The 57,671-nt window shown below is 32.8% G+C and carries 57 protein-coding genes and 1 other RNA gene (2 of these 58 running past the window's edge); 23 read left to right on the plus strand and 35 right to left on the minus strand.

The window, feature by feature from the left end:
* Together OD803_RS10775 and OD803_RS10780 are read left to right on the plus strand one after the other, a co-directional pair.
* Positions 1-926, plus strand: partial view of a hypothetical protein gene (locus OD803_RS10775; protein ID WP_262733408.1) — the final stretch only. Its footprint begins 1,762 nt before the window's first position; the window shows 926 of its 2,688 coding nt (coding positions 1,763-2,688); its start codon lies off the left edge, out of view; it ends in the stop codon at positions 924-926.
* A 29-nt stretch (positions 927-955) separates the two neighbouring features.
* Positions 956-2,323 carry a DEAD/DEAH box helicase gene (locus tag OD803_RS10780; RefSeq protein ID WP_131507019.1) on the plus strand — a complete coding sequence of 456 codons (1,368 nt, stop codon included), beginning with the start codon at positions 956-958 and terminating at the stop codon, positions 2,321-2,323.
* Positions 2,324-2,426: 103 nt separating this feature from the next.
* On the opposite strand, the gene OD803_RS10785 is transcribed toward OD803_RS10780, so the two are convergent.
* The 11 genes from OD803_RS10785 to OD803_RS10835 form a co-directional block, all read right to left on the minus strand.
* Entirely contained in the window at positions 2,427-3,254 is an 828-nt protein-coding gene (locus OD803_RS10785) for a mechanosensitive ion channel family protein (protein ID WP_262733409.1), read from the minus strand.
* 22 nt (positions 3,255-3,276) lie between these two features.
* Positions 3,277-3,450 (minus strand): hypothetical protein, encoded by a 174-nt coding sequence (locus OD803_RS10790; RefSeq protein ID WP_165353687.1) that lies wholly within the window; start codon positions 3,448-3,450, stop codon positions 3,277-3,279.
* Positions 3,450-4,022 carry an RNA polymerase sigma factor gene (locus OD803_RS10795; RefSeq protein ID WP_129760279.1) on the minus strand — a complete coding sequence of 191 codons (573 nt, stop codon included), beginning with the start codon at positions 4,020-4,022 and terminating at the stop codon, positions 3,450-3,452. Before OD803_RS10795 ends, OD803_RS10790 begins: the two co-directional genes overlap by 1 nt.
* Before the next feature lie 264 nt (positions 4,023-4,286).
* Entirely contained in the window at positions 4,287-4,850 is a 564-nt protein-coding gene (locus tag OD803_RS10800) for a hypothetical protein (RefSeq protein WP_262733410.1), read from the minus strand.
* 50 nt (positions 4,851-4,900) lie between these two features.
* The gene (locus OD803_RS10805; protein ID WP_262733411.1) at positions 4,901-5,920 is read right to left on the minus strand and encodes a hypothetical protein; all 1,020 of its coding nucleotides are present in this window, start codon (positions 5,918-5,920) and stop codon (positions 4,901-4,903) included.
* Positions 5,921-5,947: 27 nt separating this feature from the next.
* On the minus strand, positions 5,948-6,961 hold the full coding sequence (locus tag OD803_RS10810; RefSeq protein WP_262733412.1) for a WG repeat-containing protein: 1,014 nt from the start codon (positions 6,959-6,961) through the stop codon (positions 5,948-5,950).
* Positions 6,962-6,974: 13 nt separating this feature from the next.
* Positions 6,975-8,150, minus strand: a complete 1,176-nt coding sequence (locus OD803_RS10815) for a toxin-antitoxin system YwqK family antitoxin (RefSeq protein WP_262733413.1) — start codon at positions 8,148-8,150, stop codon at positions 6,975-6,977.
* 11 nt (positions 8,151-8,161) lie between these two features.
* Positions 8,162-8,857: a toxin-antitoxin system YwqK family antitoxin gene (locus tag OD803_RS10820; RefSeq protein ID WP_262733414.1), complete on the minus strand. Its 696-nt coding sequence runs from the start codon at positions 8,855-8,857 to the stop codon at positions 8,162-8,164.
* Positions 8,858-9,054: 197 nt separating this feature from the next.
* Entirely contained in the window at positions 9,055-10,455 is a 1,401-nt protein-coding gene (gene lpdA, locus OD803_RS10825; RefSeq protein ID WP_131507035.1) for a dihydrolipoyl dehydrogenase, read from the minus strand.
* Positions 10,456-10,598: 143 nt separating this feature from the next.
* Entirely contained in the window at positions 10,599-11,225 is a 627-nt protein-coding gene (locus tag OD803_RS10830) for a CPBP family intramembrane glutamic endopeptidase (RefSeq protein ID WP_262733415.1), read from the minus strand.
* Between the two features lie 2 nt (positions 11,226-11,227).
* Entirely contained in the window at positions 11,228-11,686 is a 459-nt protein-coding gene (locus tag OD803_RS10835; protein WP_262733416.1) for an Lrp/AsnC family transcriptional regulator, read from the minus strand.
* A 161-nt stretch (positions 11,687-11,847) separates the two neighbouring features.
* Here OD803_RS10835 and OD803_RS10840 point away from each other — a divergent pair, with 161 nt between their 5' ends.
* The 5 genes from OD803_RS10840 to OD803_RS10860 all read left to right on the plus strand — a co-directional run bounded on the left by OD803_RS10840 (position 11,848) and on the right by OD803_RS10860 (position 16,168).
* A complete protein-coding gene (locus OD803_RS10840; protein ID WP_129760286.1) occupies positions 11,848-13,074 on the plus strand; it encodes an aminotransferase class I/II-fold pyridoxal phosphate-dependent enzyme in 1,227 nt (408 codons plus the stop codon).
* Between the two features lie 169 nt (positions 13,075-13,243).
* Positions 13,244-14,734 carry a Na+/H+ antiporter NhaC gene (gene nhaC / locus OD803_RS10845; RefSeq protein WP_262733417.1) on the plus strand — a complete coding sequence of 497 codons (1,491 nt, stop codon included), beginning with the start codon at positions 13,244-13,246 and terminating at the stop codon, positions 14,732-14,734.
* Between the two features lie 210 nt (positions 14,735-14,944).
* Positions 14,945-15,589: a peroxiredoxin gene (locus OD803_RS10850; protein ID WP_129760288.1), complete on the plus strand. Its 645-nt coding sequence runs from the start codon at positions 14,945-14,947 to the stop codon at positions 15,587-15,589.
* Positions 15,590-15,598: 9 nt separating this feature from the next.
* Positions 15,599-15,907, plus strand: a complete 309-nt coding sequence (locus OD803_RS10855) for a thioredoxin family protein (RefSeq protein ID WP_262733418.1) — start codon at positions 15,599-15,601, stop codon at positions 15,905-15,907.
* A gap of 3 nt (positions 15,908-15,910) precedes the next feature.
* Positions 15,911-16,168, plus strand: a complete 258-nt coding sequence (locus OD803_RS10860) for a DUF6952 family protein (protein WP_129760290.1) — start codon at positions 15,911-15,913, stop codon at positions 16,166-16,168.
* Between the two features lie 60 nt (positions 16,169-16,228).
* On the opposite strand, the gene OD803_RS10865 is transcribed toward OD803_RS10860, so the two are convergent.
* From OD803_RS10865 to OD803_RS10875, 3 genes are all read right to left on the minus strand, one after another.
* Positions 16,229-16,696, minus strand: coding sequence for an ankyrin repeat domain-containing protein (locus tag OD803_RS10865; protein ID WP_262733419.1), 468 nt, complete (start codon positions 16,694-16,696; stop codon positions 16,229-16,231).
* Positions 16,697-16,769: 73 nt separating this feature from the next.
* On the minus strand, positions 16,770-18,989 hold the full coding sequence (katG, locus tag OD803_RS10870) for a catalase/peroxidase HPI (protein WP_262733420.1): 2,220 nt from the start codon (positions 18,987-18,989) through the stop codon (positions 16,770-16,772).
* 193 nt (positions 18,990-19,182) lie between these two features.
* On the minus strand, positions 19,183-19,761 hold the full coding sequence (locus OD803_RS10875; RefSeq protein ID WP_262733421.1) for a fasciclin domain-containing protein: 579 nt from the start codon (positions 19,759-19,761) through the stop codon (positions 19,183-19,185).
* A 193-nt stretch (positions 19,762-19,954) separates the two neighbouring features.
* Between OD803_RS10875 and OD803_RS10880 the strand changes: the two genes are divergently transcribed.
* The gene (locus tag OD803_RS10880; protein ID WP_131507050.1) at positions 19,955-20,191 is read left to right on the plus strand and encodes a putative signal transducing protein; all 237 of its coding nucleotides are present in this window, start codon (positions 19,955-19,957) and stop codon (positions 20,189-20,191) included.
* A gap of 35 nt (positions 20,192-20,226) precedes the next feature.
* Here OD803_RS10880 and OD803_RS10885 read toward each other — a convergent pair whose 3' ends face one another.
* A complete protein-coding gene (locus tag OD803_RS10885) occupies positions 20,227-21,855 on the minus strand; it encodes an ABC-F family ATP-binding cassette domain-containing protein (RefSeq protein WP_129760294.1) in 1,629 nt (542 codons plus the stop codon).
* Between the two features lie 185 nt (positions 21,856-22,040).
* On the opposite strand from OD803_RS10885, the gene OD803_RS10890 reads away from it, so the two are divergent.
* Complete coding sequence (locus OD803_RS10890; RefSeq protein ID WP_129760295.1) at positions 22,041-23,462, plus strand: TlpA family protein disulfide reductase; 1,422 nt, start codon at positions 22,041-22,043, stop codon at positions 23,460-23,462.
* Between the two features lie 64 nt (positions 23,463-23,526).
* Here the strand turns inward: OD803_RS10890 and fsa are convergent, their stop codons facing one another.
* The 3 genes from fsa to ffs all read right to left on the minus strand — a co-directional run bounded on the left by fsa (position 23,527) and on the right by ffs (position 25,288).
* On the minus strand, positions 23,527-24,180 hold the full coding sequence (gene fsa / locus OD803_RS10895) for a fructose-6-phosphate aldolase (RefSeq protein WP_129760296.1): 654 nt from the start codon (positions 24,178-24,180) through the stop codon (positions 23,527-23,529).
* 122 nt (positions 24,181-24,302) lie between these two features.
* Positions 24,303-25,106: an SDR family oxidoreductase gene (locus OD803_RS10900; protein WP_262733422.1), complete on the minus strand. Its 804-nt coding sequence runs from the start codon at positions 25,104-25,106 to the stop codon at positions 24,303-24,305.
* A gap of 83 nt (positions 25,107-25,189) precedes the next feature.
* An RNA gene (ffs, locus tag OD803_RS10905) (signal recognition particle sRNA small type) lies at positions 25,190-25,288 on the minus strand.
* 85 nt (positions 25,289-25,373) lie between these two features.
* Between ffs and OD803_RS10910 the strand changes: the two genes are divergently transcribed.
* From OD803_RS10910 to OD803_RS10925, 4 genes are all read left to right on the plus strand, one after another.
* On the plus strand, positions 25,374-26,411 hold the full coding sequence (locus OD803_RS10910) for a glutaminyl-peptide cyclotransferase (protein WP_262733423.1): 1,038 nt from the start codon (positions 25,374-25,376) through the stop codon (positions 26,409-26,411).
* A 1-nt stretch (position 26,412) separates the two neighbouring features.
* On the plus strand, positions 26,413-26,802 hold the full coding sequence (locus OD803_RS10915) for an acyl-CoA thioesterase (RefSeq protein WP_134199242.1): 390 nt from the start codon (positions 26,413-26,415) through the stop codon (positions 26,800-26,802).
* A gap of 93 nt (positions 26,803-26,895) precedes the next feature.
* The gene (locus OD803_RS10920) at positions 26,896-27,633 is read left to right on the plus strand and encodes a hypothetical protein (RefSeq protein ID WP_262733424.1); all 738 of its coding nucleotides are present in this window, start codon (positions 26,896-26,898) and stop codon (positions 27,631-27,633) included.
* Positions 27,634-27,753: 120 nt separating this feature from the next.
* Positions 27,754-29,316 (plus strand): hypothetical protein, encoded by a 1,563-nt coding sequence (locus tag OD803_RS10925; protein WP_262733425.1) that lies wholly within the window; start codon positions 27,754-27,756, stop codon positions 29,314-29,316.
* Between the two features lie 11 nt (positions 29,317-29,327).
* Here the strand turns inward: OD803_RS10925 and OD803_RS10930 are convergent, their stop codons facing one another.
* Both OD803_RS10930 and glyA read right to left on the minus strand, forming a co-directional pair.
* On the minus strand, positions 29,328-31,052 hold the full coding sequence (locus tag OD803_RS10930) for an FG-GAP-like repeat-containing protein (protein ID WP_262733426.1): 1,725 nt from the start codon (positions 31,050-31,052) through the stop codon (positions 29,328-29,330).
* Between the two features lie 9 nt (positions 31,053-31,061).
* Positions 31,062-32,333, minus strand: a complete 1,272-nt coding sequence (glyA, locus tag OD803_RS10935) for a serine hydroxymethyltransferase (RefSeq protein WP_129760303.1) — start codon at positions 32,331-32,333, stop codon at positions 31,062-31,064.
* A gap of 204 nt (positions 32,334-32,537) precedes the next feature.
* Between glyA and fahA the strand changes: the two genes are divergently transcribed.
* Both fahA and OD803_RS10945 read left to right on the plus strand, forming a co-directional pair.
* Complete coding sequence (gene fahA, locus OD803_RS10940; RefSeq protein ID WP_262733427.1) at positions 32,538-33,830, plus strand: fumarylacetoacetase; 1,293 nt, start codon at positions 32,538-32,540, stop codon at positions 33,828-33,830.
* Positions 33,831-33,923: 93 nt separating this feature from the next.
* The gene (locus OD803_RS10945) at positions 33,924-35,099 is read left to right on the plus strand and encodes a hypothetical protein (RefSeq protein ID WP_262733428.1); all 1,176 of its coding nucleotides are present in this window, start codon (positions 33,924-33,926) and stop codon (positions 35,097-35,099) included.
* A gap of 154 nt (positions 35,100-35,253) precedes the next feature.
* On the opposite strand, the gene OD803_RS10950 is transcribed toward OD803_RS10945, so the two are convergent.
* From OD803_RS10950 to OD803_RS10970, 5 genes are all read right to left on the minus strand, one after another.
* Positions 35,254-37,041 carry a hypothetical protein gene (locus tag OD803_RS10950; RefSeq protein ID WP_262733429.1) on the minus strand — a complete coding sequence of 596 codons (1,788 nt, stop codon included), beginning with the start codon at positions 37,039-37,041 and terminating at the stop codon, positions 35,254-35,256.
* Between the two features lie 248 nt (positions 37,042-37,289).
* Complete coding sequence (locus OD803_RS10955) at positions 37,290-38,042, minus strand: T9SS type A sorting domain-containing protein (protein WP_262733430.1); 753 nt, start codon at positions 38,040-38,042, stop codon at positions 37,290-37,292.
* 197 nt (positions 38,043-38,239) lie between these two features.
* Positions 38,240-39,100, minus strand: coding sequence for an HAEPLYID family protein (locus OD803_RS10960; RefSeq protein WP_262733431.1), 861 nt, complete (start codon positions 39,098-39,100; stop codon positions 38,240-38,242).
* 77 nt (positions 39,101-39,177) lie between these two features.
* On the minus strand, positions 39,178-39,564 hold the full coding sequence (locus OD803_RS10965) for a hypothetical protein (RefSeq protein WP_262733432.1): 387 nt from the start codon (positions 39,562-39,564) through the stop codon (positions 39,178-39,180).
* A gap of 73 nt (positions 39,565-39,637) precedes the next feature.
* The gene (locus OD803_RS10970; RefSeq protein ID WP_262733433.1) at positions 39,638-40,156 is read right to left on the minus strand and encodes a lactoylglutathione lyase family protein; all 519 of its coding nucleotides are present in this window, start codon (positions 40,154-40,156) and stop codon (positions 39,638-39,640) included.
* A 157-nt stretch (positions 40,157-40,313) separates the two neighbouring features.
* Here OD803_RS10970 and OD803_RS10975 point away from each other — a divergent pair, with 157 nt between their 5' ends.
* Positions 40,314-40,589 carry a winged helix-turn-helix transcriptional regulator gene (locus OD803_RS10975; RefSeq protein WP_262733449.1) on the plus strand — a complete coding sequence of 92 codons (276 nt, stop codon included), beginning with the start codon at positions 40,314-40,316 and terminating at the stop codon, positions 40,587-40,589.
* A gap of 78 nt (positions 40,590-40,667) precedes the next feature.
* Here OD803_RS10975 and OD803_RS10980 read toward each other — a convergent pair whose 3' ends face one another.
* The 10 genes from OD803_RS10980 to ytxJ form a co-directional block, all read right to left on the minus strand.
* Complete coding sequence (locus OD803_RS10980; protein ID WP_262733434.1) at positions 40,668-41,216, minus strand: VOC family protein; 549 nt, start codon at positions 41,214-41,216, stop codon at positions 40,668-40,670.
* A 77-nt stretch (positions 41,217-41,293) separates the two neighbouring features.
* A complete protein-coding gene (locus OD803_RS10985; RefSeq protein ID WP_262733435.1) occupies positions 41,294-42,184 on the minus strand; it encodes a tetratricopeptide repeat protein in 891 nt (296 codons plus the stop codon).
* A gap of 189 nt (positions 42,185-42,373) precedes the next feature.
* Positions 42,374-42,946 carry a cupin domain-containing protein gene (locus OD803_RS10990; protein ID WP_262733436.1) on the minus strand — a complete coding sequence of 191 codons (573 nt, stop codon included), beginning with the start codon at positions 42,944-42,946 and terminating at the stop codon, positions 42,374-42,376.
* A 139-nt stretch (positions 42,947-43,085) separates the two neighbouring features.
* Complete coding sequence (locus OD803_RS10995; protein WP_262733437.1) at positions 43,086-43,886, minus strand: sterol desaturase family protein; 801 nt, start codon at positions 43,884-43,886, stop codon at positions 43,086-43,088.
* 104 nt (positions 43,887-43,990) lie between these two features.
* Positions 43,991-44,911: a hypothetical protein gene (locus tag OD803_RS11000; RefSeq protein WP_262733438.1), complete on the minus strand. Its 921-nt coding sequence runs from the start codon at positions 44,909-44,911 to the stop codon at positions 43,991-43,993.
* Positions 44,912-45,173: 262 nt separating this feature from the next.
* Positions 45,174-45,383 (minus strand): hypothetical protein, encoded by a 210-nt coding sequence (locus OD803_RS11005; protein WP_262733439.1) that lies wholly within the window; start codon positions 45,381-45,383, stop codon positions 45,174-45,176.
* 146 nt (positions 45,384-45,529) lie between these two features.
* Positions 45,530-46,564 (minus strand): serine hydrolase domain-containing protein, encoded by a 1,035-nt coding sequence (locus OD803_RS11010; protein ID WP_262733440.1) that lies wholly within the window; start codon positions 46,562-46,564, stop codon positions 45,530-45,532.
* A gap of 282 nt (positions 46,565-46,846) precedes the next feature.
* Positions 46,847-47,410 carry a hypothetical protein gene (locus OD803_RS11015; RefSeq protein WP_262733441.1) on the minus strand — a complete coding sequence of 188 codons (564 nt, stop codon included), beginning with the start codon at positions 47,408-47,410 and terminating at the stop codon, positions 46,847-46,849.
* 242 nt (positions 47,411-47,652) lie between these two features.
* Positions 47,653-48,108, minus strand: a complete 456-nt coding sequence (locus tag OD803_RS11020) for a hypothetical protein (protein WP_262733442.1) — start codon at positions 48,106-48,108, stop codon at positions 47,653-47,655.
* 198 nt (positions 48,109-48,306) lie between these two features.
* The gene (gene ytxJ / locus OD803_RS11025; RefSeq protein WP_262733443.1) at positions 48,307-48,693 is read right to left on the minus strand and encodes a bacillithiol system redox-active protein YtxJ; all 387 of its coding nucleotides are present in this window, start codon (positions 48,691-48,693) and stop codon (positions 48,307-48,309) included.
* Between the two features lie 276 nt (positions 48,694-48,969).
* Here ytxJ and clpB point away from each other — a divergent pair, with 276 nt between their 5' ends.
* The 7 genes from clpB to OD803_RS11060 form a co-directional block, all read left to right on the plus strand.
* Positions 48,970-51,579: an ATP-dependent chaperone ClpB gene (gene clpB / locus OD803_RS11030; RefSeq protein WP_129760313.1), complete on the plus strand. Its 2,610-nt coding sequence runs from the start codon at positions 48,970-48,972 to the stop codon at positions 51,577-51,579.
* 137 nt (positions 51,580-51,716) lie between these two features.
* Positions 51,717-52,583: a TraB/GumN family protein gene (locus OD803_RS11035; protein WP_262733444.1), complete on the plus strand. Its 867-nt coding sequence runs from the start codon at positions 51,717-51,719 to the stop codon at positions 52,581-52,583.
* A gap of 244 nt (positions 52,584-52,827) precedes the next feature.
* Positions 52,828-53,490 carry a deoxyribose-phosphate aldolase gene (gene deoC / locus OD803_RS11040; protein WP_129760315.1) on the plus strand — a complete coding sequence of 221 codons (663 nt, stop codon included), beginning with the start codon at positions 52,828-52,830 and terminating at the stop codon, positions 53,488-53,490.
* 90 nt (positions 53,491-53,580) lie between these two features.
* The gene (locus tag OD803_RS11045; protein ID WP_262733445.1) at positions 53,581-54,090 is read left to right on the plus strand and encodes a histidine phosphatase family protein; all 510 of its coding nucleotides are present in this window, start codon (positions 53,581-53,583) and stop codon (positions 54,088-54,090) included.
* A 48-nt stretch (positions 54,091-54,138) separates the two neighbouring features.
* The gene (gene smpB, locus OD803_RS11050) at positions 54,139-54,597 is read left to right on the plus strand and encodes an SsrA-binding protein SmpB (protein ID WP_129760317.1); all 459 of its coding nucleotides are present in this window, start codon (positions 54,139-54,141) and stop codon (positions 54,595-54,597) included.
* A gap of 115 nt (positions 54,598-54,712) precedes the next feature.
* Positions 54,713-57,178, plus strand: coding sequence for a DUF5686 and carboxypeptidase regulatory-like domain-containing protein (locus OD803_RS11055; protein ID WP_262733446.1), 2,466 nt, complete (start codon positions 54,713-54,715; stop codon positions 57,176-57,178).
* Positions 57,179-57,191: 13 nt separating this feature from the next.
* Positions 57,192-57,671: the 5' portion of a hypothetical protein gene (locus OD803_RS11060; protein WP_262733447.1), read on the plus strand. It continues 48 nt past the right edge of the window; only the first 480 of its 528 coding nucleotides appear in the window; the start codon lies at positions 57,192-57,194; its stop codon lies off the right edge, out of view.

Below are 57,671 nucleotides of genomic sequence, written 5' to 3' on the forward strand. Positions count from 1 at the left end.
CAACAATCTTAACAATTATTCCAGATTTAGAAAATGATGATGCCTTGAGTGTTTACAAAGATTTATTTCTTAATAATCCACCTGTAAATACTGAAAATTATACTTGGGGAGTAGTGTCACCATTTACCGATTCACTTAATTATGCTATTGAAAACTACAAAGATTTTTCAACCTTAATCAAGCATGAAAAATACCGTTCAGATGTGTTAGATGTATCATTAAACATCCTTCAAGACAGTACAGGTCACAGTAGTTTGGTAAGTGACAATATGGAAAAACTGTTTCAGTACATGGAGTCTGATCTTCAAAAATATTTAGAAGAAAAAGATAAAGACGAGTACGACTATTCAATGAACTCATTAATCTATTCGTATTTAAACTTTTTAAATAAGTCTTCATACAAGAATGAATTCACCGACACTTTCACCTCTACTCTAGCAAAAGAAAAAGACAACCAATGGTTTAGCTTACAAGCAACAACAGCACGAATTGTTAACAACTACCCACTTGACAACGCTTTTATTGAAACACAAATGGATAGTTTGTTTTCTAGATACGAAATCATGGAAGCTTACCACAAAACTAATCAGTTTAATAAAGTTCCTAAAAAATATATTAAGCCTGAAGAGTTTGCAAAACTTGCACTTTACAATTATGTTGGCGAAGACGAAGGCTACCCAGACACTATGACTGTAGTTGGGAAAATTAAAAATGAAGGTGACGAATACTATGCTATTTCTTTTGGATATGAATACGAAGAAGCTGAAGGTGAAGAGTATTTAGCCATTGTAGGACCAATAAAAGAAATCTCTCAAAAAACACCATACGAAAGGTACAAATGTTATACTGAATGGGATAGCGTTGAAAAGGACTGGAAAACACAAACCAAAAACCTTATTCCAAGTTTAATAGAATATGGCTACTAAGTTTAATGGATTAAGCCTATTTTTGCAACATGGAACACGATGTTACTTTTCAGGACTTAAACCTTAACACACCACTTTACAATGCCATTGACGATTTAGGATTTGTAAAACCAACTCCTATACAATCGGAAGCATTTAATGTTGTAGCATCTGGTAAAGATGTGGTAGGAATTGCACAAACAGGTACTGGTAAAACCTTTGCCTACATGCTTCCTATACTTAGAAACCTAAAATATTCTAGACAAGAAAACCCACGCGTATTGGTTTTGGTACCAACTCGAGAATTGGTTGTACAAGTTGTTGAGGAAATTGAAAAACTTTCTAAATACATCAATAATAGAATTTTGGGTGTTTATGGTGGTACAAACATCAATACTCAAAAGCAAGCTGTTGCTCAAGGAACCGACATTATAGTTGCTACTCCAGGTAGATTGTACGACCTAGCAATGAGTAGAGTGTTACAGCTTAAGTCTATTCAAAAATTGGTTATTGACGAAGTTGATGTTATGTTAGACCTTGGGTTTAGACATCAGCTCATGAACATTTTCGATATTTTACCTGAACGCAGACAAAACATTATGTTTTCAGCAACTATGACCGAAGATGTAGATGAATTAATCACAAACTTTTTCATCAATCCACAACGCGTTACTGTTGCTGTTACAGGAACACCTCTTGAAAACATTATACAACAACGCTACGAGGTAAAGAACTTTTACACAAAGGTTAACCTACTAGAACACGTGCTATTTGATAAAGCAACTTTTAATAAAGTGCTGATTTTTGTGTCTAATAAAAAAATGGCTGACCGCTTGTTTGAAAAGCTAGAAGACATCTTTCCTGGTAATTGCTGTGTGATTCACTCCAACAAAACACAAAACTACAGACTACGTAGTATTGAAGCTTTTGAAAGTGGCGAACATCGTATTTTAATAGCTACAGATGTTATGGCTCGTGGTTTGGATATTGACAATGTAAGTCATGTAATAAATTTTGACACACCAAAATATCCTGAAAACTATATGCATAGAATAGGTAGAACTGGTAGAGCTGAAAACTCAGGAACCAGTATTGTATTTTCTACCGAAGACGAGCAGGATTACATTGAAGCTATTGAAAACTACATGAATTTAAAAATAGCATTAATTGAATTTCCTGAGGAAGTAACTATTTCTACAGAATTAATTGAAGAAGAACGACCACAAATAAAGGAACATTACAACCCTTTAAAACGTAACAAAGACGATTATGAACCTGGTGCTGCTTTTCATGAAAAGAAAGAAAAAAACAAGAAAACAAACCAAGGCGGTTCGTACCGAAGAGAAATAGCCAAAAAATATAAGAAGCCTAAAACTAGAGGCGACAAAAACTACAACAAAAAAAAGAAAAGGAAATAAAAAAAACCCTCTTCAAATTAATGAAAAGGGTTTAAGAAAGCCACAAGGTATCAAGGTTCTTTAAATATTAACCAAATTTAAATTACTATAACCCTAACTATAGTTAACCTTGTACCTTAATGTGACTTTCGGATATATCTTTAATTGGAACAATAAGTTTTCCTGTATCAGTTTTTAATATTACTGATATGTTTTCAATAGCTAAAACCTCATACGTTTTACCATTGTACTCTATGATTTGTCCTATCTCATAGGTTCTTCTTGCGTAATAGGTTCTTAAAATATCTCCTACTACTACCTTTGCTCCAAAACCAAATGCCAAAGCAAACGCTAGTAAAAAGGCAGCCATTATCATAGTGATATTGCTAGTGATAATATCAGTGTCAACTCCTGCTTGGTTTAAAGCTGTAACTGACACAAACACTAGAATTAACAAAAACACTATTTGACTTATAATTTTTGCACCTGAAAGCTCCATAGATTCAAAAAATGATCTAATCGACTTTTTGACAAAGTTTGCTAATAACAATCCAACTGTAAAAATGACTAAAGCTGTAAATAATTGAGGTAAATAACGAAGTAAGTTGCTTATCTCTTCAGAAACCATTGTTAAGTTTAGTATATCAGAAACTACGATGATTAACATGATATACATTACCCATTTTACAAACTTTGAGGTGATTTTTATAATATTGAAGTTTAACTTTTTACCTTCAAAAATTTCTATTTCATTAATCTTATCATCAAGCTTATCAGCTTTAGCAAACTTTAATGCTTTTTTGATAATACCAACAACTACTTTTGTAAGTATCCATCCAATAATTAATACTACAATAGCACCAATTATATTGGGTATTACCTTACCTATTTCGGTAGTCATAACAGACAAAGAGTTCATCACGTCTTCGTTCCATTCAGTTATTTTTTCCATGTATTGCTTTTTTAGTTGATTTTTATTTGTTCCTTTCTTTAATAGTTGCTTCAATAATTTTTGCCACGTCTACTGAAAACAGACTAGCTAGTTCCATAAGTAATTTAGCAATGGCAATATCATTCATGACTTTTGCCTTCAATTCATCAGGCACCTCTTTTAAAGGCTTGTCTATTTGCTTAAACGGATTTTCCATTACTCAAAGTTGTTTTTATACTCATTAATAAGTTTGTCCTTGGCGCGCTTAATTCTCATCTTCACTGCGCTTTCTCCAATACCTAAAACACTTTCAATTTCCTTTATAGAAAGGTAATCTTGGTATTTTAGTAATAAAATCATTTTCTCCTCAGGAGAAATTAGGTTCAGGGCTTCTTTTAAATTATGAACTTTCATTTGAAGGAAATCTTTATCATCTTCTTCAAAAGAAATGTTCTCAATATCTTGATAATCTACAGCGTTCTTTTCTATTTTTTTTGCTGTGTTTCTAGTAACATAGTTTACACAGTGGTTGTATGTAAATGCATAAAGCCAAGTAGAAAATTTTGATTTTTCTTTAAAACTAGCCAATTTAACAAAGAGCTTTAAAAACACATCTTGAGTCAAATCTTTTGCCTCATCTTCATCCTTTGCGAAACCGTAGCACTTATTATACACCATAGTGGCATACCTGTCATATAGCACTTCAAAAAGCAATGTATCGTTGGTTTTGACAATTTTTCTTACCAAATCCTCATCAGATACTGCATTAATGTTATTAATGGTTTCCAATAGCTAGGGAATAATTTTAAATATGGTTTTATATTTAGACACCTACATCTAATTAAAGTCACATTTTTGTATAACTTTTTTTTAATTTACTAAATCTTCTTGAAAAACAGATTTATTTAAGTTGAAGAATGTGCAATTTCAAAGTACACTATACACACACAATCAAGCAGTAAGAAATATCTTTTAGTTAAAAGAATTGTGAAAAATTAAAACCAGAGACAACAAAAAAATAAAAAAAGCGTAGAAAAAAGTATTAAAATAATTTTAGTCAACTAAGGTTTTCTCTATTGACCACAAATTGTTTTCTAAGCTCAAAATAAACATACCTTTTTTTTCACAAATTCCTGAGCAATGAAAATACAGACTTATATAAGCTTTAGTTTTTTCATAGTTGTAAATTGGTTTGGTAACACTTAACAAACCATCTAAACAACCTAACTCTTCATAAATTGTTCTTCTGTCTTTAGTATGTTTTATAGCTTCTAAACTATCTATTTGCTTTTGAGTGATGATATTTAGTTTAGGTAGTAAAGTGTCTGGAATAGTAAAACCTTCTGCATTTTTTACTTTAGTCTCAAAATCATCATTGAGGTTTAATGTTGCCTTTACTAATTCTAGATTTTCTTTTTTATTAAATACAATAGGAAGTCCTTTTTGAAATATACAATTAGCATAAAAGTCATTTGACGGATTATCAGTAAACTTTTTAATAATTTCTTTTGTTATTAAAAGTTCGTTTTTTGTTTTATTCTTAGCATCATCACAACCTAAAAACAATACTATTGAAAGTATAGAAAGCACATAAGTTATTAGGTTGCATTTTATCATAATCAATGATTGTGTTAGTTATAATTACTTACGTAATTTTTACTGTTTTTTTAGAAACTAGGGTCAAATTGTTGGTCTATAGCTTTTAAAACTGCATCTTTTGTTTGCTTTTCAATAGTATTAAGCATTTTAAAAATGGTTTCTATTGTTTTTCCTTTATATAGAAAATGTCCCTCTTCAAGTTGTTCAAAAACATCTTTAATACTATGTGAGCCACTTAATGAGAACGCATCACTATTACCATATAAACTAACAGTAAACCATTCTTTTAAATAATGTTCGGTTTTCCAGAGTTTTGTGCTTTTCCAATGGAAACTCCAATAGCCATTGGGCTCATGGGTTTTAAGCGTGAATTCTTTTTCTGGTTTTAGCTGCTGTAAGTCTGCAAGAACAGCTTCCATCTTATTTGTAATTAATGAAATGAGTTTAGCTTTATCAACGCCTGATAATGCTTCAGATTTCAGATTTCTAAACTGCTTGCTGTTTAGCAGTTGCTTCGCCTTATTTTTTACGCCTTTAGTAGCACCTTCTTTTGATAATTTTTCTACATCAGCATAGGAAACAGCTTTGTGGTCTAGAAATAACTCCTGAAGTTTTTTATGGTTAGATGCCATTATTCTTTCTACAAGCTCTTCCGTTAAATCGTTAGTTAACAACTCTTGCCTTATAGCTTCATTAGGTTCGTCTACAACACCAGGTTGTAGCAAAATGCGTGTATCTGTGTAAGGCTTTAAATAAAACAGTAAATGATTTAGCTTATCAACTAGTTCTAATCGGTTTTTGGTAGAAAACTCTAATTCTGGCGCTTCCCAAACTCCTTCATAATCTAATGCATTGGTTTTAGTATTGAACTTTGGCAACAAACATATAACCTGTAGTTGGTATGCACCATTAATATCGCCTTCTGGTCGCCATGATACATCAATGGCTTTTAATCGTGTGTGTGAACTGATAAGCAATAGAGAACTGCCTGTAAACTCATGTATGGTGTCTTCTGTTGGATCTGTATCGGTTAACAAATTCCAATCAACTGACCAACCTGCTGGTATTTTTAAGGGTTGAAGATTCATTTATAAAATCACTAATGTAAGATTAATTTAGTCTTCAATCCAAATAGCTTGTTTATAATAAGGATATGGCAAATCATCGAGCGTGTTGTATTTAAACTCTGATTCTTCTTTGCCTGTTAACCAGTTTACCCAACCCCATTTTCCATCTTTTTTCATTGCTAGTTTTAGTACACCATCAGCATCAAAATTTTTATACTCTTCGTAAACACAAGGTACTGACAGTTTTGTGTTTTCATTATAACTCCAATACGACAAATGCATACCCACTTTACCTTTGTTGTAAACTGCCGTATATTTTGAGTTGTATCCAAAAAAACGAATACTATCGTATTTTGCAGGTATAAGTGTTGTTAAATCATTTTCGCCTAATGATTGATACATTCCCCATTTTTTAGTGGCTTTATTTCTTGCTTTAAACACACCATCGCCATTACTTTCATCAAAAATAAGTATATCTGCTTTTAATTTTTTCTTTGAGGCTACAAACATATCTTTTGCCCAACCTTCTATCCAAACCAAAGGTACATCTTCAGGATTATCAAAAATAGGATCTACTAAAACTACATCTTCAAACCAATCTACTAGTCCCCATTTTTCGTTTTGCTTTATAAGCGCATAATATCTACCACCTACTTCCTTTAATTTTACAGCGTCATAGATACACTTTGCTCTCTCAGCTGCATCTTGTATTTCATAAGGATTTAAAAGAATACCGTATTTTTTTTTGATTTTTACAATAGTAAAAGGCTCCATGTTTTTAAACCAACCAATAGAATCGAACTTTGGTTCTATTACCATATCAAAGTCGATAATTTCTTCATCCAAATCTTTATAAGCATCTATATGATAAATGCCCCATTTTTTGGTAGATTTCATCTTTACTTTAGCCAAATTATTTTCGTCAGTAATCCACTCAATTTCTTTTCCTTTAATATGTTTTAGGATTTGTTTGTCTGATATATCTTGGGCTATAACAAAGCTAGAAAATAAAAAAAGTGAGATAATAAAAGCTGTTTTTTTCACACCAATAGGTTGTTTCATCTGTTTATGTTTATTATTCACGTTTCATAATTGGGTTTTCGACTAAGTACTTAAAATTCTTTAATGTTTCTTCTCTAATGTCATCGTCATAAATAGTAATTGAAAAGTTAAATTCATTTTTAACATAATCAGACCAATATTCGCCTTGTGGTTTTGCTCTTCTTAAAAACCCATAATCTTCATAAAAAACAAATTCAATTTTATCACCATTTTGATACACTTCATAAACATCATCAAATATTATTTGCACATCATATAATACATCATAATAATAACGTCCATTATAATATACTTTATCTGCTTCATACCTTATTGAAGCAAATAATTTTCTGGTGCTTTCATCTGTTTTAATTTTAAAACTATGTGTGGTAGAGTTATTGCTTCCAAAATAACCAGAATTATTTTTTATTTCATCTATACTTACTAACTGTAAACTTCTAACTGATGTTAACTCTTTAAAGGCTTTATCAATATCCTCATTAGATGAAGAATAGGAGTCTGACCAATAAAACATATCATCATAATCATTAGTATTAGACTCTTCTTTTCGATCGTATTCTTTTTGAGAAACTATTTCTCCATTTTTAAAGACTACTTCTGATGCCAATGATGCATTATCATAATAATACTTCCACAATCCATCTTGTTTGCCTTCAATTAGGTTTCCCTTAGATTCTAAATTACCGTTTTCATAATAGGTTTTACCTTCACCGTGATGTTTATTGTCTTTATAATATAAATGATATTTTAATTTCCCGCTTTCATAAAATTCTTTAAACTCGCCATTTAATAAATCGTTTTCAAAATTATTGACCTTTTTTAATTTACCACTTTCATAATATGTGTCTCTAGAATTTAAAACATCTAAAGAATAATTTTCCATATCTGTTATTATTCCTTTTTCATTATAATTAAATATATATCCATCTTTTTTACCTTTGAGTAGGGTGCCGCTCATCCTCTTGGTTCCATCTTCATAATAAATTATAAACTCACCTGTTAGAACAATTTCACCATCCTTAGTGTTTTTATCTTTAAATGCTTTTAGTAGTACATTTCCATTGTCATGATACTCATAGTATTCTTCTGGTTTGTTTCTCTCTTCTGCCATTTCGACCAATTCTGTCCATTGTGCAGAAACTATACTCGTGAAGAGTAATGTTGTAATTAGTAGTAGGTTTTTTTTCATGGTTATAACATTTAGTTTTTTTGTTTTTTAGAAAAATACTCGAAAGCATTGCCTTCACTTTTTTTACTGAAGTTTACTTCTTCCTTTACCTTTCCATTGCTATCATATACTTTCCATACTCCAACTCTATTATTATTCTCATACGTTCCTAACATCTTTAGGTGACCATCTTCTTTATCATAATGCTTCCATTCTCCTGTTTTACTACCATCCTTTTTTATAAATCCTTTGGTAGATATTTTTCCATTGTCAAAATATTCTTCAGACTCTATTTTTAAATCAGTTTCTGAAAATTCATACCAAGATTTGCGTACTATTTGACGGAATTTTACATCAAGAATTACCGTAGTTGGATGGAAAAACAATACACATCTGCCTTTATAAATAAAACCATGATACTCGAAGTCTGCACGCTGAAAAAAATTATCAAACGTATAGTTTCCGTCTTCTAATTTTAACTCTTTAAAACCTTCAGGAATTCCTGGTTTATCTTGATATGAAAAACTATCAAATTCTTCTAAGGTTACTTCTGTACCATCTTTTTTCTGTAAGAGCAGAACCATTTTTGGTCCACCACCTGTAGCTTCAAAAACTGTAAACATAACATCTGCTCCAAGTTCTGTTGGTGTATTATTATTTTGACTGAAAACTGAAATCGTGTTTAATATTATAAATAGGATGATGAAGTTTTTATTTATGTTTCTCATAATGGTAGATTCTAGGGTTTAAGAAATAACTTACATTTTAACAAATCTAAAGATTATATGAATATGTTTATATACTCATTTTGAGTATTTTCTTACGCTTTCCTTTGTCTTTCATTCTATCTAAAACAAAAAAAGCGAACCTTATGGCTCGCTTTTTTTAGATTCTGAATTTAATTCAGGATAACAATTTTATAAATCTACACATGTAAAGCTCTATCTCCAGTTGCAGCTAAAGCTGCTTCTTTAATAGCTTCAGTAAATGTTGGATGTGCATGAGACATACGAGATACATCTTCAGCACTTGCTCTATATTCCATAGCTACAACGGCTTCAGCAATCATATCAGCAGCTCGAGCACCAACCATGTGTACTCCTAAAATTTCATCGGTAGTTTTATCAGCTAAAACTTTTACAAATCCATCAAGATCCATACTTGCTCTACTACGTCCTAAAGCACGCATTGGAAATTGTCCTACCTTATACTCTACTCCAGCTTCTTTAAGTTGCTCTTCGGTTTTACCAACAGCTGCAACTTCTGGCCAAGTGTAAACAACACCAGGAATTAAGTTATAATCTATATGTGGTTTTTGTCCTGCTAAGGTTTCAGCAACAAAAACACCTTCTTCTTCAGCTTTATGCGCTAACATTGCACCTTTAATAACATCTCCTATTGCATAAATGTTTGAAGCGCTTGTTTGTAAATGGTCATTTACTTCAACTTGACCTCTGTCGTTTATTTTTACTCCAGCAGCTTCGGCATTTAAACCATCTGTATAAGGACGACGACCTACTGATACTAAACAGTAATCGCCTTTAAATTCTACTTCTTCGCCTTTTTTATTATCAGCTTTAACGATAACTTCATCTCCAACACGCTCTACCGATTTTACTTTATGAGAGGCATTGATGTTGAATTTTTGTTTTTTCAATACTTTATTCAACTCCTTAGAAACACCTGCATCCATTGTTGGTAAAATTCTATCTGCATACTCCACAACAGAAACCTCAGCTCCTAAACGCTTATATACTTGACCTAGTTCAAGACCAATAACTCCACCACCAATTACAATTAAATGTTTAGGAACTTCTTTAAGTTTTAACGCTTCAGTAGAAGTGATTACACGTTCTTTATCAATATTAATAAATGGTAAGCTAGATGGCTTAGAACCTGTTGCTATAATGGTGTTTTTAGCTTCAATTTCTTCTTCTTTTTCTCCTTTGATAAGGATATGAGTAGCATCTTTAAAGCTTCCTAAACCTTCATATACATCAATCTTATTCTTCTTCATTAAGAAATCAATTCCACCTGTAGTTTGGTCTACTACAGATTGCTTACGAGCAATCATTTTTTCTAAGTTTACCTTAACCTCACCAGAAATATCAATTCCATGCTCTTCAAAATGCTTAATAGCATCTTCGTAATGGTGAGACGAGTCTAAAAGTGCTTTACTTGGTATACAACCAACGTTAAGGCAAGTTCCTCCTAAAGTTGAATATTTTTCAATGATTGCAGTTTTCATTCCTAGTTGAGCGCAACGGATAGCTGCAACATATCCACCAGGACCAGAGCCTATAACGGCTACATCGTATGAATTCATAAGATTGTTTTTTGTCAGATTTTATTTAAAACTATTACAAAAATACAACATTGTATTTTTATTTACGAATGTGAGTTCACTAATTTTAAAGCTATAATTTACTTGAGTATTACGATTTGTAAATCTCTAAAACTCATTTCGCTTTAAGAAGGAAAACCTAGCATAGTTCCCATGCCTACTGTAAACAACCAAGACCCATAAATAGCGTGCTCAATGGAAACCAAAAGTGTTGATTTTGTTTTGGTATAGGTTAGTGCAAACAAGAGTCCGCCAAGAAAGGTTAAAACAAGCACCAAAGTACTTTTAAACATGATGTGTGCTAATGAAAACACTACTGCATTTAAAACTATTGCAAAAGAGGTGCTTTGAAACAATACAGCGTATCTTTCAAAAAAAAGCGTTCTATAAATAAGTTCTTGAGGATAGACCGAAAACACACTATAAACAAACAAAATGACCAACCACAGCAAGGGCTTGTTTAACAACACTTCAAATAAACGAGCATTATCAGTAAACCAAACAAAAAGCGTGGTTAAAACTGCTATAATGGCTAATTTTATTAAAGTTTCTCTCCAAAACTGTTTCCAGTTTAAGCCTTGGGCTACTTTAAATTTTTTCCGCTCAACTTTAAGTAATAAATATATGACATACAAGAATCCTACAAACCCAATACCCAACTTAATAAATGGTGAATACTCTAACGCAAAACTTATTGGTATTAGAATAAAAATAATGAAAAACTCTATGAGTTTATAAGCGTTAGATTTCATAATTAAACGCGTATTGATGTTGTGTGTTTTACTTCGTTAATTACAAACATGCTGTGTGTACTACCAATATGGTTTATAGAAGTTAATTTATTAACCATAAACTCCCTAAAGGCTTCCATATCGCTTACTATAACTTTTAAAAGGTAATCATAATCGCCACTAATATGAAAACACTCTACGACTTCCTCTAAATTAGCAACATCTTTTTCAAATTTAACCACATATTCTTGAGTGTGCTGAATGAGTTTTATATGGCAGAAAGCAATAAACGACTTATCAATCTTTTCTTTCTTAATTAGCGCTACATATTTATTGATAACGCCTTCGCGCTCTAACTTTTTGATACGCTCGTAAACAGCAGTTACCGATAAATTCAGTTTTAACGACAACTCTTTATTGGTTTGTTTACTATCCTGCTGAAGCAAATGCAGAAGCTTTTTATCTATATCGTCAAAAATCATATTGAAAAATTTTCTTCAAACTAACATGTTAGCAGATTCAATTCGTAAAATATTTTTACAAAAGTAGCAAATAATAGATTAATAATCTAAAATTACACATATATATTGATAATACATCTATTTATTCGGATTTTTGATGTATTAACTAAATACACTTTACTATGTCATTTAAACCCGCAAATAATATACAAGACTTACAATATTTTGGTGAGTTTGGAGGTGTTAACCCTTCTATTTCAGATTCATCTACTTACACCTTTTTATCAGCTAAAACTATGTTTGATACGTTTGAAGGTAATGCAGATGGTTGCTACCTTTATTCTCGTCACTCCTCTCCTTCTAACCTTTATTTGGGAGAAGCGCTTGCCGCTATGGAAGGTACTGAAACTGCAACGGTAACCGCATCAGGAATGGGAGCCATTACACCTGTAATTTTACAGCTTTGTGGTGCTGGAGATCATGTGGTATCTAGTAGAACTATTTACGGTGGTACTTATGCGTTTCTTAAAAATTTCACACCAAAACTTAATATTAGTACCTCATTTGTTGATATTACTAAACTAGATGTTGTTGAAGCAGCAATTACCGAAAACACTAAAGTTTTATACTGCGAGTCAGTTAGTAATCCTTTATTAGAAGTTGCAGACATAAAGGGTCTCGCTGCCATAGCTAAAAAACATAATTTAAAGCTTGTAGTAGACAATACGTTTTCACCATTATCAATATCACCTGTTAAATTAGGTGCTGATATTGTAATACACAGTTTAACAAAATTTATTAATGGTTCTAGCGATACTGTTGGTGGCGTTGTATGCGGAACTCAAGAGTTTATTGACGCATTAAGAAACGTTAATGATGGTGCTTGCATGCTATTAGGAAGCACAATGGATAGTTTACGCTCTGCTTCTGTTTTAAAAAACTTAAGAACACTACACATAAGAATGCAACAGCATAGCCATAACGCTACCTATTTAGCTCAAAAATTTGAAGCAGATGGTTTAAAAACGGTATATCCAGGATTAGAATCGCATCCTTCACATGAGTTATTTAAAAGCATGATGAATGAAAAATATGGTTTTGGAGGTATGCTTACCATAGATGTTGGTTCACTTGATAAGGCCAATGCACTTATGGAGCTAATGCAAGAAAAGAACCTTGGGTATCTTGCGGTAAGTTTAGGATTTTATAAAACATTATTCTCTGCTCCAGGTTCTTCAACATCTTCTGAAATACCAGAAGATGAGCAAAAAGAAATGGGATTAAGCGATGGTCTTATTCGTTTTTCTATAGGACTAGATGCTGATATTGAACGTACATACAACATGATGCGTGAATGTATGGAATCTTTAAACATCTTAGATAAAAAAAGTGAAGCTAGCTTAGTTTAATTTTTTTGACATAATTAATACACTAAAGACGCTTTCAGAAACCGAAAGCGTCTTTTTTATTTTACAAAATCATTATAATTCAAGTATTTAAAAACAGTTAAACATCTGCATTTGCTTTATAGACAACATTATCGTAACATTACATCTATAAAACTTCTAACCAACACCTATGGAAAGCCAAGATATAAAGCCTAGACAACCACAAGATGAACATTTTGTTGAAAACAAACAATTAAATATATGGGAAGCTTTAATACCTGTTATTGCTTTGGTTGGTATGCTAGCTTTTAATGTATTTGTTTATGGTGATAATGCGCTTAGTGGTAGCAATCAGTTTATCTTACTTTTAGGCGCTGCTGTTGCCGCTGTTGTTGGCTTTTATAATAAAGTAACGTTTAGCCAAATGATTGATGAAGTGGCTGAAAATGTAAAATCAACCACAGGAGCTATTTTAATTTTACTTATGGTTGGTGCTTTGGCAGGAACATGGCTTATTAGTGGTATTATTCCTGCGATGATATATTATGGTTTACATATACTAAATCCTACCATATTTTTAGCTGCTTGTGTAATTATATGTGCAATCATATCAGTAGCTACAGGAAGTTCTTGGACAACTTCAGCAACCGTTGGTATTGCCTTAGTTGGTATTGGCGAAGCGCTTGGTGTTTCTTTAGGAATGACAGCAGGTGCTGTTTTATCTGGTGCTTATTTTGGAGATAAAATGTCTCCATTAAGTGATACTACAAACCTTGCTCCAGCCATGGCAGGAAGTGAATTATTTACACATATAAAGTATATGGCTTTAACCACAGTGCCTACAATTGTAATCACATTAATAGTATTTATCATTTTAGGATTTACGCAAGACGCAACAGGAAATGCTGATACCTCTTTACTTCTTAATGACATTGATAGTACTTTTAATATTAATGGTTGGCTGTTTTTAGTTCCAATAATTGTTATTGCACTCATTATAAAAAAAACACCTCCACTTGTTGCCCTTTTAATAGGAACTTTATTAGGAGGAATTTTTGCATTGCTATTTCAACCGCACATAGTCACACAAATTGCAGGAACTGACTCTTTAACATTAACTTCTGCTTACAAAGGTGTTATGGATGCCATTACAGTAAAAACCACAATAGCTACTGACAATGAAACACTACAAGATTTATTTTCTGCTTCAGGAAAAGGAATGTATGGTATGTTAGGAACCATTTGGTTAATTCTTTGTGCAATGGTTTTTGGTGGTGTTATGGATGCCATTGGAGCATTAACAAGAATTAGTCAAGCACTACTAAGTTTAGCAACAACCACATTTGGTCTTTTTGCAAGTACAGTGGCTAGTTGTTTAGCTTTAAATATTACAGCATCAGACCAATACTTAGCATTAGTTGTCCCTGGAAAAATGTTTAAAAAAGCTTATGAAGATAAAGGGTTAGCTCCAGAAAACCTAAGTAGAGCCCTTGAAGATTCTGGTACTGTAACTTCTGTTTTAGTACCATGGAATACTTGTGGAGCCTACCAAAGTGGTGTGCTTGGAGTACCTGTTGTAGATTATTTCTTTTTCGCCATATTTAACTGGTTAAGCCCTTTTATGACCTTAACTTTTGCTGCGTTTTCGATTAAAATCAAACAATTATCTGCTAAGAAATAATTATTAATTCAATCATTTTAAACTCATTTTACCAAGTTGATATTTTAGAGTATCAATAATTGCTGATTTAACAAAAATCAACACCTAATTTTGATGCCATATTCTAATACTATTTGTATATAATTTTATATTATTTATTTCTATCAAAACACGCTGTTTAAGTCCTTATGTTTGTAGTGAAATTAATAATCACTTAAAAAATAAATAAACATGGCATTCGTAGGAAAACAATTTCCAGATTTAAATGTAAACGCAATGAACGAAATGGGTGACACCTTTAAATTAAACGTTCTTGAAGAAGCAAAAAACAATAACAAAAAAGTAGTATTATTTTGGTACCCGAAAGATTTCACTTTCGTATGTCCTACTGAATTACACGCTTTTCAAGCTGCTTTAGGTGAGTTTGAAAAACGTAACACCATAGTAATTGGAGCTTCTTGTGATACTGCTGAAGTTCATTTTGCTTGGTTAAGTACTGCTAAAGATAATGGTGGAATTGAAGGTGTAACTTACCCTCTTTTAGCTGATTCTAACAGAAACTTAGCATCAACTCTTGGTATTTTAGATATCTCTAACGAAACTTACAACGAAGAAACTGGAGTTGTAACTGTAGATGGCGATAACGTAACTTACAGAGCTACTTACATCATTGATGAAGAAGGTATCGTACAACACGAGAGCATCAACAACATGCCACTTGGTAGAAATGTAAATGAATATTTAAGACTCATCGATGCTTTAACTCACGTACAAGAAAAAGGTGAAGTTTGTCCTGCTAACTGGGAAGAAGGTAAAGATGCAATGCAAGCTAATGCTCAAGGTACAAAAGAGTATTTAAAAGCACACTTAAACTAAGTATTAGTTATGGTTCAAGAATTAGATCAAGACAATTTACAAAGTATAGTTTCTGAAAACGATACAGTTGTTGTGCAATACTCAGCAACTTGGTGTGGAAACTGTCGTATAATGAAGCCAAAGTTCAAGAAATTAGCAACAGAAAATGAAAATATTACTTTCGTTATTGCTGATGCTGAAAAATTTCCTGAGAGTAGAAAATTAGCAACTGTAGATAACTTACCTACGTTTGCTACTTTTAAAAATGGTGAATTCAAAAATCAAGTACAAACTAATAAGTTCGATGTTTTAAAAGAACTTGTTAATGAAGTTATTTAAATTATGAAATTACCAGTAATAAAACAATTAACCCAGTTTATCGAAGATAATGACGAAGACTTCGTATTAGAGACTATTGAAACCTTAGAAAACCTAACCGAAGTACCATCATTAAAAGATGAAGAGTTAGATGTTATAGGTGAATTAATTTCTAATATGTATGGTGCAATTGAAGTACACAAAATGGTAAAAGATGGCACACCAAAAAAGGAAGCTTTAAATACTTTTATGTCTCGTGTTCTTGGATCTATCGATAAATAATAACATTAATTGAAAAAGAAGAATAAAAAACCACTTCAAAAGAAGTGGTTTTTTTATGTTTTATAATTTCTCTGCTATTGTCTTTAATTCTTTTTCTTTAGCATAATCCAAAGCTGTTTTACCTTCAAAATCTTTAAGTGATTTATCAGCATTATGGGCTAAAAGCACATCTACAACTGCCTCTTGGTTATATTGTGTTGCATACATTAAAGCGGTTGTACCATTATTGTTTTGCGCATTTACATTAGCATTATGTTTTAGCAACATCTCAACTAATGCAAGATTTCCTTTAAAACTCACTCCTATTAAGGCTGTATTACCAGAAGCATCCTTTCCATTAATATCTGCATGATGCTCTAATAACACTTTAGCAATATCTTCTTTATCAAAGTAGCTAGCAAAAATTAAAGGCGTAAAACCTCTTGCATCAGTTATACTAACTAGTTTAGGGTTTCTATCAAGTTGAAGTTTTATATTTTCGGTATTACCAGACTGTATGGTTCTAAAAAATAATTCGTTTTCGTTCATATCTATGTATTCAATAAAAAAAGGAACACATTACATAACTAATGCATTCCTTTTTAGAGTTACTATTTATCAATTATTTCAAATCAAATCTATCAGCATTCATCACTTTAGTCCAAGCTGCCACAAAATCTTTAACAAATTTCTCTTCAGCATCATCGGCTGCATATACTTCAGCTACTGCTCTTAATTCAGTATTTGAACCAAAAATTAAATCGGCACGAGTACCTGTAAACTTCACTTCACCAGTTCTTCTATCTCTTCCTTCAAATAATTGGTCATCACTAGAAGTTGCACTCCATGTGTAGGTCATATCTACTAAATTCTTGAAAAAGTCATTGGTAAGATGCCCTACATTATCAGTAAATACTCCATGCTTAGAACCATCATAGTTAGCACCTAAAACCCTTAAACCTGCTACTAATACAGACATTTCAGGAATAGACAATGCCATAAGATTAGCTTTATCTACTAATAAATCTTCAGGAGCAACCTTAACATTAGAATTCATATAATTTCTAAATCCATCGCCTAGTGGTTTTAAATAGTTGAATTGCTCAACATCAGTTTGCTCTTGAGTAGCATCTCCTCTACCTTGAGCAAAAGGCACTGAAATGTTATGACCTGCGTTACTAGCAGCTTCTTCTATAGCAGCAACACCTCCTAGCACAATTAAATCTGCCATAGAAATTGTTCCGTTAAATTGGTTTTGAATACCTTCATAAACGCCCAAAACTTTATTTAATTCTTCTGGATTGTTTACTTTCCAACTGCGTTGTGGCTCTAATCTTAATCGTGCTCCATTTGCTCCACCTCGTTTATCAGAATCTCTATACGTTGAAGCCGAAGCCCAAGCTGTTCTTACCAATTCAGAAATTGACAAACCTGACGCTAAAATCATTTTCTTTAATGAGGTAATGTCACTGTCGCTTAGTTTATAATCCACTTTAGGAACAGGATCTTGCCAAATTAGTTGCTCACTAGGAACTTCTGGCCCTAAGTAACGATCAATTGGTCCCATATCTCTGTGCGTTAACTTATACCAAGCTCTAGCGAAAGCATCTTCAAAAGCTTTGTGGTCTTTATGAAAGCGTTGTGAGATTTTTAAATATTCAGGATCTGTTTTTAAAGCAATATCTGCAGTAGTCATCATTAAAGCTTGCCTCTTAGAAGCATCACCTGCCATTGGAGCCATACGTGCTTTAGACGCTGCTGTTGGCGTCCATTGATGTGCTCCTGCAGGACTTTTGGTTAATTCCCAATCATAATTTAATAACACATCAAAATAATCGGCATCCCATTGCGTTGGGTTTGGTGTCCAAGCACCTTCAATACCACTAGTAATTGTATCGTCTAACACACCACTTTTATAAGTGTTTTTCCAACCAGTACTCATTTGCTCTATTGGTGCACCATGTGGTTCAGCACCTACATATTGACCAGGATCTGCAGCTCCATGTGCTTTACCAAAAGTATGACCACCAGCAACAAGAGCAACTGTTTCTTCATCATTCATTGCCATACGACCAAAAGTTTCTCTTACATCTTTAGCTGAACCCATTGGGTCTGGTTTTCCATCTGGACCTTCAGGGTTTACGTAAATCCATCCCATCATAACAGCAGCAAGAGGATCTTCTAAATCTCGTTCATTGTAGTTATCGCTATTTCCATAACGCTCTTCGTTTGCTCCCCATTCTGTTTCGCTTCCCCAATATACATCTTGCTCAGGTTCCCAAATATCTTCTCGTCCACCAGCAAAACCAAAGGTTGGGAATCCCATAGACTCTAACGCACAGTTTCCTGCAAGAATCATTAAATCTGCCCACGAGATTTTATTACCGTACTTCTTTTTTATTGGCCATAATAATAATCTTGCTTTGTCTAAGTTTCCGTTATCTGGCCAGCTATTTATTGGTGCAAAGCGCTGATTGCCTGTTCCTGCTCCTCCACGACCATCTCCAACTCTGTAAGTACCTGCACTATGCCATGCCATACGAATCATAAAACCTCCATAATGGCCATAGTCTGCAGGCCACCAATCTTGCGAGTCGGTCATAAGATTTAAAACATCTTGTTTTAATTCTGCAAAGTCTATACTATTAAATGCTTCAGCATAATTAAAATTTTCTCCTAGTGGATTCGATTTTGCAGCATGTTGTCTTAAAATATTTAATTTTAATTCATTTGGCCACCAATCTCTATTCTTTACTCCACCTCCACCAACAGTATTTTGCTTTCCGCTTAAAAAAGGACACTTGTTTGGGTCTGAATTGTTAGAATGATTATTGTTTTCCATTTTTATTATTTTTTTATGATTCTATATTCTATAAAATTAAGAAAAATGCATCCTAAAAGATTAAAAATTACATTTTTATAAATAATATTATTATTGATAAAACTTATAGAAAATAAAAATTCAATAACAAACAGTAATTAAAACAAAAAAAAGGTCTCAATTGAGACCTTTATTAATGACTAATACAACTTTATTATGATTTTGGAAGAAGCACTGTATCAACAACGTGTATAACTCCATTGGATTGGTTAACATCTGCTATTGTAACTTTAGCTGAGTTACCATTTTCATCAGTAATGTAAACATCTCCTCCTTTGGCCCATGCTGTTAACCATCCACCACTTACAGTTTCTATTTTTGCTTTTCCATCTCCTTTCTTTATCATTCCCATAACGTCACTAGCACTCCATTTTCCTGCAACCACATGATATTTTAATACTGTTTGCAGTGTAGTAATATTTTCTTCCTTTAATAGGTTTTCAACTGTACCCTTTGGCAACTTACCAAAAGCATCATTTGTAGGTGCAAAAACTGTAAAAGGTCCCTCGCTCATTAACACGTCAACTAATCCTGCTACTTTTACTGCTGCAACTAGTGTAGTGTGGTCTTTAGAGTTTAGAGCATTTTCTACAATATTTTTACTTGGGTACATTGCAGCTCCACCTACCATTTTGGTATCCTCTTTCTTCATTTTGCTTTGTGCTATAGTATTTGTGCCTATAGTAAATGTTGCTAACAAAATAATTGAACTGAATAATTTAATCTTTTTCATAATACTTTAGATTTAAGTTTATAATTGTTTGGTATATAAACGAAAAAACTCATCAAGCGGTTTTAAAAAAATAAAAGTCCTCAGTAATTCATCAAACTAGTCATGCTTTGTTACCTAGTTAAATTTTTGTTTTATTTTGAAATTCTATGGTACTTTTTTTGTATCTTATAGAAAGAATTTAAAGCGAATTATTATGGAAGATGTTAATTATATAAAAGTGTTTTCAGGTAATTTTATTATTGTGCAATTGGTATTGGACAGATTACAAAGCATTGGCATTAATGCTATTATTAAAGACGAATCAGAATCTGGTAGGCTTGCTGGTTTTGGGTCATCCATTCAAGGATTTCAAGAACTCTTTGTTAACAAAGACGAATTGGACAACGCACTACCCATTGTAGAGTCAGTAAAATCTGAACTTAAAGTATAAAAAAAATCCTGATGAATTTCATCAGGATTTTAGTTTTATGATGCTGTTACAGCATACATTTTTTCTCTTTGCTCCTTTATCTTTTTATCATCCATATACTCATCAAAAGTCATATATCTATCAATAATTCCGTTAGGAGTTAGTTCTATTACTCTATTTGCAACCGTTTGAGCAAACTCGTGGTCATGTGTTGTAAACAAGACTGTTCCTTTAAAGTTTTTTAATGAGTTGTTGAATGCTGTAATACTTTCAAGATCAAGGTGATTTGTTGGTTCGTCCAACATCACAACATTAGCTCTCATCATCATCATTCTACTCAACATACAACGCACTTTTTCACCTCCAGATAATACATCTGCAGTTTTTAAGGCTTCTTCACCACTAAAAATCATTTTCCCAAGAAAACCTCTAATATAAACCTCTTCGCGTTCTTCTTCGGTAGTTGCCCATTGACGTAACCAATCTACAAGCGTAAGTTTGTTTTCAAAATACTCGCTGTTATCAAGTGGTAAATACGATTGAGAGGTTGTAACTCCCCAAGCATACTTACCAGAATCGGCTTTTTCTTTTCCGTTAATAATTTGATAAAACGCGGTAGTTGCTCTAGAGTCTTTAGAATACACTACTACCTTATCCCCTTTAGCTAAGTTGATATCTACATTTTGAAATAATACTTCACCATCAATTGAAGCTGATAGGTTTTCAACGTTTAAAATTTGATCCCCTGCTTCTCTTTCTCGTTCAAAAATAATTGCAGGATAACGTCTGCTCGATGGCTTAATTTCAGAAATATTAAGCTTATCAATCATTTTCTTTCTACTGGTAGCTTGCTTAGATTTTGCAACATTGGCAGAAAAACGTCTAATAAACTCTTCAAGCTCCTTTTTCTTTTCTTCAGCTTTTTTGTTTTGTTGTGCTCTTTGTCTTGCAGCTAATTGTGAAGACTCGTACCAAAACGTGTAGTTACCTGAGAAGTGATTGATTTTTCCAAAATCAATATCAGAAATATGTGTACATACTGCATCTAAAAAGTGACGGTCGTGAGATACAACAATAACGCAGTTGTTATAATTGGCTAGGAAATTTTCTAACCATGAAATTGTTTCATAATCCAAGTCGTTGGTAGGCTCATCCATGATAAGTACATCTGGATTTCCAAATAAGGCTTGTGCCAATAACACTCTTACTTTTTGCTTACCATCTAAATCTTTCATTAAGGTATAATGAAGGTCTTCTTTGATACCTAAGTTAGACAACATTGCTGCAGCATCGCTATCGGCATTCCAACCGTTCATTTCTTCAAACTGCACTTGCAGCTCTCCAATTTTTTCAGCGTTTTCATCAGTATAATCTGCATAAAGCGCATCTATTTCTGTTTTTAACTTAAATAATGGTTTATTTCCCATTATTACAGTTTCTAACACAGTATGCTCGTCATATAAATTGTGCTCCTGCTCTAAAACTGACATACGCTTACCTTGTTCTAGGTGAACGTGACCAGATGTAGGATCCATTTTTCCTGATAAAATCTTTAAAAAAGTAGATTTTCCTGCTCCATTAGCTCCAATAATACCATAGCAATTACCTTGATTAAATGTGGTATTTACCTCATCAAACAAAATACGCTTACCAAATTGAACCGAAAGATTAGATACTGTTAACATAGTGTCTATTTTAATTTTTTGCAAAAGTAGAAAAATGAATCCATAAAGAAGAAACTTAAAGCTGTTTTTTCAATGTATTAAAAAAGCTTGCAACTCAAGTTTTAACAGCGTATTAACAACACATATACGTTTCAAATTTTATTTTTGTGTGATATGCATATTTAGCCTACGTTATAGTAATATATATGAAGTTTTACATCATAAGTTTTTTAGCATCTGTATTGATTTTTGGATGCAAAGATATTTCAACTGAAAACAGTGATTACACCTATTTTGGCGGTGAAATTATTAACCCTAAAAATAATCACGTTACATTATACAGTCCAGAAACTGGATACGATACTTTATTTCTTGATAAGCAGAATCGTTTTTTAAAAAAGCTAGAGACTTTTAAACCTGGTTTATTTTCATTTATGCATGGAGGCGAATACCAATTGGTACTTTTAGAGCCTAGTGATAGTATTATGCTTAGACTAAACACTATAGATTTTGACGAGTCTTTAGTATTTACAGGTCTTGGTTCAAAAAAGAACAATTACCTGATTAAAACATTTTTAGAAAATGAAATTGAAATAAAAAAGCGTAATACGTTTTGCCGAATGTCGCCTGAAGAGCTTGAATCGTATTTAGACTCTACAAAAAAAATAAAGCTTGAAGAATTAAATAGTTTTTTAGACAAAAAACCTTTTTCTGACTTATTTAAGTCTATTGCTGAAGCCAATATTGACTACAATTACTATTACTATAAAGAAATTTACCCTTTTGGTTACTACGGTAATCATCAACTAGCCCATTACAAAGATTTACCTCAAGATTTTTATGATTACAGAAAAGAGATAGATTATGGACTAGACCATTTAAGTGAATACCCAACCTACAACCAATTTATGTTGGCACATTTTAATAATCTAGCGCTTACTGATTATTATGACAATGTAGCTGATTATCATGAGACTTTTGATAGACAGTCTTTGGATTACAACTTAGAAAAACTACGATTAATTGATAGCTTGGTAACTTCTGAAAAAGTAAAAAACTATCTTTTAAAAATAAACACCAGAGAATTTGTATATAACAGTACTGATACTAATGAAGCTTCTCTAGTACTAAATTCATACTTTGAAAAGACAACTAACGAAAAAGACAAGAAAGACATTGATAGGCTATTAGCGGTTTTAAATAATTTAAGACCCGGAAAAGATTTACCAAACGCTGAACTTTTAGATTTTAATGGTGAAGCTGTTATGCTAAACAATTTAATTTCTAAACCTACTGTTATTTATTTTTGGTCTTCAAACAACGATTTGATTTTTAAGAATAGTCACTACCGAACCAAACGCTTAAAAGCTAAGTTCCCTCAAGTAGAATTTATTGCTATTAACATTAACAACGACGATAAAAAACATTGGAAAAGCACACTGCAAAATTCAAAATTTCCAACTCAAAATGAGTATCAGTTTAAAGACAAAAGCACCTCAAACATTTTGGCTATCAACTCAATTTACACTGTAATTTTAGTTGATGATGACGGTAAAATAGTGACCTCTAGAGGAAGCCTCTTTAATAAAGATTTTGAAAACGAGATACAAACGCTAGTTAGCAGATAAACCCAATAAAAAAACTCCTGAATTATTCAGGAGTTTTCTTTTTCTATATAATTAAATCTAATTCTTAGTTACCCTTTTTATAATCGGCTAAAAACTTCTCTAAACCTATGTCAGTAAGTGGGTGTTTTAATAACCCTGTAATTGAACTTAAAGGACCTGTCATTACATCTGCTCCTAGTTTAGCACAATCAATTACGTGCATTGTATGACGCACAGAAGCTGCTAAAATTTCAGTATCAAACCCATAGTTATCATAAATTTGACGAATTTCAGCAATAAGGTTTAATCCATCAGTTGAAATATCATCTAAACGTCCAATAAATGGTGACACATACGTTGCTCCTGCTTTTGCAGCTAATAAAGCTTGTCCTGGAGAAAACACTAAAGTTACGTTGGTTTTTATACCTCTATCACTAAAGTATTTACATGCTTTTACACCATCTTTAATCATAGGTAATTTAATAACTATTTGATCGTGTAATTCAGCGAGTGCTTCACCTTCTCTAACCATACCTTCAAAATCGGTAGAAATAACCTCTGCACTTACATCACCATCTACAATGTTGCAGATATCAACATAATGTTTTAAAATGTTGTTTGTTCCTGTAATACCTTCTTTAGCCATTAGAGATGGGTTTGTTGTTACACCATCTAAAATACCCATATCCTGAGCTTCTTTGATTTGATCTAGGTTAGCTGTATCAATAAAAAATTTCATGTATTTAATTTATTTGTTGTGTTATTTAAGTTGCAAAATTACAATTTATATGCAGGTTTTAATTAGAAATATTATGAAATAATATTAACAATCTATGGCAGTAAAAACGAAATGGATTACTATTACAGCTTATAATGTTTCATCAGCATTTTTTCATACACCTTGTCAGGTAAAATGCGCTTTAAAACAATAGAAAACTTTTGCATAAACTCACCTACCTTATAGTGCGCTTTTGGACTTTTAGTATTTATCACTTTATAAACTGCTTTTGCCATTAACAATGGGTCTTTTCCACTATCAACATGCGCATCCATTAGTTTTAACGTGTTCCCATAAGGTGTTTTATAAGGCGACTGTTCTTGTACTGGAGCATGGTAACGACCAGCAGCAATATTAGTAGCAAAATCTCCTGGAGCAATATTGGTCATTTCAACATTAAAATCTTTAATCTCCATTCTAAAGGCTTCGGTAATTAATTCCAAAGCACCTTTACTTGCACTATAAACGCCTCTGTATGGCAATCCCATGTATCCAGCAATAGAGGTAATATTGATAATTAGTCCACTTTTTTGCTTACGCATTTGTGGCAATACCGCTTTTATTACATTGATAGGTCCAAAAAAATTAGTTTCAAAATTACGTTTTATCTCGTCGTCTGGAATTTCTTCAATAGGTCCAGTAATTCCAGCTCCTGCATTATTAACCAAGACATCTAGTCGACCTTCTTTGTCTATAATAGTTTGAACAGCTTTGGTAATAGTTTGGGTATTTGAAACATCTAAAGCTAAAAGGTTTAACTTGCTTTCAGAATATCGCTCAGGGTTTCTACTGGTTCCATAAACAACAAATCCTTTTTCTAAAAGAAACTCTCCAATAGATTTCCCTATACCTGAAGAACCTCCTGTGATTAAAACAACTTTAGACATAAACTATAATTAATACTGTAAAATTAACAATGTAATATTCATTCAGAAGAAAAAGTGAAAAAGATTTGAGTTTTGGGTACAAAAAAAGGCAAGCTACCTACATCACACCGCTACGACCGCGTACCTTTGCTGCGTTCCCGCCCTGGAGGATTAAACAGGAGCTGGTTGTGTAGGACTTGCCGACTGCAAAGATACAACCTTTTAATACTTTTGCAATAGTTTTTTAAACTGAATTTTATTAAATAAATTGCTTCAAAATTTATAGGCATGAACAACAGCTTTAAACTATTATCAATCACACTTTTAGCCTTATCTCTATTTGCTTGCGGAAGTAGTACCGAAACTAAAAAACATAACTTTTCGCTTCAAACTAATGCTAAAAACAACGTTATAACCTTAGGTGAAACCTTAAATCTTTCTATAAAGAACCCAAAAAATGAAACTATAACTGCTGTGTCTTATAAAATTAACGACAAACAGGTTTCTGAATCTTTTGCAACAAACGATTTAAAATTAGGTGTTCAAACGCTAACAGCAACTATTAGCTATGACAATACCACTGCTGATGTGTCTACAAAAATTACTGTTTTAAATAATACCAAGCCTAAGATTTACACTTATAAGATTGTAAACACCTATCCTCACGACATTACATCTTACACACAAGGTCTTGAGTTTTACAATGGTGAATTGTATGAAAGCACAGGACAATATCGAGAATCTAAACTGAGAAAAGTAGATTATAAAACTGCCGAAGTTTTAAAGAACATCAACTTACAGAGCCAATATTTTGGAGAAGGTTTAACCGTTTTAAACGATAAAATCTATCAATTAACATGGAGAGAAAACACAGGCTTTGTTTATGACGTCAACAGTTTTGAGAAGTTGAGTAGTTTCACCTACGGAAAAAGCAACGAAGGTTGGGGACTTTGTAATGACGGTACTCGTATTTTTAAAAGTGATGGTACAGAGAATATCTGGTTGCTAAACCCTGAAACTCTTGCCGAAGAAGAAACCATACAAGTGTATAGAGAAAAAGGAAAAGTTGTTGGCTTAAACGAATTGGAATGGGTTAACGGAAAAATATACTCTAACCTATATCAATTTAATGGTGTAGCTATTATCAATCCAAAAAATGGTGCTATGGAAGCGGTTATCGACTTTTCACCTTTACGCAAACTAGTTACACAACATCAAGGTCTAGACGTACTTAATGGTATTGCCTATAATCCTGATACCAATACTTTATTTGTAACAGGAAAACGTTGGGATAAACTTTTTGAGGTTGAAATTATAGAGCAATAGCATGCAAACTTTTGAAACCCAAATTACTGTTTCCAATCAGCATCTAGATATGCTCAACCATGTAAACAATGTACAGTATGTACAATGGGTTCAAGATATAGCTGAACAACATTGGAACGCGAGAGCAACACCAGAAATCCTTGATACGTTTTATTGGGTAATGTTAAGCCATCACATACGCTATAAAGGTGAAGCAATTTTAAACGATGTGATTACTCTTAAAACATTTGTAACCAAAGCCGAAGGTGCTAAATCTACTAGAGTTGTAGAAATCTACAACCAGCAAACCAATAAATTACTGACTACCTCAGAAACTGAATGGTGCTTAATGTCTAAAACAACACATCGACCAACACGCATTACTCCAGAAATTGCGACACTCTTTAGTTAAAAATTGCCTAAAACCGTTGTTAAAGTTTCTTAATCCTGAATTAGCTATGCAGTTATTTCTCTTTATTTGAAATAACCAACTAAGCTATTACAATTGAAATCATTATCAATCACTCTCTTTCTTTTAGTCTCATTGTCTTTAAATGCGCAACAACTAAAAGGTATTGTTTACGACGCTGAAGCTACAGTAAAAAGCGCAAAAATTATCAATAGTACACAACACATACTTTCCTATACTAATGACGAAGGTGTTTTTAATATCAGTGCTCAACCCAATGACACTTTAGTGTTTAGTTCACTTTTTCATCATGAAAAAACAATTATTGTAACCACTGAACATTTTAAAGAAGATACTGTTATAGAACTTAAAAAAATCACTAACGAACTCGATGAAGTTGAAATTTTAAAAGCCAAAGAGAAAAAATTCGATTCTATAGTATATATCGAAGAGTTTAGTACACAAATCAACAACGACTATAAAGAAAGACCTTATTTATACCAACCACCTCCTAGTGGTAATATGGATTTTGTTGCCATTGCAAAGCTAATTGGCAAACTCTTTAAAAAGAAAAACAAAGCTCCAGAAATAGTTTATGCAGAAACTGAAGATTTTATTCATCTGTTTGAAACACATTCGTTTTTTAACTCACGAATGCTCACCAAAGAGCTAAAGATACCTAATGAATATCATCAACTGTTCTTTGACTTTTGTAGTGCTAAAAACATCAACAAAGCATTAATTGATACCAACCAAGAACTTCCGCTTTTAGATAGACTAAACACCTTGAGTAAAGAATTTAATTTGATGCTAAAAGAACAACAGCAAGATTAAAGCATTAACTACAAAGTCTTTTATCCTCAAAAAATGAACAAATAATTTTTCGTCTTTATAATAAAAATATGACTCCAAAAGTTATATTTTTGGCATATTGCTACAGATAAAGACATTAACATGAAAAAAATTCTATACTTCGTATTCACACTTTTTGTTCTCGTATTTTGGAGTTCTTGTCGTGAGGATTTCGATTTTTCTCCAAGTACTGGTAACCTTGAGTTCTCTAAAGACACTGTATATCTAGACACTGTGTTTACTAATATTGGCTCAAGTACTTACAACCTTAAAGTGTATAACCGAAGTAATGATGATATTGTAATTCCAACGCTTAGACTTGGACAAGGCGAAGCTTCTAATTACCGTTTAAATGTCGATGGAATGGCAGGAAAGGAATTTCAAAACATTGAGTTATTGGCAAAAGATAGCATGTACGTGTTCATTGAAACCACAATAGATATTGAAGCGCTTGCAGCTAGTGACAATCAGTTTTTATATACTGATGTCATTGAATTCGATTCTGGTAGTAATTATCAAAAAGTGGACTTGGTAACCTTAGTTAAAGATGCAGTATTTATTTACCCAAGCAAAGATGCTAATGGTGTTATTGAAACATTGGCTTTTGATGTAGATGGTGATGGTACACCAGACCAGACCGAAATTCAAGGTCGCTTTTTAGAAAATGACGAGCTCACTTTCACCAACGAAAAACCTTATGTTATTTATGGTTATGCTGCTGTAAACGAAGGTGAAACCCTTACAATGGAAGCTGGAGCAAGAGTCCATTTTCATGCTAATTCTGGGCTTTTAATTACTAATACTGCGTCATTACAAATTAATGGTGCATTAAGTACTGACCAAGATATTTTAGAAAACGAAGTCATTATACAAGGAGACCGTTTAGAACCACTTTATGAAGACATTCCTGGACAATGGGGAACCATTTGGCTATATAGTGGTAGTACAAACAACAGTATTGATTTTGCGACTATTAAAAATGCAACTGTAGGTGTTTTAACCGAAGGCAACCAAAACGATCCTAACAAATTAAACATCACTAACTCTAAAATTTACAACTCTAGTAACTTTGGTATTTTGGCTAGAGCTAGTGCTATAACAGGAGAAAATCTTGTGATTAACAACTCTGGTCAGTCGTCATTTGCTGGAACTTTTGGAGGAACTTACAATTTTACACACTGTACCATTGCCAACTATTGGGATAGTAGTTTTAGACAATTTCCATCAGTGTTTTTAAACAACTATTTGTTAGATGAAAACGAAAATGCTACGCCTAATGTGTTAGACGCTAATTTTAATAACTGTATCATTTACGGAAATGACAATCCTGAGATTATTTTAGATGAAAATGATGGAGCCGATTTTGGTTTTAAATTCACCAATTGCTTGATACGATTCCAAGATAACAACAATAACTTTCCTGGTGACAACTATAATTTAAACAATAGTGAGCTTTATGATAATTGCATCTTCAATAGTGATCCTGATTTTAAACTTCCTTTTGAAAACGATTTAAGAATTGGTGAAGATTCTGGAGCAAATAACTTAGGCAATGACTTATACGACTTTTTTGCTGCCCAAGTGCCTGTTGATATTTTAAACACTAACAGAACCACAAGTCCTGATTTAGGAGCGTATCAGCATATTATATTTGAAGAAGATTAATGCAATAAAACTTATTGCAATACTACTTTTTTAACAACTTTACGTCCACCTTGCTCTAAGGTAACAAAATACATTCCTTTAGCTTGTGCTTTAAGGTTGATAGTATGATTTACAGAAGTTAATGTCATTTCGTCTATTAAGCGTCCAGCAACATCATACACTACAGTTTTTGTAGGTTGGGTTACATTAAACACTTGTATGGTTCCTGTAGTAGGATTTGGTGTTAAATGAAAATTAGCTTGAGAAAACTCGTTAGTAGACAAGGTTTCACCTTCAACTAATGTTAGGGTTTGGTTTGGATTTACATTGTAATACATGTCTTCCACTCCACTCAACCAATTTACCTTTATATAATCTATAGTGGTTGCTGTTCCTAATCCAAAAAACTCACTAGCAGAATTCTGACTTAAAAACCCTTCTCCACATAAAGTATACCTATACATCACTTGTCCGTTAGCCATAATTTCAATCCACGAACCAATTCCGTTTTTATTACTAATAACACCTTCGAGCTTTACTTTTAACCAGTTATTAGTACCACCTGAGTTTTGCCATAAGGTATGGTTATCTGGCGATTCGTTCATTACAATAAAATCAGGATAACCATTATTATCAACATCACCAATGGCATTGGCAAAGCTTCGGTAGTTATCATTTGCAAATCCAGCATTAGAAGGAATTTGAAATATATAACCAGAAACACTCTCATAGAATGCAGAAGTTAACACACCAATATTTGGATTGTTAATCATTCCTGATACATACATATCTAAATCCATATCATTATCAGCATCCAAAAAAATTGCTCCCCAGCCTATACTGTGAAACAAGGTTCCTGTGTAGTTTGCCATATCTGTAAAGGTACCATCTCCATTATTCTTAAGTAAAAAGTTACCTTCGGAAGTATTGGTTACATATATATCTAACCAACCATCGTAGTTATAATCGCCAATAGTTGTAGACATAGCATTAGCGATAATATTAGTTCCTGTTGCAGCACTAGTATCAGTAAAGGTACCATCTCCATTGTTGTGGTACATTATATTAGGATTGTTCATTCGGTCATTTGAAATGTAAATATCTAAATAACCATCTTTATCATAATCAAAAAAGGCAGAACAAAACGATAAATGCCCAACTGTACTAATTCCTGCAGCTACCGAAACATCAGTAAACGTACCATCTCCATTATTATGGTATAACTGATTAGGAATAATGCCATCATCATCTTTATTGGATATAAAAACATCCAAAAAGCCATCATTGTCATAGTCGCCAAAGGAAGCACCATAAGAAATCAATGCTGCATTTGAAAAACCTGCAGAAGCAGTAACATCGGTAAAATTGAAGTCACCATCATTTTGAAACAGCTTATTGTTTGCATCTAATCTGGCTACAAACAAATCGTTATCACCATCATTATCATAATCAACCCAAATAACTTGTTTGGAGTGACCATTGATATTAATATTAAAGGTTTCTTCTACAAAAGTGCCGTTATTGTTTTTAAAAAACCGAACAGGATCAACATCTTTAGTTCCAAAAGTTAAATCATCCCAACCATCGTTATCGTAATCAAAAAAGCTTACGCCTCCAAGTCGTACAGTTGAGCCTCCCGAAATATTAATTCCGAGTGCATTGGCTTGTTCTTCAAAAAAAATTTGTGAATGTACAGGTTGAACTACTAAAACAATAGCACAAATGAAAAATACTAATATGTTTCTGTTCAACTTCATTTCATAAATTTAAGAAAATAATGGTCGGTCTTGCATTAACGCGTTAACTTTTTCTCCAACAGCCTCTAAAGTACTTTCGTTATCATGATTTTTGATAACCTCATCAATCAATTCAACAATATACTCCATATCAGTTTCTTTTAATCCTCTGGTAGTAATTGCAGCAGTACCAACACGTATTCCTGAAGTTACAAAAGGCGACTTATCATCAAAAGGCACCATGTTTTTGTTAACGGTTATTTCGGCTTTTACCAAGGCTTGTTCAGCATCTTTACCAGAAACGTCTTTATTTCTAAGGTCAATAAGCATCATGTGATTATCGGTTCCACCTGAAATAATATGGTAATCTCTATCAACAAACGCTTTTGCCATAGCTGCTGCGTTTTTCTTTACTTGGAGTATGTAATGCATAAACTCGTCAGTTAAAGCTTCACCAAAAGCAATTGCTTTAGCAGCAATAATATGCTCTAATGGTCCACCTTGATTTCCTGGGAATACTGCCGAATCAAACAACGACGACATTTTACGTAGGTTACCATTTTTCAATTTTAAACCAAACGGATTGTCAAAATCTTCACCCATTAAAATCATTCCTCCTCTTGGTCCTCTTAAAGTTTTATGAGTAGTTGTTGTCACCACATGGCAATGAGGTATTGGGTCGTTAAGAATACCTTTAGCAATCAAACCTGCAGGATGCGATATATCTGCCATAAGAATTGCGCCAACGCTATCAGCTATAGCTCTAAAACGCTTAAAGTCGATATCTCTAGAATATGCCGAAGCTCCTGCTATAATAAGCTGTGGTTGTTCTTTAGTAGCTATGTCTTGTATTTTATCATAGTTTAATACTCCTGTCTCCTCTTCTACACCATAAAATACAGGATTGTACAACTTACCAGAAAAGTTTACTGGCGAACCATGAGTTAAATGTCCTCCATGAGACAAATCAAAACCTAATATTTTATCTCCTGGTTTTAAGCACGCAGCAAAAACCGCTGTATTTGCTTGACTTCCTGAGTGTGGTTGCACATTAGCATAAGCAGCACCAAATAAGGTTTTAGCTCTGTCAATAGCAATTTGCTCAACAACATCAACCACTTCGCAACCACCATAATAACGCTTTCCTGGATACCCTTCAGCATATTTATTGGTTAATACTGAGCCAGCAGCTTCCATAACCTGCTCACTAACAAAATTCTCTGAAGCAATAAGCTCCAAACCATGTAGTTGTCTTTCTTTTTCCTCTTGTATTAGGTCAAATATCTCTTGATCGCGTTGCATAATATTGGGTTTGATTAAAAAATTTATCAAAAATAATAAATACAATCTGTTAAATACACCAAAACCTATATATTTACTATTGTATTTTCAACAATTTATCAACTATATAAAACCAACCTACTTTTTATGGTTTTTATTCAAAAAGATTAAAAAATTTATGTAGGTTTGAATAGATTTTATAAAACTTATAATTAACAATAGCCTATGCCATTATCTGCAAATAATCCTGATAGAACTTCGTGGTTGCACGTTGGAAAGAATTCTGATTTTCCTATCCAAAACATCCCTTTTGGCGTTTTCCTTACTAGAGACGATATCATTACTATTGGTACTCGTATTGGAGACACTGCCATTGACTTGGGAGCATTGCACCAACTAGGTTACTTTGATGGTATTCCGTTAACAGATGATATTTTTCTTCAAGATACTTTAAACGATTTTATTGCTGATGGAAGAAAAACCTGGAGAGCTGTAAGAAATAGAATTGCCCAAATTTTTGACAGCAACAACACCACTTTAAAAAACAACAAAAAACATAAGGAAATTGTACTCTTTCGTTTAGACGAAATTGAAATGCAATTACCTGTTCAAATTGGTGACTATACCGATTTTTACTCGAGCATTGAGCATGCTACCAATGTAGGAACCATGTTTCGCGATCCAGAAAACGCTTTAATGCCTAACTGGTTGCACATTCCTGTTGGGTATCATGGTAGAAGTTCTTCTATCATCCCTTCTGGTATTCCTGTGCATCGTCCACAAGGGCAAACCTTACCTGCAGGTAGTGATACTCCTGTGTTTGGACCTTCTAAGTTGGTAGACTTTGAGCTAGAAATGGCTTTTATTACTACTGATGCTAACGACCTTGGAGAACCTATCCCAATTGAAGAAGCTGAAGAATACATCTTTGGTTTGGTATTGTTTAACGATTGGTCTGCACGCGATATCCAAAAATGGGAATACGTGCCACTTGGTCCTTTTTTAGCTAAAAACTTTGCATCATCCATTTCACCATGGATTGTAACATTAGATGCGCTTGAACCTTACAGAGTAGAAAGCCCTAAGGCTTTAAAACCACAATTACCTTACTTACAGTACAAAGGTAAAAAGAGCTACGACATCAATTTAGAAGTTTCTATAAAACCTAAAACCGCTAAAGAAACCATAGTAAGCAAATCCAACTTTAAATACATGTACTGGAATATGGTACAACAGTTGGCACACCACACTATTAACGGTTGTCCTGTAAACTCTGGTGATATGATGGGAAGTGGTACCATTTCTGGTCCTACTCCTGACTCTTATGGCTCTATGCTTGAATTGACATGGAGAGGTGAAAAACCATTAAAAATGAAAGATGGTAGCGAACGAAAATTCATTAATGATTACGATACGGTTATCATGAGAGGGTATTGCGAAAAAGATGGTACTCGCATTGGCTTTGGAGAAGTCTCCACGCAATTGCTGCCTGTTTTCAAACCCAAAAAAGTTAAATAATCAACCAACTAATTTTAAGTCCCTCAGCAATGAGGGTTCTTTTTTGGCATCAAAATTGAAAACACTTTTCTATAACCCTAAAATTACAGACTTATGAGAAGATTACTACTCCTTTCGGTATTACTTTCAGTATTAGTTTCCTGTAGTGGAAGAAAACAAGTTGAAAAAGCCATAAATACTGGTAATTACAACCAAGCGATTTATGATGCCTTAAAAAAGCTTGAAACCAATAAAAATAGTAAACGTAAACAAGATTATGCGCTTATGCTTCAAGACGCTTACTACAAAGCCAATGAGCGCGATTTAAACAACATAAAGCATCTTAAAAAGGATAACAACCCAGAGCTGTACACTAACATTTATGAGTTGTACCTTGCGCTTAATGCTCGTCAGGAAGCAGTAAAACCTGTACTGCCTTTGGTAGTTGATGGTAAAACCATAAACTTTAAGTTTAATGATTATACTAACGATATTATTGAAGCTAGAGAGTTTGCGTCAGACTATTTATATGAAAAAGGCTTAGCGCTTTTAGAAACCGAAGACAAATACAACATTCGTGAAGCGTACAGTATCTATCAATATATTGAAAAGATTAACCCAAACTATGAAGATACCAGAGCTTTAATGCAAGAAGCACACGAACGTGGAATTCATTATGTAATTGTAACCATACAAAACCAAACCAATCAGGTAATTCCTAAACGTTTGGAAAATGAGTTACTCAATTTTGACACTTACGGTTTAGACCAATTTTGGACTGCTTACCATGCTAATCCAAGTAACGAGATTGACTATGACTTTGCAATGCAATTACAGTTAAAGCGTATTAACATTACTCCTGAAAAAATTACTGAGCGTCAATTACTACGTGAAAAGCAAATTGTAGATGGTTGGAAATACCAGCTTGATAGCAATGGTAATGTGATGAAGGATAGCCTTGGTAACGATATTAAAGTAGATAAAATTGTGACTGTAAAGGCGAGACTGTTTGAGGTATTGCAACGTAAAAGCTCACAGGTGGTTGCCAATGTGGTGTATACCGATTTAAAAAACAACACTACGTTAGATGCGTTTCCTATTGATAGTGGCTTTGTGTTTGAAAACCTGTTTGCCACTTTTAGAGGCGACAAACGTGCCTTAACACGCGAAGACCTAGACCTAGTAAACAACCGTAGAGTGCCATTTCCTAGTAACGAACAAATGGTGTACGATACTGGTGAAGACCTTAAACTACAGCTAAAAAACATTATTAGCGATTTTAATAACTAAATAAAAAAACTCCCAATATGGGAGTTTTTTTGTGTTTCACTTAACGTGCTTCAGTAACTAATATAGCAAGAACAAACCGAATAGAAAATCTGCGAGGACTTTCGTAAGTAAGCGAATACTAGCAATGAATTATACACGATGTTGGGCATTGACTCTATTCCATTCCTAATAATGCTTCTTTAAAATTGTCGAGAGTTAATTCCTCATCTTGGTGTTTATCTAGTAAGTCATTATGATAATCTAATATGGTAGAAATTTCTAATACAGCTTGTTCTATAGTCGAAATTCTACTTTCACTTGCTAAATCAATCATTCTCTTTAGAAATATATCTAAATAGTTATGTAAATGTTCAATTAATATTGGTGTAAAAGTAGGGTATGAACCAGAATGAATTATTAAACTTCTAGTTCTATAAATTCTGCGTAAATGCCAATTTATTTTCGTAGAATGCTTTGTCAAGACTTTTTTAATATTCTTTGGTGAATTAAAAGATTCATGAATACTATAAAGTCTGTTTTTAAGTAACGGAAAGTCGTCAAGTTTTTTATAAATTTCCAATCTTAATTCTTTATTTTCTTCAAGTGTAACTAATGCAGCTACAGAGATTATTTTGTTCGATTCTTCATAACCTTTTGTTTTTTCAAGAATTTCTTTTGTAAAATCATAATCCCAACTTTTCAAATCTTGATATATTTCAGCGAACTGTTTTTCAATATAATTAATCTGCAAAAAAGGAACTAATTGTTCACAAATCTGAACTATTCTATCCTTATTTGATTCAGATGATTTGGGTATTAAAGTTTCCAAAGCAGCCCATAAATCCAACATTTGATTTTCAATTGCTGAAGCAGTTAACGCCGCACTGTGCAAATCAATGCTTCTAGAAAACCTATAAGTTGATTCACTACTAAATTGAAGTTTTGAAAGAACTTTTTCTACTGATTTAGCAGCTTTATCAGGATATTCATCATGTTTAGTTTTAAGAATAGATTTTACTGGTTTATCAATTACGAGAACATAATTTGTATCAGTTCTTGAAACTACACAGATATCATTCAATTTAGGCTTTTCTTTATGATGGAAAAAATTAAAAAGGTTAGTAGCTTGACCTAAAAACTTCTCAACATTTTCTCTCGCAGAATGATGGTCTAAGCCATTAACTTTTGAACAAATGATGAAAGATTCGTTTGATTTTCTACTCGCTTTAAATGATAAATCTCCTGGGATATTTGAAAAGCAATTATATGTCTTAGTGACAACAATATCATATTTATTTAAAGTATCCTTAAATTCTCTAAACATGATACTTCCAATAAACACTACAGTATAATCTGCTACCTCGAAGTTAAATAGGTCAAAAAAACTTTGTAAATCATCAATTTTAGAAATTTCTTGCCCTTTATTCGTGTCAAAGAAAAAGTGATAATTTTGATAATCAATATGGTTTGGATGATAGCCATAGTTAATTAATTCAGTAATGTAAGAACTAGTTAAATTTCTGATTTTCTCTTTCTCTTTACCTTCTTTTACTAAATCAACTAATGATAACTTTACTTGTTCTAAATATTTTCTGTCATTAAAATGATTAAGAATAAACTTTATTATATTCTCAAGTTCATTTAGTTTAATTTCATTTGGCTTTATTCTACTTGCATAAAAGTTGAATTTTTTACCTAATATCTCTTTAGCTGCAATGTCTTTTTCTAAACTCCATTTTAATTCTTCAAGTACCGATTGTAAGTTTTTTTTAGGCATATAACCATCTCTAACTTCCTGAATTGTACTTAGACATTCAATGCAAAGTAACTTACAATTAAGCGCCATAGGTTTATAAGAATCCAAAGTGTATTCGAATAACATTTCATCAATTGCTTGTGCTAAAAATAATAACCCTTCAAGGTCAGAAATATTCTTCCAATGTGATGATGATGTTTTTCTCATAGTTCTTTTTCAGCTTGTGCCCAATAATAAAGATATCGTTTATTCTATAATCAATACCCAAAACACAGCAAGATACCAACTCCCAAAACACCACACAATACGTAACGTTACGTAATTTTCATAAAAAAACTCCCAAATTGGGAGTTTTCGTTTCGTTTAATGGTTTTGACTATGTACGTTGTAAAAATCCATAGGATTTCGCATATAAGGACAAACCCAACCATAGCTTATTTACAGTGTTAGCAGTATTATTCTTTTATAAACTTTACTGCGTTTCCAGTATTAAATTTTAAAAAATATGTTCCATCAGTAAGATTTTGAACATTGATTTTTTCATTGTCAGAAATTTTACCATGAGTGATTTCTGAACCTAATACATTATAAATACTATATGTTGCTTCATTTTTTAAGCCTGAAACTTTAATGTATTCGGACGTAGGGTTTGGTAATACTTTTATGTTATTGGAAACTTTAAACGTATCAAGACCTAATGTGTCATCTGAAATTGAAACTGAAAATTTGGCATCTGTTGAAGATAAACTAGCTCCATCACGAAAAGTATTACCTCCAGAATATTCATTAGTAAAATCAGCAATAATGCTCATACCTGTATCTATGGTAAATTCAAAAGTATACTGGTTGCCTTGAGTTATATTTACATTGCCAGTAACATTTATTCTAATAGGGTCGTTTACTTGACTAATGGTTATTTGAGGATAGGCTTGCGTATATATAGGTGTTCCACTAACCGAATTACCATTATATACTTTAAGCGTACCAGCTGATATTGTACCTGTTGTACCTGCAAGGAGTTGAACGTATTCTAAAGCTCCACTACACTCTGCAGTAAAGCCTTGACCTATAGACCAATTTGCAGTACTTTCCCAAGGGAATGCAAATTGAGGGTTATTACTTATAACACACTGTGCTGTTAAATTTTGTGATAAAAACGTGAAAGCTAGAATTAAGGTTGTTTTAATAAGTAGGTAATTTTTTTTCATTTGTAATTGTTTTTAATAGTTAATATTGGGGTTTAAAATGTTTGCTAAAATAAAAATATGGGTCGTTTTCATTATCCATACAAATCGCTGAGCGAAATTAATATTTTAAAATTTTATACACGTAATACCGTTACGTAATTTTCATAAAAAAACTCCCAAAATAGGGAGTTTTTATAGTGGTTTTTATTTGGTAGGTACTAATGCTGTTGGTGTCCTGGTTCCCAAATAAGCCTTAAAAACGAGCTTAACCGTTCGTTTTCTCTACTTACAGGAATTCCTGCTACTATACCTATCATAAGGTTATCAGCAATACCAACACGCATTTGCGGTCGCATAGTCATGTCAAAATCTTGCTTATCAAATGTTTTATTAAACTCAACACCTATAAAGTTTCTGGTTCCAGAAATCATATAATGAAAGCTCGTATTTACATCATAAGTGGTATGAATACTATTGGTATTAAAATGCTGTGCAATCATAGGTCCTGTGTATATTAATGAATGAAAATTGCTTCCCCAACGTTTAGCAACAACCAAAAACGGATTGTACACATTACCTGTTATAAAAGGTTGACCAAAATCTCTAAAACTTGAAAGTTCAAACTCATTAATATAGCCTAAAGCCATTGAGGTTGCCATACGTTCGTTAACAAAAAAAGACCATTGTGCTGCAATCTTTATACTGTTTAATTGATTGGACGGAAGCGTACCTCTTTGGGCTCCTGCTATTGGCGAATAGAATGTAAATGGCAGCTCTACTTCTAAACCTAAACGGTCTATTGGAGCCCATTCATATTCTATTAAGGCTTCATAAGTATCAAACTGTGAGTTATCGGTTAAGCCAAACCCTAAATTCCATTCTTTTTCGCCTTTTCTGGCGCCTAAGTCTCTAATTAAATCAATGTAAAGTGGCTCAGCATGTAATACCTTTGCTGGTGCTTTTTGGTCTTCGACATAAGTAAGGTATAAACTGTCTTTTGTAGCGTTGTTAAGTTGCGCAAAACTATAGGTATAAAATGCCATTACTGTAATGAACAGCATAAGTGTTTTATTATTCATTTTTAATTTGTTTTAAATGTATTATCAATTGCCTATGTACTTAAGCCATAGGTTATTTATGTATTTTAAAAAACAAATTAAATTTTGGGAGGCGGACTGTCTATTTCCTTAAAACCTTGTGTTAATTGAGCAGAATAGTTAGGATAACGGTTGTGTGTTTTGAGCAGTTGTAGTGTTGTAGTGTTATTGGTTTTTGCAGTGAACACCAAATAGTCAACCTTTACATCTTTTTTCTTATTGTGGTCCTCAGTATCATGGTCGTCATACTCTTGAATAGCATTTTCAAAACCTAAAACCTGCTCAACAATAATTTCTATAATACTCTCTTGGTCATTAAAAGTTAAGTCTTCTGGTATGTGCTCTGGGTTTGGGTCTGCAGTATCTACGCTTATATTAAGCATATACAAACCCATTAGTCCCCAAAGTACTTTAGTAAATTTGCTATGTCGTAGTAAGCGTATCACAGTTTTCAAAAATAACGCTCTTTTGGCTTATTTCTTATATACTCACACTTTTTTAATACGACGTTTTATTGTTTTATTGCTTATGTGCATAAGCACCAGACGAATAAGTCAACTCGTAACTGTGTGTATAAACTTCAAAAACAATCCCAAAAGGGTCTTCGACATAACACATTTTATACGGTTTATCGTTTGGATAGTACTCTCTAATTGGCATTCGTTGTTTTCCGCCAGCAGCTACTATTTTTTCAATTAAACCTTCAATATCAGGATCTTGAACACAAAAATGAAATAAACCAGTGTTAAACGGATTAAACTCTGGTGCTTCTTTTTTACCATGTGGAAAACTAAAGAGCTCCACTCCTATTCCATCAGATGTGGCTAAGTGAGCAATTTCAAAAGTGTCCCAATCGTTACCAAACACATCAATACACATTTGCCCAATGGCAGTATCGGTTTCTTTTTTAACTTCAGAAGGTGGCATAATGGTATACCAACCCATTACTTCAGAATAAAACTTTGTAGCTTTATGAATATCAGGTACTGTAATACCTATATGCGAAAATGATTTTGGATAATTTTTAATAGATGTCATAAACTTTATTTTTAATGGCAAAATTAATTTATATTTGCCTTATAGGCAATAACTTACCAAAAAGTAGTATAGTTACCAAAAGGAGTAAAATACTAATTATCAATATAATAAAATTTAAATTTTGAATAAAGAACTTCACTGCCCTTTGAATTACACCATGAATTTAATAGGCACAAAATGGAAACCTTTAATATTATTTCATTTGCTAGAAGGTGGATTACGCTCAGGCGTTTTGCAAAAGAAAATTCCTGGTATCTCTAATAAAATGTTTACCCAAACTGTGAAAGAGTTAGAGCACGATGGACTTATTACAAGAAAGGTATTTCCTGTAGTGCCTCCTAAAGTTGAGTATCGATTGAGTGAAAGAGGACAATCGTTAGAAACTATTTTAAGAGGATTAGATGAATGGGGTTTAGAGGATTGTAAAAAGTAGCTACAGTAAAAAAACACCCGAATTGGGTGTTTTAAGATGGGTTAGTTAAAAAGTGTCAACAAAAGATTACCCTCGTTTTTATTTTAAATTGAGTTGCCAAGACACACCAAACTGATCTTCGACAAATCCAAATTTCTGACTGAAACCGTAGTTGTTTAATGGCATCATCACTGTTCCGTTTTCTGATAGTTTTGTGAATAATTCTTCTAGTTCACTGTTATCCTTACACTCTACAAAATTAGAAACTGCTGGAGTAAATCCCCAATCGTGTATTGCAGGACTATCGCTACACATAAACTGTTTTCCGTTTAAACTAAATGTTGCATGCATTATTGTTCCTTCCTGTCCTGGAGCATCTTTTCCCCAACGTTTTATATCTTCAATTTTAGAATTATCAAACAAGGTTATGTAAAAGTTCATGGCTTGTTCGGCATCTCCTTTTTGAAAGGTTAAAAATGTAGCTATTTGGTTGGTTGTAGTTTTTATATTGTCTTTGTACAACTGCTTTATACTGTCTAGTTCAGTTTGCAACTGGCTTAACTCCTCTTGAGTTTTACTGGTTTTCTCATTGTTTGAGCAACTTAACGTTAGTGTAAATACTAAAAGTAACAGTGTAAATTTATTCATGATTACATTTTATCTTAAGCTAAAATAGAGCGTATAAAATTAGATACAAAACACAGAGCATATAAGTGTATTAACTTTTAAAACTTTATGTTGTGTTCTTTTATAAATTTTTCAGCACTATAATCCTCTTTATAATTTAAGGCTTGTAATATTTTTTTTGCTGTTTGGACATCTTTATTAAACCCTTCAATTCCAAGATACAAATACTTAGCATAGAGAAATTGAGCATACTCTTTACTTGAAGGGTCACTGCCTTTATCATTAACTGCAGCCACTAGATAATCGTTAGCTGTTTTTTGGTCTTTTACAACATCACCTTTTCCTTCTCTGTAAATAACACTAATTGATGTAAGTGCTTGGGAGCGTAAGTGACCTTTTACTTTAACATACCACTCGACAGCTTTAGAATATTTATGTTTGTTTCTAAAGGCATTTGCAAGTACAATTGCAGCTTCGTTATGACCTAACTGATGCGCTTTAGATAGATAATCTTGAAACTTTTGGAAATCTGGTTTAAAATTAAAATCTCTATGGAACCTACTGGTCGAATCATAAAGCAACCCTAAATACCAATTAGCATCGGCATTTCCTGAATTAGCAGCATATTTTACTAAGCCTAAGCTTATTTCACAATCATTACATTTTTCGGTTATAGGGTTATATACTGGCATATATCTCCCTTCACGCATTGCTTTATAAATAGGATAAAGCACATCAACTTCTTGCAAGGCTTTACGGTTATTATTTACACAATTTAACTTTTCCTTTTCTTTTGAAACAAATTGTAAATGAGACCATATTTCCTTAAAAGTTGTATCGTAATCTATAAGTCCTTTTTTGTTTTTTTCAAGAGTTTGATTTAATTTGTTTTGAAACCTTTGCTCACTACTACTTTGAGCAAAAAGTGAATTGTGAACACTAAATGAGCTTAGCAATATCGTTATAATAATTATTCTAATGTGTTTCATTGTTTTTATTTTAAATTACATTATTACAAGTAATTATATCTGTTTATAGTAACATAACGAAATTAATTTTTTTTAAGCATAAAATCAATTTGTAACTGTACTAACACAAAAACACCCATTTTGGATGTTTTTTTAATGTGTTTATTTTGTCTAATACCTCTCAACTATAGAGTGATAAAGGGACTAGATTTAAACAAATTTTAATTTATACTTTGCACAAATATCAGTAACCTTTTTCATGTCAGGAGGTCCACTAGGTAATTGCGATAATTCTGAAAACATATCCTCTAATCCAGCTGGAAAAATACTTAACATTGCCTTAGCTTTTTCGTCACCTACAACTCTCCAAGAATGTGGTACACCTTTAGGGCAAAAAATTAAATCGCCAGCTTGCAAAACAGTAGTGGTATTGTCTATGCTCATTTCAACCTTACCAGACAGTACTTGAAATACTTCATCTTCGTTTTCATGAACGTGAGGCGGAATTCCTACTCCAGGGTCATTGTTTTGTTCTATTAATGTAAATTGTCCATTAGTGTCTTTTCCTGTTAGCTTAATAGTTTGATTATCTCCCAAAACATTCAACTTATCACCATTATCATTAGTAACTATTTTAGGCTCTAAAGAAGGCTTTTCTTTAACCTCTAAAGATTCGCTTTCAGCCTCTTTTGTCGATTCTGTTTTACAAGCATTAAGCATAGGTATCATTGAAAATGCTCCAATACCAACTGCTGTAGACTTTAAAAATTTTTTACGGTTCATACTATTATATTGATTGGTTAGTGTCTCAAGACTATTTATTGTCTATGCTAAGCAATTTAACACTTAAAAACCACATAGTCAACACATCACAAATCAAAACCCATAAAACACCATTAGAATATCAGGTTAAAACGCGGTTTTATTTTCTTTTAATATTTATAAATGGACTTTTCATTAAATAGAGAAAGGACTGTTTTTTTTCTTCTTCAAATTCAATTAAGCCATAGTTCATTTGTGCAGTAGGAATTAGTTTAAACGTTCCAAAAATTCGGTCCCAAATGATAAAAATATCTGCAAAGTTTGAGTCTGTATAAAATTGTTCTTGGTGGTGATGCACTCTATGATGATCTGGCATCACAAAGATTAAGCCTAGTGTAGTATTTAACCATTTAGGGTAATTTAAATTTGAATGTTCTAAAAAGAAGAAAATGTAAACTATAAAGTAGTAAAAAGCCAATGCTGTTACATCTAATCCAAAAATTCCTGCTGCTACAATATTACCGCCTTGGTAAATAATTGCGAGCTCAATAGGATGAAACCTAAATGTTGTTGAAGAGTCCATAGTTGTATCACTGTGGTGCACTCTATGCAATCGCCATAAAAGAGGAACTTTGTGCGACGCTCTATGTAACCAATATGTCGCAAAATCAAAAAGCATTACACTTAAAATTAGTTTTATCCAAAACGGTATATCAAATAAAAAGAGAAGTCCTATTTCATGAGCGTTAAGCCACTCAATACAATAGACTAAAATTGAAATGAAAAATAAGTTAATTGCAAAAAATACTATTTGAAAAAGAATATTTTGTAATAAATGGGTTCCGCGTTTTTTGAAAGAAAAAGGATTGTCTAACAGCTGTTCGAGCGTAAAGAAAAAAGCCAACAAACCGATTATTATATAGTTGGGATCAACGTTTAAAATTGCATCTAAAATTTCCATTATCATTAGGTTTTATTAGCTTATAACTGGCGTTTTTAGTACATGCTACAGCTTGCTTTCAATTTTAACTTTATTATATTTTAAAACCAGTTTAGAACAGTTGATTACTTATACATCCAGTTTGTTAAAATATCTGCTATTTCCTTTCCGACTTCAGCCGTTAAGCGCCTTAATAATTCTGAGTCAGTCAGTAATTCAGTTTTGCTTAAATCTGTACGAATTAAAAAATCATGTAAGCGTATTAAAATATCACTACCTTTTGAATCAATTATTGACCTTGCTGCTTTATAAAGTTGCATTTGATACCACTCATAATTTTGAGGCGTGAGTTTTTGAACATATTTCTCTTCGAAATCTTTCAAAGTTTTATATTCAGCCATTCTATCACCAGACTGCAAAACAAATTCTGGATAGGTATTCATTAAGTCAAATAAAGAATTTTGTTGTTCATTTATAAATGAATACATACTCATTGTAGCAAACAGTTCTTGCAACCACTTTCTTTGCGGCTTAGTGCCTTCTTTAAAATGATAAAGGTGAGCCAACTCGTGTATTGCTAAAGTTTCTCGATAAAATAGATCCAAATTAATAGTTTCACCATAAACTGGTTTTAATGTAGCCCAATACTGTTTAGGCAATTGAGTAATCATTTTTTCAACTTCTTGTGAAACTATTGACTTATCAAGTCCTAGTATTATATTTCCTTTTCCTGCTTGTGGCAATCCTGGTGGAGGAAAATATGCATGTTTATTCCACTTTTTATTTTCTATAAACAGAACAGCAAAATCTAATTCGGTTTGAAAAATTTTATCAAAATACAGCTTTGCGTTGTTTAAATGACTTAAAGTCTCTGTTGTAGTATTAATGGAATCATCAGAAACTAAAGTTTTAAAAGAATATTTAGTTTGCAACTCTATTAACCCATCATGAATAGAAGTATCAATCCACGATTCTTGGGCTTGTAATTGAGTTGTTACACAACATATTAAAACTACTGTCCAAATGAATAAGATGGGTGTTCTCATGATTTCGTTTTAGATATTAAACATTAAGATTACAATTGATTTAAACTATAAATTTAACACTACACTACTTAGATTACCGAACGAATTTAACACTTAAAAACCACATAATCAACACATCACAAAATAACACTAATAAAAAAACACCCAAAATGGGTGTTTTTCAGGTTGGTTAAAAAAAGCGTCAACGAAACATTTATAGCATAGGCTACAAATAGTATTTTAATGTCTTAAGGTTTTTAATTAAAATTTTTAGTTGCTTTCATTAATCAAAATTTGGTGAACAACCTAATACATCTGAATAAGGTTCAATATATTTCCAAAATGCTTTTCCTGCACTATTATAATAATTAGAAGAATAATTAAACTTGGTATTAGAGCCCACTTTATAAATATATTCAGAACAATTGTATGAATACTCATTAGGTTTAAATACACATAATATAAAGAATAAACCTAAAATGAGTTTTTTCATTATTTTTAAATTATTCGATTTACACATCTAGAATAGAACAATATACATACTCTCCAAATACCAAACAATACGTAACGTTACGTAGTTGAACCAAAAAAACACCCAACTTGGGTGTTTTCACTAATTGTTTTAATGCTTATCTAACTCTATTCTGTTTTGTCTTTGCTTATTATTTTTTTAATTCTGCTGTTCACTATTTCCGATAAGTTCCAATTGTAGAGTTTTGGATCGGTTGTGCTGTAAAACTGTACTACCACAGCATCAATATCTTTGTAATATTTTGCAAAACTTTGATATCCTGGAACCCAACCAGAGTGTTCGTATTCATATATAGAACTATAAATGTCCTGTTCGCCTTCTATAAATAGTGAACCATCATTCAATGCTCTTAAAAATGTACCTACATCTTCTGCAGTGGCTACCATACCACGTTCGTCCTCTTTTAAATCATAAGGATACCCAACATGATAACCACTCATTACATCGTCAATATTGACTTCGCTTAACGAACCAAACGTATTGTTAAGTTTTAATGGCACTAAGATTTCCTCTTTTATAAATTGATAGTTTGGGTACCCTAAAGCATCGTCCATAATCTTATTAATTAACAAATAATTGGTGTTGCAATACTCATAGTCCTCACCTGGTTTAAAATTGGCTGGTGTATCCAATATCAACGCAAGACTTTCTTCATAGCTAGTTGCTGGATTTCCCCAAAAGTTTGGCGCATCAGTAAAATTAGGAATCCCACTTCGATGCTGAATCATTAATCGTAAAGTTATTTTATCGGCATTTTCAATTCGTCCTACAAGTTCTGGTAGGTAATCTGCAATGGTTTTATCTAATGAAAGCCTACCATCGTTGACCAACTTAGTAACAGCAACAGCATCGTACAACTTGCTAATACTGGCAATTTTAAAAAGTGCATTGGGTTTAGCTGGTATTTTAGTATCTCTATTGTGCCAACCAGAAGCAAAATACTGAGGTGGCTTGTTGGCTTGGTCTACATACACAACCATTCCGTCAAACCCATGACCTATGGCTTCGTCTAGCTGTTCTTGAACCGTATTTGGTAATGGAAGTATCCAAGCTTTTACCAATAACCATGGTACAAAAAACAATGAGGTTACAGTCCCAACAAGTAAAATGACCCTTAGTATTATGGTTTTCTTTTTGCTCATAGTAGTATGTGTTAGTGTTAGTTATTTACACTTGCAAAACTCTATTACTTTGGTAAGAATTAAAATTTATAATTCCTGAATTGTTAAATGGTTTTGATGAAATGTCATAAACCCAATATATTTTGTTGCTTACTTATCAACAAACCGAAACGAATTTAACTTTTATAAACCACAAAATCAACACATCGCAACATAGCATCAATAAAAAACACCCTTGTTGGATGTGTTTTGGTTAACAGTCTCATATAACCACATACAGTTACACATTTTTGTAACTAATTTTTATCTCATCCATCCTTCTACTATATAATTTCGCTCTGTTATTTTGTAATCCTTACTACCATTTAGAGGTTCGAACCATAATTCAATTCTCGCTCCATATTTATCTCCCCAAGAACCTTCATAAATCATGATTTCACCAGAATATAATTTAGATTCGAGATTTTCTACATTGACTTTAGACTTAATTTTCATTCTATCTGCTGAAAGGTGGTCATTAGAAGTCACTTCAAATGCTTTTATGTAAAAGTTTCCTTTTTCAGTCGGTTTATAATTTGTAAAGTAAATATAAATTCCTGGTTGAAAAGATGAAGCCAAAACCAAATCAAATTTCCCAAAGTCATTTTCAGTTGGTTCTTTTTCTAAGGGTTCATAAATCTCAATGTCTTTTGGAATTTCTTTGTTTACTCCGTAGTAGTCTGGTGGAGAAAAAGTAAAAATGATTGATACAAAAACAAATAAAAATCCTGAAATCAGTATTTGTGGGATTAAGAAGTACCACTTTTTAATAACTATTTGAACAATTGCTGATACTATATTTCCTATAATATTTAGAAAAAATAACATCAGAGAAAAATTAATTATTGAGTCGCTTTTCAAAACTTCTCCAAGTTGAAATGCCATCAAAGGAATCAAATACAACAAAATTGGAATCCACCAAACTTTGAAGTATTTAAAAAAGATGTTTTTGACTTTCCCTAAGCTCATTTTAATTCAGGACGATAATTTTTTTTAGGCGAGAACAAGCAATTACTTATAGCTTTTTTTAATAAACGTTATTTATTCTTTTGGTATTGCTTAATTAGATTCTAACGCTTTTGGTCAACCATTTTCCAATAAACTTCATAAAAATCTTTCTTTTCTGGATTGTGGTGTTTTATCAACTCTCCAAAGAGATTAGTTATTGCGATTTTTTCTTCAGTTTGTTCCGTCAAAACGTCTCTTTCTTTTTCATCTAATATCATAACAGATGCGTAAATATGTTTCCATTCCTCTAGTCCGTTTGTAAAAACTGTATATTTTTTTCCGTTTGACAAAAGGTCTATATTATTCCACATTAGTATTGGGTGATTTCTGTTACTCGGAAAAATTTCCTTATCCCATTTCCCAAATTTATCATACATCACTTTATGAGTGTAAAAAGCAGAATATACACACTCATATCTAATTTCATTAATTTCTGTAGTGTCTATACCATTTACAGCAACATATTTTTCATTCAAAATTTCCGTATACTTATTCTTGTAAATTTCTGGACATTTCACTTCCCTAATTGCCGTTTTAGATGAAGAACAACTAAAAAAAATAGAAAGCATGATTGTTATATATATACCTTTCATAGACTTGGTTCTAATATTTGCTAACTCTTTAAAATATATAAATTGCTTTTTATAACCCATATCGAGAGTTAAACGAAGTTAGCATTTAAAAATTAAAAATCTATACGTAACGTTACGTAGTTTTTAAGTAAGAGTATTCAAATCTAAATCGTTAATAGCACCATGCGAAGCAGCAGTAACCACTACTCCATTTTTTACCACTAGCAATTGTGGAGATTCATGAAATACACCAAAACGTTGCGCTATGGCATTGGAGATGTCTCGATAGGTCAATAAATCTAAATAGTACAAATCTACATTATCACTACTAAAAGGATATTGTGCTTCAAACTGTCGCATAACCATTCGGCTAATACCACAACGTGTAGAGTGCTTAAAAATAAGTTGTGGTTTGGTTTTAGACTTTTCTTCTATAAAATCTAATTGTTGTATATCGTCTAAAAATATCCAAGGCAATACCTTTTCATCTTTAGGTTCTGAAGAGCCAAATATGTTTTTTAAAAATCCCATAGCATTTGTTTTTTTTCATTCCGTCTCGATGCGGAATTCATACCTTATACTACTAAGTCGTTCAAAAATTAAAATCTTACAAACTGACTAAAAGTCACGCTACAACTAGCATAAAACGACATTTTGTCGCTCAAAACGTATTGGTAAGATTATTGAAAATAAATTTTAAAAACGAAATAACATTGTCTGGTCGAGCGCAGTCGAGACCTCTTTTTTAAACACATAAAATCAACAACCTCTCGACTGCGCTCGAGGAGACAAAATTAAATAAACAATATGAACTTTAATAATTATACAATAAAATCACAAGAAGCGATACAGCAAGCACAACAGCTTGCCCAAAGCTTACAACATCAACAAATAGAAAATGAGCATATTTTTAAAGCCATTACGCTTGTTGATGAAAACGTATTACCATTTATCTTAAAAAAGCTAAATGTCAACGTTCAGACCCTACAACAGGTTTTAGATAAGCAATTGGAAAGTTTACCTAAAGTATCTGGTGGTGACATTATGCTTTCTCGCGAAGCTGGAAAAAGCCTTAACGAAGCGGCAATTATTGCTAAAAAAATGAATGACGACTATGTGTCTGTTGAGCATCTTATTCTTGCTGTCTTTAAGTCAAACAGTAAGATTGCACAAATGCTAAAGGACCAAGGCGTTACTGAAAAAGACCTTGTAAAAGCCATTGATGAGCTACGTCAAGGTGATCGAGTAACCTCTCAAAGTCAAGAAGACACTTACAACTCGTTAAACAAATACGCTAAAAACCTAAACCAATTAGCTAAAGACGGAAAATTGGATCCTGTTATTGGTCGTGATGAAGAAATACGTAGAATTCTTCAAATTTTATCACGTCGCACCAAAAACAACCCAATTCTTGTTGGTGAACCAGGAACTGGTAAAACTGCTATTGCTGAAGGTTTAGCACATAGAATTGTAGATGGTGACATCCCAGAAAACCTTGTTGACAAACAAATATTTGCCTTGGATATGGGAGCACTAATTGCTGGTGCTAAATACAAAGGTGAGTTTGAAGAGCGATTAAAAGCGGTTGTAAAAGAAGTAACTACAAGCGAAGGCGACATTGTCCTTTTTATTGACGAAATTCACACACTTGTTGGTGCTGGAAAAGGCGAAGGCGCTATGGATGCAGCAAATATTCTTAAACCTGCGTTAGCGCGTGGCGAGTTACGTGCTATTGGTGCTACAACGTTAGACGAATACCAAAAGTATTTTGAAAAAGACAAAGCTCTTGAAAGACGTTTTCAAAAAGTTATGGTTGATGAACCTGATACTGAAAGTGCTATTTCAATACTTCGTGGTATTAAAGAAAAGTACGAAACACATCACAAAGTACGTATTAAAGACGAAGCGATTATTGGTGCTGTAGAACTTTCAGAGCGTTATATCACCAACCGTTTTCTTCCAGATAAAGCTATTGACCTAATGGATGAAGCTGCGTCTAAACTACGTATGGAAATCAATTCAAAACCAGAAGAACTGGATGTTTTAGACAGAAAAATCATGCAGTTGGAAATTGAGATTGAAGCCATAAAACGTGAGAAAGACGAAGCAAAATTAAAGTCTTTACGTTCAGATTTAGCAAACCTAAAAGAAGAACGTAACGAAATTTACGCTAAGTGGAAAAGCGAAAAAGAAGTGGTTGACAATATTCAAAATACCAAACAAGCTATTGAAAACTACAAGCTAGAAGCTGAACGTGCCGAACGCGAAGGCGATTATGGTAAAGTAGCTGAAATTCGCTACGGAAAAATTAAGGAAGCCCAAGAATCGTTAGATAAACTTCAAAAAGAACTTCAAGAGAATCAATCTGGAAACTCGTTGATTAAAGAAGAAGTCACTTATGATGATATTGCCGAAGTGGTTGCAAAATGGACAGGAATTCCTGTTACCAAAATGCTACAAAGCGAACGTGAAAAACTACTAAAACTTGAAGACGAATTACACAAGCGCGTGGTTGGACAAGAAGAAGCTATTGCTGCTGTAAGTGATGCTGTAAGACGTAGTCGTGCAGGTTTACAAAATCCGCAAAAACCTATCGGAACCTTCTTGTTTTTAGGAACCACAGGTGTTGGTAAAACCGAATTGGCAAAAGCCTTGGCAGAATATCTGTTTGATGATGAAAACGCTATGACCAGAATTGATATGAGTGAATATCAAGAACGTCACGCAGTAAGCAGATTGGTTGGTGCACCTCCAGGATATGTAGGTTATGACGAAGGTGGACAATTGACCGAAGCCGTAAGACGCAAACCGTATTCGGTAGTATTATTGGATGAAATTGAAAAAGCGCATCCAGACACCTTCAACATCTTGTTACAAGTACTTGACGAAGGACACCTAACAGACAACAAAGGACGTTTGGCAGATTTTAAAAATACGATAATCATTATGACTTCAAATATGGGAAGTCATGTGATACAAGAGCGTTTTGAAGCTACAAAAGATATTGATGCTGCTATGGAAGCTGCAAAAGTAGATGTATTAGCCTTATTAAAACAATCGGTAAGACCAGAATTTTTAAACCGTATTGATGATACTATTATGTTTACGCCTTTAAGCAAGGAAAACATTACAGCTATTGTTGGTTTACAACTAAAAGGTATCACTAAAATGATTGCAAAACAAGGCATCACTTTTGACGCAACACCTGAAGCTGTTGAGTATTTAGCTGAAAAAGGTTATAATCCAGAATATGGTGCACGACCTGTAAAACGTGTGATACAAAAAGAAGTATTAAACGAGTTAAGTAAAGAAATACTATCTGGAAAAGTATCTACAGACAGTATTATTTTACTAGATGCTTTTGATGATAAATTAGTATTTAGAAATCAAGGCGATTTAGTTTCAGAAGAATACTAAACACTGTAACAAATGTAGTTTTAAAACGTCTTTATATTGGTTGGTTAGTGAAAGCAGCACAAGTCTTTGATTAGAGGAGTGTTGCTTTTTTTTGTAACATTTTTAAGCATCTATACACTAATTAAAAAAACACAATTATGAGACACTTTACTTTTCTTTTACTGTTTGCAGTTAGTTTATTTTCAACAACTAGTACTGCTCAAAACCTTGAAAAATCTTTACTTTGGGAAATTTCTGGAAACGGATTAGAACAACCTTCTTATCTATATGGAACCATTCACATGACCTGTGATGCTTCTTTAGATGCTAATATCAAAAAAGCCTTAGACGACACATCACTCCTAGTTTTAGAAATAGATATGGACGACCCTTCTATGGCAATGAAAATGGCAAACGATATATATATGAAAGATGGTAAAACCCTCAAGGATTTAGTGAGTGCTGAAGACTACACAATTCTTAGTGACTTTTTAAAAACACAAACAGGAATGCCTGCTGAAATGATTGGTAACATCAAACCGTTTTTTATTACAGCTATGATGTATCCAAAACTTTTAGACTGTGCAACTGTACAATCGTTTGAAAACGAACTTATGAAAATAGCTCACGAACAAGAAGAAGAAGTTTTGGGTCTAGAAACTGTAGAAGAACAAATGGCAGTTTTTGATCAAATTCCTTATAAAGACCAAGCACAGGACTTATTACGATCAGCTAAAGACAATATGAGTTTTGATAAAGCTGCTTTTCAAAAAATGATGGCGCTTTATGTTGAAAAAGATATTGAAGGGCTTGCTAAACTTATGGAAGAAGATGTTAATCTTACCAATACTAAGCACAAAGATGTCATTTTAGACAACAGAAACAAAAACTGGATTGCTAAAATAGAAGACTTCGCTAAACAGCAACCTACTTTTTTTGGTGTTGGTGCAGGACATTTACCTGGAGAAAATGGAGTGATAAAATTATTACAGGAAAAAGGCTACACAGTAAAACCTATAATGTAAAAAAAACAACATTCTCATTATCAATACAAAACCTCTTTTATAGAGGTTTTTTTATTGAAAACATTAGGAAACTTTAACGTCAACACAATAAAACTTTAGGTTTTTGCATTAAAATATATAAGATTATTTTACTAAATTTGAATTGCTATTAGTCCTCAATTTACATAAACTGTATTATTAACCTTTACTCACAGGTTCCCTCATGATTATGAAGAACTGTGAATAATACTATTAACCTACATCCATGAAGATCAATAAATATATTGACCACACTTTATTAAAATCCGATACCACAGAAAGGGATATTATCGACTTATGCAATGAAGCCAAGGAGCATCAGTTTTATTCTGTATGTATTAATAGCAGCTATGTAGCATTAGCAAAACAATTACTAGAACGAAGCAGTGTAAAGATTTGCTCTGTTATTGGGTTTCCTCTTGGAGCAATGAGTACCGAAGCTAAAGTATTTGAAGCTAAAGACGCGATTGAAAAAGGAGCTGATGAAATTGATATGGTAATTAATATTGGTTACCTAAAAAGCAAAAACTATGTTGCGGTATTTAAAGACATAAGCGATGTTAAACTTGCTATCGGAAGAACACCTTTAAAAGTAATTATAGAAATTAGCGAACTTTCAAAAAATGAGATTATTAAAGCCAGTGAAATTTGCTTAGATGCTAAAGTAGATTTTATTAAAACCTCTTCTGGTTTTACAAAAAGTGGAGCTACACTTACTGCTGTAAAAATAATAAAAAAGACTGTGCGCGATAATGCTAAAATTAAAGCCTCTGGTGGTATTAGAGATTACGAAACTGCAAAAAAATATATTGATGTAGGTGCTGATAGAATTGGCACATCCGCTGGAGTTGATATTATTAATGGCTCCTTAGCAACTGCCAACTACTAGCAGCTACAAATCAAAACTTTAACATATATTTATTATAGCGAATGATGATTACCCTCTATTTTTGGTAATCATCATTTGTTTTTATTTAGTATGAAATATGTTTTACTCCTAGTATTCACTTTTGGTTTAATACCAATGGTAAATGCTCAAGATTCTTCCCCTTCTGAAATTACAACCTACTATTTTATAAGACATGCAGAAAAAGACACTAGCGACTCTAGTAATAGAAATCCGCATTTAACCAAAGAAGGACAATCAAGAGCTGTAAAATGGAGTACTGTACTATCCAATATCAAATTAGATGCAGTATACTCTACCAACTACCATAGAACAATAGAAACCGCACAACCCTCTGCTTCAAAAAACAATTTGGAAATCACAACCTACGATCCTTTTAAAATGGATAAAAAAGCTTTTATCGAAAACACCAAAGGCAAAACCGTATTGGTTGTAGGACACAGCAATACAACACCTATGTTTGCAAACACAATTATTGGTGAAGAGGTTTACAAGCAACTAGATGAAAGCAATTACACATCATTATTCATTGTAACGGTTACAAATGGTGTTGCTTCCCATCAATTATTAACCATAGAGTAAGCTTAGTTTCTTTTGGTAAATGCAAAAAAAGCGTAGCTTTGTGCTCCTATGCAAAAACCAGTAAACATAAAAAACAAAAGAGCCAAGTTTGAGTATGAAATTCTTGATACTTACACTGCTGGTATTGTATTAACTGGTACCGAAATAAAATCTATTAGAGATAGTAAAGCGTCAATTGCAGAAAGCTTTTGCGAATTTAATGACAAAGGCGAGCTTTTTGTTATTAACATGACCATACAAGAGTATGTGTATGGCAACTACTACAACCATAAACCTAAGGCTGAACGCAAATTATTACTCAACAAAAGAGAGCTTAAAAAACTAGAACGCGAAGTAAATGTAAAAGGAAACACTATTGTTCCTTTGCGAGTATTTATTACCGAAAAAGGCTTAGCTAAAGTAGAAATTGCTTTAGGAAAAGGTAAAAAACTATACGACAAACGCGATACGATTAAAGACAGGGACAATAAGAGAAATCTTGATAGAATTAAGAAAATTTATAAGTAATTTAGGATAGTTTAACAATTACAGCTAAAAATTATAGCTATGTTTGGTGTTCTTAAGGCAACCTTTTTATAAAAAAGTGCGTCTATTATTATAGAAACCATCAATCAACAACCTAATGAAACAAAAATTACTTCTTGCTCTTTGCTTTTTTACCGCTTACATCTCATTCGCTCAAATACAAGGTACAGTTACCGATAAAAACAACAAAGCGCTACCTTTTGTAAACATTTACATTGAAAACACTTACACAGGAACCACCAGCAATACTGAAGGTTACTATGAGCTAAACCTGACCAAAACAGGAACTCATACTGTTGTTTTTCAGTTTTTAGGCTATAAAACTTTAAAAAAGAAGGTTGACATCAGCAGTTTTCCATACACTTTAGATGCAGTACTAATTGATGAGGAAATAACACTTAACGAAGTGGTTATTAATTCCGAAGAAAATCCTGCCAATAAAATTATTAGGCAAGCAATTGCTAAGCGAAAAGAAAATCTTGAAAAAATCCAAAGCTACAAAGCCGATTTTTACTCACGAGGTTTAATTAGAATTAAAAACGCTCCTGAAAAAATACTAGGACAGGAAATTGGTGATCTTGGTGGTGGACTCGATTCTACAAGAAGTGGTGTTATTTACCTTTCAGAAACGGTTTCAAAACTAGAATTTTTAAGACCTAACAGGTTAAAAGAAAAAATAATAGCTTCAAAAGTTAGTGGAGACGACAATGGTTTTAGCTTTAACAATGCTATTGATGTAGATTTTGAAATTTATGATAACACTATTGAGCTTGGTAATCAAATTGTATCTCCTATTGCCAACAACGCTTTTGGGTACTACAATTACAAGCTAGAAGGTGTGTTTTATGATGACAAAGGTAATCTCATTAATAAAATTAAAGCGACACCAAAACGAGACAACGACCCAGTGTTTTCAGGGTTTATCTATATTGTTGAAGACCAATGGACCGTTTATGGTATTGAATTAGATATTACAGGTATTCAGGCAAAAATTCCTGCTGCTGACAAAATAACCATCACTCAAAACTACTCCTACTCTCAAAACTATGCTATTTGGGCAAAAATTTCTCAGGTTATTGATTTTCAATATGGCTTATTTGGGATAAAAGGAGATGGTCGTTTTACTGCGGTTTACAGCAATTATAGTTTTAATACGGATTTAACCCAAAAAGATTTTGGCAGAGAAATAGTCTCTTTTGAAGACGAAGCTAATAAAAAAGATTCTACCTATTGGAAAACACTAAGACCTGTTCCACTTACTGACGAAGAAGTTTTAGACTATCAAAAGAAAGACAGCATTCAAGTGGTTAGAGACTCCAAAACCTACAAAGACTCAGTAGATGCTGTAAATAATAAGTTTAAATTAGGCGATATTCTTTCAGGTTACAATTACTCAAACACTTATGAAAACTGGAGTGCTGGTATCACTTCGCCAATATCAAAAATAAGTTTTAACACTGTTCAAGGTTGGAATGCAAATGTTGGTGGTTATTTCAGAAAAAACTATGATGACTATAAAAGATATTTAAGCATAAACGGAAATCTAAACTATGGTTTTAGTGACGACAGATTAAGAGGAACGCTTAGCGCAACTTATAAGTTTAATGATGTTAGCAGACCATTTTTATCGGTTTCTGGAGGTGTTGTTGTACAGCAATTCAATTCTAGCGAACCTATTTCTAATCTGCTCAATTCAGCATATTCGCTATTAGCAGAAAAGAATTACATGAAACTGTATGACTTAAGCTATGTTAATGTAGCCTTTTCTGACGAAGTTTTTAATGGACTAAGACTTAACGCAAGCCTAAGCTACCAAAGACGAAAAGCATTGTTTAACACCACAGACCAAGCTTGGTCTCCGCAAGATGATAGAGATTACACTAGTAATAACCCAATAGATCCAACAGCTTATGGCGTTGCTCCTTTTGAAACTCACAACATTATAAAAGCGAGTCTTGATGCAAGAATAAACTTTGACCAAGACTACTTAAGTTATCCTGATAGTAAATACAATATCCCAAACAGAAAGTTCCCAACGCTTTACTTAGGGTATGAAAAAGGGTTTTCGGCTTCAGTAGATGATTACAATTTTGACCAAGTCAAAGCAAGACTTACCCAAAGCTTTAATATTGCTGATAAAGGCCTATTTCAATACAACATAAAAGCAGGTAAATTCTTTAATGCTGATGATATTGCGTTTATGGATTACCAACACTTTAATGGTAACCAAACCCATATTGGACAAGGTTCTTATTTAAATGTTTTTAATAATTTACCTTACTATACTGCAAGTACAAACGACTCGTACTTAGAAATGCATGCTGAACACGATTTTAATGGGTTTATCCTTGGAAAGATTCCGTTATTAAACAAGCTTAATTTCAATTTAATAATTGGTGCACACAACCTTGCAACACCAGACAACAAACCTTATCAAGAATATACCATTGGTATAGACAATATTGGTTTTGGGAAGTTTAGATTTTTACGACTGGATTATTTACGTTCCTACCAAAGCGGATTTCAAAGTGATGCCATTTTGTTTGGTCTCAAGTTTTTTTAATTACTTTTGAAGTATGAATAAATTTTGCACCATTTTGTTTGTGTTAATAGCGTTTTCAACACAAGCACAAGACATCGCTACAGTTCCTGATTATACTCAAAATGTGAAATCGCTAGACTCTATTGTTACGACCTTATACAAGGTTATTTCAGGAGAAAAAGAAGAAGAGCGCAATTGGGATCTTTTTAAATATTTATTTAAACCTGAAGCTAAACTTATAGCGTCTACAAAGCCTAAAGACAGTATTTACAGAGTACGCTATATGTCGCCTCAAGACTATATAAAGTCATCTGCAAAATGGTTGGTTGAAAATGGTTTTATTGAAAAAGAAATTCATAGAAAAACCGAAACCTTTGGCAACATTACTCATGTTTTCAGCACTTATGAAGCCTATCATAGCAAGTTAGACAGTAAACCGTTTATGAGAGGTATTAATAGTATACAATTGCTTTACGACGGAAAACGTTGGTGGATTATTAATTTATATTGGGCA

The sequence above is a fragment of the Gaetbulibacter sp. NE genome, from assembly GCF_025548475.1.
GTDB classification, from domain to species: Bacteria; Bacteroidota; Bacteroidia; order Flavobacteriales; family Flavobacteriaceae; genus Gaetbulibacter_B; species Gaetbulibacter_B jejuensis.

Bases quoted from the DNA above. Each gene is read 5' to 3' on its own strand.
- OD803_RS10780 (WP_131507019.1), top strand. From the start codon at position 956: ATGGAACACGATGTTACTTTTCAGGACTTAAACCTTAACACACCACTT.
- OD803_RS10785 (WP_262733409.1), bottom strand. From the start codon at position 3,254: ATGGAAAAAATAACTGAATGGAACGAAGACGTGATGAACTCTTTGTCT.
- OD803_RS10790 (WP_165353687.1), bottom strand. From the start codon at position 3,450: ATGGAAAATCCGTTTAAGCAAATAGACAAGCCTTTAAAAGAGGTGCCT.
- OD803_RS10800 (WP_262733410.1), bottom strand. From the start codon at position 4,850: ATGATAAAATGCAACCTAATAACTTATGTGCTTTCTATACTTTCAATA.
- OD803_RS10805 (WP_262733411.1), bottom strand. From the start codon at position 5,920: ATGAATCTTCAACCCTTAAAAATACCAGCAGGTTGGTCAGTTGATTGG.
- OD803_RS10810 (WP_262733412.1), bottom strand. From the start codon at position 6,961: ATGAAACAACCTATTGGTGTGAAAAAAACAGCTTTTATTATCTCACTT.
- OD803_RS10815 (WP_262733413.1), bottom strand. From the start codon at position 8,150: ATGAAAAAAAACCTACTACTAATTACAACATTACTCTTCACGAGTATA.
- OD803_RS10820 (WP_262733414.1), bottom strand. From the start codon at position 8,857: ATGAGAAACATAAATAAAAACTTCATCATCCTATTTATAATATTAAAC.
- lpdA (WP_131507035.1), bottom strand. From the start codon at position 10,455: ATGAATTCATACGATGTAGCCGTTATAGGCTCTGGTCCTGGTGGATAT.
- OD803_RS10830 (WP_262733415.1), bottom strand. From the start codon at position 11,225: ATGAAATCTAACGCTTATAAACTCATAGAGTTTTTCATTATTTTTATT.
- OD803_RS10835 (WP_262733416.1), bottom strand. From the start codon at position 11,686: ATGATTTTTGACGATATAGATAAAAAGCTTCTGCATTTGCTTCAGCAG.
- OD803_RS10840 (WP_129760286.1), top strand. From the start codon at position 11,848: ATGTCATTTAAACCCGCAAATAATATACAAGACTTACAATATTTTGGT.
- nhaC (WP_262733417.1), top strand. From the start codon at position 13,244: ATGGAAAGCCAAGATATAAAGCCTAGACAACCACAAGATGAACATTTT.
- OD803_RS10850 (WP_129760288.1), top strand. From the start codon at position 14,945: ATGGCATTCGTAGGAAAACAATTTCCAGATTTAAATGTAAACGCAATG.
- OD803_RS10855 (WP_262733418.1), top strand. From the start codon at position 15,599: ATGGTTCAAGAATTAGATCAAGACAATTTACAAAGTATAGTTTCTGAA.
- OD803_RS10860 (WP_129760290.1), top strand. From the start codon at position 15,911: ATGAAATTACCAGTAATAAAACAATTAACCCAGTTTATCGAAGATAAT.
- OD803_RS10865 (WP_262733419.1), bottom strand. From the start codon at position 16,696: ATGAACGAAAACGAATTATTTTTTAGAACCATACAGTCTGGTAATACC.
- katG (WP_262733420.1), bottom strand. From the start codon at position 18,989: ATGGAAAACAATAATCATTCTAACAATTCAGACCCAAACAAGTGTCCT.
- OD803_RS10875 (WP_262733421.1), bottom strand. From the start codon at position 19,761: ATGAAAAAGATTAAATTATTCAGTTCAATTATTTTGTTAGCAACATTT.
- OD803_RS10880 (WP_131507050.1), top strand. From the start codon at position 19,955: ATGGAAGATGTTAATTATATAAAAGTGTTTTCAGGTAATTTTATTATT.
- OD803_RS10885 (WP_129760294.1), bottom strand. From the start codon at position 21,855: ATGTTAACAGTATCTAATCTTTCGGTTCAATTTGGTAAGCGTATTTTG.
- OD803_RS10890 (WP_129760295.1), top strand. From the start codon at position 22,041: ATGAAGTTTTACATCATAAGTTTTTTAGCATCTGTATTGATTTTTGGA.
- fsa (WP_129760296.1), bottom strand. From the start codon at position 24,180: ATGAAATTTTTTATTGATACAGCTAACCTAGATCAAATCAAAGAAGCT.
- OD803_RS10900 (WP_262733422.1), bottom strand. From the start codon at position 25,106: ATGTCTAAAGTTGTTTTAATCACAGGAGGTTCTTCAGGTATAGGGAAA.
- OD803_RS10910 (WP_262733423.1), top strand. From the start codon at position 25,374: ATGAACAACAGCTTTAAACTATTATCAATCACACTTTTAGCCTTATCT.
- OD803_RS10915 (WP_134199242.1), top strand. From the start codon at position 26,413: ATGCAAACTTTTGAAACCCAAATTACTGTTTCCAATCAGCATCTAGAT.
- OD803_RS10925 (WP_262733425.1), top strand. From the start codon at position 27,754: ATGAAAAAAATTCTATACTTCGTATTCACACTTTTTGTTCTCGTATTT.
- OD803_RS10930 (WP_262733426.1), bottom strand. From the start codon at position 31,052: ATGAAGTTGAACAGAAACATATTAGTATTTTTCATTTGTGCTATTGTT.
- glyA (WP_129760303.1), bottom strand. From the start codon at position 32,333: ATGCAACGCGATCAAGAGATATTTGACCTAATACAAGAGGAAAAAGAA.
- fahA (WP_262733427.1), top strand. From the start codon at position 32,538: ATGCCATTATCTGCAAATAATCCTGATAGAACTTCGTGGTTGCACGTT.
- OD803_RS10945 (WP_262733428.1), top strand. From the start codon at position 33,924: ATGAGAAGATTACTACTCCTTTCGGTATTACTTTCAGTATTAGTTTCC.
- OD803_RS10950 (WP_262733429.1), bottom strand. From the start codon at position 37,041: ATGAGAAAAACATCATCATCACATTGGAAGAATATTTCTGACCTTGAA.
- OD803_RS10955 (WP_262733430.1), bottom strand. From the start codon at position 38,042: ATGAAAAAAAATTACCTACTTATTAAAACAACCTTAATTCTAGCTTTC.
- OD803_RS10960 (WP_262733431.1), bottom strand. From the start codon at position 39,100: ATGAATAATAAAACACTTATGCTGTTCATTACAGTAATGGCATTTTAT.
- OD803_RS10970 (WP_262733433.1), bottom strand. From the start codon at position 40,156: ATGACATCTATTAAAAATTATCCAAAATCATTTTCGCATATAGGTATT.
- OD803_RS10975 (WP_262733449.1), top strand. From the start codon at position 40,314: ATGAATTTAATAGGCACAAAATGGAAACCTTTAATATTATTTCATTTG.
- OD803_RS10980 (WP_262733434.1), bottom strand. From the start codon at position 41,216: ATGAATAAATTTACACTGTTACTTTTAGTATTTACACTAACGTTAAGT.
- OD803_RS10985 (WP_262733435.1), bottom strand. From the start codon at position 42,184: ATGAAACACATTAGAATAATTATTATAACGATATTGCTAAGCTCATTT.
- OD803_RS10990 (WP_262733436.1), bottom strand. From the start codon at position 42,946: ATGAACCGTAAAAAATTTTTAAAGTCTACAGCAGTTGGTATTGGAGCA.
- OD803_RS10995 (WP_262733437.1), bottom strand. From the start codon at position 43,886: ATGGAAATTTTAGATGCAATTTTAAACGTTGATCCCAACTATATAATA.
- OD803_RS11000 (WP_262733438.1), bottom strand. From the start codon at position 44,911: ATGAGAACACCCATCTTATTCATTTGGACAGTAGTTTTAATATGTTGT.
- OD803_RS11005 (WP_262733439.1), bottom strand. From the start codon at position 45,383: ATGAAAAAACTCATTTTAGGTTTATTCTTTATATTATGTGTATTTAAA.
- OD803_RS11010 (WP_262733440.1), bottom strand. From the start codon at position 46,564: ATGAGCAAAAAGAAAACCATAATACTAAGGGTCATTTTACTTGTTGGG.
- OD803_RS11015 (WP_262733441.1), bottom strand. From the start codon at position 47,410: ATGTTATTTTTTCTAAATATTATAGGAAATATAGTATCAGCAATTGTT.
- ytxJ (WP_262733443.1), bottom strand. From the start codon at position 48,693: ATGGGATTTTTAAAAAACATATTTGGCTCTTCAGAACCTAAAGATGAA.
- clpB (WP_129760313.1), top strand. From the start codon at position 48,970: ATGAACTTTAATAATTATACAATAAAATCACAAGAAGCGATACAGCAA.
- OD803_RS11035 (WP_262733444.1), top strand. From the start codon at position 51,717: ATGAGACACTTTACTTTTCTTTTACTGTTTGCAGTTAGTTTATTTTCA.
- deoC (WP_129760315.1), top strand. From the start codon at position 52,828: ATGAAGATCAATAAATATATTGACCACACTTTATTAAAATCCGATACC.
- OD803_RS11045 (WP_262733445.1), top strand. From the start codon at position 53,581: ATGAAATATGTTTTACTCCTAGTATTCACTTTTGGTTTAATACCAATG.
- smpB (WP_129760317.1), top strand. From the start codon at position 54,139: ATGCAAAAACCAGTAAACATAAAAAACAAAAGAGCCAAGTTTGAGTAT.
- OD803_RS11055 (WP_262733446.1), top strand. From the start codon at position 54,713: ATGAAACAAAAATTACTTCTTGCTCTTTGCTTTTTTACCGCTTACATC.